A 56,779-nucleotide genomic window follows, 5' to 3' on the forward strand; every position below is an offset into this window, starting at 1 on the left:
TGAACGTGCCACAGAAGCGATGAGCAGAACGAAAGAAATCACCATAGAGCAGAATAGTGCTGTAAAAGATACAGAGACGGCGTTTACAACCATTCAGGAATTGATGTATCAAGTAATACACTCGATTAGCCAAATGTCGAATGAAGTGCAAAGGATGTCAACCTTGAAGGATGATGTTGTTCAATCTATTGAAAGTCTATCCGCAATTTCTGAAGAATCCGCAGCTTCGGCCGAAGAGGTAAGTGCTTCTACACAAGACCAATTGCAAGCGATCGATACGGTTTCGCAATCTGCAGAGGAATTAAGTCAATCAAGTAATGAGCTGGAGCAGCTCGTTAAGAAGTTTAAAATTTAAGAGGATCATTCCAATGTGCAGCGGCAGCCCGGATACGATATATCCATGGCTGCCGCTGTTCCTTCTGATGACTAGACAATAACAGGGGTTTTTAACCAAATCGTCACATTTCAAACAATTAAATAATGATCTACACAATTTGTGATTATTAATATTTGATATAATTGGCTTGCAAACGCTTTATTTGGAGCGAATCGATTATTAGTCATTTAGGAGGGTTTGATTTGAAGGCGCTTGTTTATAAAGGGGCTAACGATGTAGAACTGACTAACTTGGAGAAGCCGGCATTGCTGGCGGATACGGATGCCATCATCCGTATTGTACTGACTACGATTTGCGGAAGTGACGTTCATTTAGTTCACGGACATATTCCGACAACACCAGGGTATGCGCTCGGCCATGAATACGTCGGAATTGTTGAAGAGGTCGGAAGCAAGGTTGCCCAGTTTAAACCGGGCGACCGGGTCATTGGTCCGGCGGCACCTTATTGCGGGCAATGCGAACGCTGCTTAAAGGGCGATATTATGCATTGTTTAAACGGCGGCGTGCATGGCAGCGGTCAAGAATTCGGAAATCTATCCGGATCTCAAAGTGAATTTATGCGAATTCCTTATGCTGATGTGAATCTGGTTCATGTACCTGATGATTTAGAGGATGAGCAGGTATTATTTGTAGGCGATATTTTGTCAACCGGATATTTTGCAGCAGAAAAGGCAGCGATCGAGCACGGGGATAGCGTTGTTGTGTTTGGTGCCGGACCCGTCGGATTATGTGCAGTTCAAGCAGCTCAGCTATTTCTCCCTAAACAAGTCATTCTGGTAGACATTGATCCATACCGTTTGGAAGTCGGTTCCCGGATGGGAGCAACCCATACGATTAACGCTAAGGAAGTGGACCCGCTTGCTGTCATTGCGGAATTAACTGAAGGGAAGGGCGCAGATGCAGCCATCGAAGCGGCGGGCGCCGAGACAGAGCAGGCACTGAAATGTGTAGGACTATGTGGCCGGGTATCACTTGTCGGCATTTTCGGGAAGCCGGTCACCATTCCACTCCAGGAAGCATTTATGAAGAATGTACGGATTGAGATGGGACTGTCATATCTGGGTAACCTTAAGAAAATAATCAGACTGATTCAGATGGGAAAAATCGATTTAACTCCGATGATTACGCATCGAATTCCACTCGATGATATCGAAAAAGGATTTAAAATGTTCGAACAACGTACAGATAAAGTCATTAAAGTTGTTATAAGTTCATAATATAGCAAAAAACCCGCAGTTGGATTGAAATCCACAACGTTGAATCTCATTTTGTAAGATTGTTTCTTCATTTGATGATAATGCGAAGGATTCTAATTCGTGAGCTATTTCTATAGCATTTTCAGTTCTTCCTAGAGCAACTAATACATCTATTTGGAGCACTTGGCTTTGAAATAGAGTTCATTAGAAAGAGGATCACTTTGTTTATTAAAAGCAGATTCTAATAAGTTACTAGCTCCAAGGAAGTCTTCTTTGGAGTAGGCGTATCTAAAAGCCCATTTGTAAGCTTTCTCAAATTTAGAAGCATTCTTAGTATCCTCTGTATACCTATCCATTAAAGTTGTAGAATCGCCTAACGGTTCTCCTACGATTAGAGTATTTCCACTTGGATCAGTGATATTAAATCTTCGGTCCTCTGCGGTTAAATTTAGTCTAGAAAACCTAGGTAGCCCTTTGACGGGTATCTTTCCATAAAATGTCTTCAAGTTTGACTTCAGCCTGTTATACACTGTTTCAATATCGGAAACTACAATGTAGCACCCGCCCTGTTTTTGTTCTAAATCAAAATTCTTTTCTCCATAGAAGCTTAATTCAGTAAATTCATTTTTTACACTTACGAAACGATAGGGAGCTTTTTGGTAATACGTAATTTTAAATCCAAGTGCCGTATAGAATTCTATTTGTTGGTCTATTTCATAAAGACAGTCAAAGATGGGGATCGTTCGATTTTTTTTCAATTCATTTAGTTCTTGATTACTCATAAATAATCTCCTTTTTTGAATGAATTAATTTCAAAGTATACCTAATCTCTAAAGTGATTTCCTATTATTTTTTTTGACAAAAATATGAATGAATATTTTCATCTTTTCTTTAAGGAGCATTCTAGTAAATGATAAGATTCATTATGTAAAATCAACCAAGTTGTGAAGGAATATATGCGAACAAAATCAGAGGAGAGGAGCTTGTAGTTGATGAGCGATTTGAGTAACGAAAAAATACCAAAACAAGCGATGCAAGCATTAAAAATCGTAGAGGAGTTGCTTGGAAGTTCGATAGTCGGGGTATATCTATTTGGTTCTGCAGTATATGGTGGCTTACGCATTAACAGTGATGTAGATGTCCTAGTGGTCGTGAATCATAGTTTACCTGAAGTAACTCGAAAAAAACTAACAGACAGACTAATGCTTATATCTGGAAAGATAGGAAATACAGATTCTGTGAGACCACTTGAAGTTACGGTTATAAACCATAGCGATGTTGTACCTTGGCTATATCCACCAAGAAATGAATTTACCTATGGTGAGTGGCTCAGGAGTGAGTTTGAGAAAGGACTAATCCAGGAACCAACCTATGACCCTGATTTGGCTATTGTTTTAGCACAAGCGAGAAAGAATAGCATTTCTCTATTTGGTCCTGATGCTTCAGATATACTTGCCCCCATTCCGATGACAGATATTCGAAGAGCGATTAAGGAGTCTTTGCCTGGGTTGATTGAGGGTATCAAAGGTGATGAGCGTAATGTTATTTTAACCCTGACTCGAATGTGGCAGACAGTGTCTATCGATGAAATTTCTCCAAAAGATGTGGCTGCAGAATGGGCTTTACCTCGGTTGCCCAAAGAATATTCGACTTTACTCAACTTAGCCAGAAAAGCCTATCGAGGAGAGTATGTTGATAAGTGGGAAGGACTGGATTCCGAGGTGACAGCACTCGTAAATCATATGAAAAACTCTATAGAATCTTGTTTTATCACTTAACTGAAATTTTATTCCGTTTAAGAGCGCGTTTGTTGAAGATCAACAGTAGAAAATAATCAAACTTTTTTATAAAAATTAAACAATACTTTACAAAGAAAGAATCCATTTTGATCAATCTTTTTTTCAAAACGGATTCTTTTTATTTATCATAACGTGTTTATAGGCTTACAAAAACCTGTACTTTTTTATCTATTTAGATAAGAAAGTACAGGTTTTTTTGTATATTATCTAACCGGTCAATCGTTTTTAAAGGGACTGGATAAATCTCTGAAAGTTTCTCATTCTAGCGTTAAGCGACGGCTAGTACTAGGGCATCACCATGTCGGCAATAGGGTAATCCGGTCGCATGCTTAATACTTGAATATTCCGACGCAGGCGGTTATAGCGCAGCGAACAGTAATCCAGGTAATCATCCCCCGTATAATGACGCAGCAGAGCCCATACCGTCCATAACAAATCCTGGGCCATCATGTAACATTTGACCTTCATCAAATCATCCTGTGTAAATGTATTTCCGTAATATGCTTCAAACAATTGGTCAATCGCCTCTGCTGTCAAACGCGATTCAATGATATACGCGGCAATATCAAAGGCCGGATCGTTCATTCCGGAATATTCCCAATCTATCAAATATACGCTGCCTTCCCCATCTACGAGAAAATTCTCCGGAACCGTATCATTATGGCAAGGTACGGAAATGACATTTTTGAGATGGTCTTGCATGAAACAAAGCAATTGCTCTTTTAAGGAGGCGTAGTCAAAAAACAATTCACCGTTGATCTGCGCGACAATGGTTTCATATTTGGCAAGTTCACTGAGCCAATCAAACTTGTTAGGGAAGTGCTTGGGACTACCGTGAATCTTCTTCAGTAAAGAAGAAACGGCCTGCAAGCTTTGCAAAGCCGAGGGGCCAGCCGCGGCAAGCGTTGTGCTATCGGGAATATATTTGCTGATCTTAATGCCGCTTTCCTCATCAAAATATATACATTCCGAATTCACGCCAAACTCCGAAGCGATGCCGTTGTTCACACGCTCTATCCTGCGGTCGATCATTTGATCCGTCAGGTTACCGGGCTTGCGAATCACATACTCCTTTCCGTGGATATTCATAATGTAGTTATAATTGGTCAACCCGCCCGCAAAACGAGATTTGTCAAAAACAATACTCTCATCCTCAAAAAAAAGACGGAGTTTTTGCTGCACCAGGTCTTCCATATTCATTTGTTTGAATAAAAAGTCGGTTAGAGGTTTCATGATGGCCTTTTCTCGGCATTCCATATACATGCTTTAACAATGTATACACTCGCCGCACAGATTTTTCCACAATTATAGCAAGATAGGAGGAGAAGTTCAATGAAATGGACGAGCTTGAGGACGTTCTGGTACTTGTCGTGCAAGAAAGACGTTTTTGTACCAGATTGTCGGTAAAGGGGGCATTAGAATCCTAAAATCAGCTACCGAATCCTCCATAATCACGGGGAGAACCTATGTTAACCTGCTAGTAGGAGTTGAGTATCTGTATTACAGCAAATTCACAAATACAAATACCCAGGTGAGGTGAGGTTCGAATGGAATACCGGGGAGAAGAAGCTCTCGGGCTTGTGGAAACATTGGGCATGGTTCCTGCCATCCAAGCGGCGGACGCTATGCTTAAAGCAGCAGATGTTGTTCTGGTATCCTACGAGAATGTTGGTTCCACGCTCGTAACGATAATGGTAAAAGGTGATGTCGCGGCGGTTCGTTCGGCAGTAGAGGCTGGTGCTGAAGCAGCAGCGAAGATTGGCAAAGTCACTGCCCACAATGTGATGCCGCGTCCGCTCAGTTCTATTGCAGGAATTGTGAAAGCGCATGCAATTCACGCATGATTGCCGGGAGGGAGAGAGGTCATGAGCAAGCATGATGCACTGGGTTTCATTGAAACCTTTGGGATTGTATTCGTCATGGAAGCGGCGGATGCCATGTGCAAAGCGGCCGATGTAGATTTGATCGGTTACGAAAACGTGGCGTCTGGTTATATATCTGTCCTTGTTCGCGGAGATGTAGGGGCTGTAAGGGCTGCAGTTGATGCTGGCGTCGCCGCTGTACAGGCGATGGGGACAGAGGTGTACAGTTCAAACGTTATTCCTAACCCACACCCAGACATTGAAAAGATCATTGCCCGTTATGGCCTTCCTTCTTAGGGGCAGGTTATCCACAAATTCAAGGGAGGTGACCGTGATAAACGACATCTTTGTTATTAAAACGAAGGTATATTCAGGCGAACAGTCACTGAAGAAACTGGCGGAAATTCAAGGCACGAAAGCTTGTATCGTTTCCGATCAGATGATGGAGAAGCTGGGTTATCTGGGGCAGGTAGTTGACCTACTGCAAAGCGGTGGAATCTCCACTGCAGTGTTTACCGGTGTTAAGCCCGATCCGGGCGTCAGTATTGTGGCCGAAGCGCTTCAAGTGTATTGGGAAAGCGGCGCTGATGTGTTACTGGCGCTGGGAGGCGGCTCCGTCATTGATACAGCGAAGGGCGTTCTGTACTTTGCCCGGCAATATGCACAGGAGAAAGACGCGCCTTTTGTCAAACCATCGTTTGTCGCCATTCCTTCCACCAGCGGCACCGGATCGGAAGTGACCGACTTTTCGGTGATTACGGTGGACGGAGACAAAATTGTCATAGTGGACAATTTTATCGCACCGGACATAGCGATTCTCGATTCCACCCTTACCAAGCAATTGCCAAACAAAGTGGTGGTGGACACCGGAATGGATGTTCTGACCCATGCGCTGGAGGCTTATGTCTCTATCAAAGCGACTGACTTTACCGATGCGTTAGCTGAAAAGGCCGTTCAATTGGTATTTGCTCATCTGGAAACGCTTTACCATGATCCGGCAGATGCAGAAGCGCGGGATCGAGTGCAGAATGCATCCTGTATGGCGGGAATGGCGTTTACTAACGCCGGTCTAGGTATCATTCATAGTATGTCCCACGCCTTTGGCGGAACGTTTCACATTGCTCACGGACGGGTGAATTCACTGCTTCTAGAGGCGGTAATGGAGTATAACGTCAACTTGGGCGGAAAAGCCATAGACAGGGTTTGTGAACGCTATGCTAGGCTTGCTTCACTGCTGCACTTGCCGGCCCGAACCGCCCGTGAAGGAACCGTAAGTCTGATCCAGGCAATTGGAAAGTTGAAACGATCCATCGGTATCGAACACGGAATCCGTGAGCTTGGCGTTGACCAGGATGCTTTTGATGAGGCGTTGTCACGCATGGCGCGGACCGCGATGGCTGACCGCTGTACGCCAACCAATCCTCGTCAGCCAACGGAAGAAGAGTTAGAGCACATTTACCGTAAAAGCTTTTAAATGAGAGTTCAAAAAGATCGATCCTGATTCACTTCGTGATCAAAAGCGGACTTTTTGAACTACCTCTATGAATAAATCTCACAAGATTGCGAGGGAAAAATATTGGATATTCATGAGTTTTCAAGCAAATTTGCCAAAGCAACGAAGGCCATGGCTCCACAAGAACGAGAAGCCATCATGAAGCTGTTCCAGGGAATATCAAAAGAACTTTCGGATAAGGGAGCTCAGCCGCTGGCAGCAGACGGCTCCGGCCAGCTTCGTAAGGAAGAGTGCGCATACCCGGAAGGAATGACCGAGCGTTTGCGGGCTTTGAAAGAACATTATCTGACTGTTAAGCCAAGCATTACAACCTACCGTGCTAAAGCCTTTACTCAGGTATATAAGGAAAATCCAGGTCTACCAGAGATTATGCTGCGTGCCAAGGCTTTCCGCAGAGCGTGTGAAGAGGCTCCGCTGCTCATCCAGGACAACGAGTTGATCGTTGGTCATCCTTGCGGTGCTCCGCGTGCGGGTGCTTTCTCGCCTGACATTGCTTGGCGCTGGACTCGAGATGAGCTCGATACCATTCACAACCGTCCTCAGGATCCGTTCTACATCTCCGAGGAAGACAAACGGATCATGCAAGAGGAACTGTTCCCGTTCTGGAAAGGTAAATCGGTAGATGAAATATGTGAACAGCAATACCGGGATGCTGGTCTTTGGGAGTTTTCCGGCGAAGCGTTCGTCAGCGATCTTTCATATCATCAGATCAACGGCGGCGGAGACTCCAACCCAGGCTACGATGTCATTCTAATGAAGAAAGGGATGCTGGATATCCAGCGGGAAGCCAAGGAGCATCTTGCGAAGCTGTCCATGCAAAACCCGGAAGACATCGACAAAATCTATTACTATAAATCCGTGCTGGACACGACCGAAGGCGTAATGGCGTATGCCAAACGGATATCTGAATATGCATACCAGCTGGCTGCTAAAGAAACAAATCCGAAGCGCAAGGCGGAGTTGCAAAAAATCGGCGAGGTCAACGCTCGCGTGCCGGCTCATGCACCGACTACATTCCATGAGGCAGTACAATCGGTCTGGACCGTAGAATCTCTGCTCGTGGTGGAAGAAAATCAGACAGGCATGTCTGTCGGCCGTGTGGATCAATATATGTATCCTTTCTATGAGGCGGACAGAAAAGCCGGCCGTCTGACAGAATTTGAAGCATTCGAGATTGCAGGCTGTTTCCTAATCAAATGCTCGGAAATGATGTGGGTTTCTAGCGCGGGTGGCTCCAAGTTTTTTGCTGGCTACCAACCGTTCGTCAATATGTGTGTCGGCGGGCAAAAACGAGAGGGCGGCGACGCTACCAACGACTTGACTTATCTGCTCATGGATGCGGTACGTCATGTCGGCGTTTATCAGCCTTCGCTCGCTTGCCGTATCCATAATAGTTCTCCACAGAAATACTTGAAGAAGATTGTGGATGTCGTCCGTGCTGGTTTGGGCTTCCCAGCCTGCCATTTCGATGATTCCCACATTAAGATGATGCTGATGAAGGGCTGCAGTATCGAAGATGCCCGCGATTACTGTCTGATGGGCTGTGTAGAGCCGCAAAAATCCGGACGCTTGTATCAGTGGACCTCCACCGGATACACCCAGTGGCCGATTGCCATTGAGTTCGTCCTTAACCGTGGCAAAATGCTTTGGCACGGAAGCGAGCCAGGATTGGACATGGGCGATTTGCGCAACTTCAAGACCTATGAGGAATTTGAAGCGGCGGTTAAGAAGCAGGTAGAATACATCACCGAGCTTTCCGCAGTGGGTACTGTAATCAGCCAGCGCGTTCACCGCGATTATGCGCCGAAGCCGCTTATGTCGATCATGTATGAAGGCACGATGGAGAGTGGTCACGACGTATCCGCCGGTGGCGCCATGTATAACTGGGGACCTGGTTTGATCTGGTCCGGTCTGGCAACTTACGCCGATTCGATGGCTGCCATCAAGAAGCTGGTTTACGATGACAAAAAATATTCGCTCGAACAAATCCGTGACGCGTTGCTTGCCGATTTCGAAGGTTATGAGCAGATCCTCAAGGATTGTCTGGACGCGCCAAAATTCGGCAACGACGACGATTATGCCGATCGCATCGCCGCCGATATCACCGGGTGGACTGAGAACTATCACCGCAAATTTAAAACGCTGTATTCTACCTTCAGCCATGGTACGCTTTCTATTTCGAACAATACGCCTTTCGGTGAGATGACCGGTGCTACCGCCAATGGGCGCAAAGCTTGGTTGCCGCTGTCCGACGGTATCAGCCCTACCCAGGGCCATGACAAAAAGGGACCGACGGCTATCATCAAATCGGTGAGCAAGATAGATGTCGAGGCCATGAATATTGGTATGGTGCATAACTTCAAGCTTTTGCGCGGTTTGCTGGAAACACCTGAAGGAGAGAACGGATTGATTAATCTTTTGCGGACAGCCTCTATTCTCGGAAACGGCCAAATGCAGTTCAGTTATGTGGATAATGAAACGCTGATTAAAGCGCAGCAAAATCCTGATCAATACCGTGATTTAATCATTCGGGTCGCTGGCTATAGTGCATACTTTGTGGAATTGTGTAAAGAAGTGCAGGATGAGATCATCAGCAGAACAATGATTGAGCATTTCTAAAATAGCCCCGTGCCTCTTCTCCGGTGCTATACCCCGGGGAAGAGACATTCAGGCATTTAGATATGCGGCTAAGGAAGGAGCCACAGCTATGGAGTCAGGTATGCCGGAAAGGCAGGCACGTATTTTCAACATTCAGAAATATTCCATATACGACGGACCCGGTATCCGGACGCTTGTTTTCTTCAAGGGATGTCCCCTGCGCTGTCAGTGGTGTGCTAACCCGGAGGGTCTGGAAAAGAAGTATCAGGTGATGTACCAACGGGATCTGTGCAACGATTGCGGCGCATGTGTTGCGGCATGTCCCCGGGAAATCCACCGTTTTGCCACTTCCGGCTCGCAGGATCCGTCCAAGCCGCAGCATGAGGTTGACCGGAAGATCGAGTGCATTGGCTGCCGGGAATGTGAGAAGGTTTGTCCCGCACGGGCACTCTCTATCGTCGGGATGAATATGACGGTATCGGAAATTGTGGAAATTGTAGAGCAAGATATGCTGTTCTACACTACGTCCGGCGGCGGCGTCACGTTGGGCGGCGGCGAAGTATGTGCGCAGTCTGAATTTGCGGTCAATTTGCTTAAGGAATGCAAGCTCGCCGGAATCCATACGGCCATTGAAACCTCTGGGCATACCAAACCGGAAGCTATTTTGGCCATGGCCGAATATACCGATCTGATATTGTACGATTTGAAACATATGGATTCAGACCGCCATTATCAACTGACTGGTGTACGCAACGAGCGCATTCTCGAAAATTTGCGGGAACTGATCACTCGCAAACATAACGTAGAGGTGCGGATGCCGCTAATGAAGGGGCTCAATGATGATGAGGACACCATCCGCAAAACGGTGGAGTTTCTGCTTCCCTTTAAGGAATACCGGAATTTTCAAGGCATCAATTTGCTCCCTTATCACAAACTGGGGATTAACAAATACAGGCAATTGGATATGGACACCGTTGAATGCGATTTAAGCCTTAATGAAGCCGATCTGGAGCGTATTGAACGTCAAATCAGCCAATACGATTTCCCGGTTCGGGTAATCAAACATTAAGAGCATTCTTTCGAAGCCAGTTTTGTTCAAATCTAAGAAAGTATAAGTTTGTCACCATACTTTAACCTTAGATTTCTCCGCGAAACGTATGCTTCACCTGTCAAAGACGATAAAGCCGTTTACGCTTGGGTAAAGCTAGCGCTTTACAAACTCGCAAAACTTTTAGGAGGACGCTTATGCAGCAGCCTGCTGGGCCTGATCCCGGGCGGATTATTCAGGAGTCGGTGCCGGGCAAACAAGTGACGCTGGCCCATATCATTGCTTCACCCGTGCCTGACATGTATGAAAGACTGGGCATCGATGAAGCGGGGGCTATCGGCATTTTAACACTGTCGCCCACTGAAACCTCCATTATTGCCGCGGATATCGCCACCAAGGTGGCAGTTGTGGAAATCGGCTTTCTGGATCGCTTTACCGGTTCGGTGCTTCTTACTGGGGATATAGCCAGTGTGGAAACGGCGTTACGGGCCATCATTAAGACGTTGGGCGATAGTTTGGGCTTTGCGACGGCGGAAATTACACGGACATGAAAAAACGTATTTTGCTGATCGGCCCTACAGGTTGCGGAAAAACGACGCTGGCCCATGCGCTTGACGGTACGGATCGCCCGCTGCGGCGGACGCAGGACGTTATCTACGGGCCGAAGACGATCGATACGCCGGGCGCGTATGTCGAGAATACCTGGATGTACAGCCATTTGATTGCAACGGCGCAGAACGCGAGCCAAATTTTGATATTGGTGGATCAGTCCCGGTATCAGGAAGTATACTCGCCCGGCTTTGCATCTTCTTTCACGAAACCGGTTATCGGTGTAATAACGAAAGCCGATCTTGCGCTGGAAAATGAGAATTACTGTGTACAAGTTTTAAAACGTAGCGGGATAACCGAACCCTTTTTCCGCATTAGTCTTCCCGTGGGAAGGGGAATCGGGGAATTGAAACGTTATTTGTTCGGGTAATAAGAGTGGAGTTGATACCATGAAATTTATTACCGAAATGGAATTGCGCAATGTGTACAGGCTAGAGCCTTTTACATCATACATGGTGGAGCATGGAAGCCGATTGACGCCGGAAGCGCGCCAATTTTTGACGGATCGCCAGATCAACGTATCCTATGGGACGCAAGAGCAAAATCAGGAACAAAAGCAAGAATCACTCCCGAATCCGGAGCGACAGGCAGAAAAGCCGGATTGGCGGCGTGGGAAGCTGCGCTGTCAGATGCAGTCCGTCTCAGCCCTGTTCTTGTTAACCGGGCAGGAGCTGCTGGAGCGGGATGTGCTGCTGGCCCAGAAGGTGCTAGAGCTGTCAAGGCTGTTTTCGGCCCTCCAGAAAGGGGAAGGAGGCGACACATCCACTGCCGATTTATCTTTCCAGGGTTGTACCGGCATTACTGCCGATGTTCTTTTTGAGGATGCGGGAGATTGCTTTGAGGTAACCGAGTTTCACATTCAATTGGAAAAGGGCAGAGAAATTGCTTTGCTTCACCGTCTGCGCAGCGCTTTGCGCGAGCTTGGGTTTGCGGTGTTGGAAGCCGTGGAAGGTGGTCCCCAAGAAAAGGCGGAGAAACCGATCATTCCTGGAATCAACTATATGATTAACGCATTAAGCTCGCTTATTTGCAGAACTACAGGAGGTAGAACATGCCAGAGACAAAACCCTTTGCATACTGCGATCAACTCGTAAAGCAATTTGAAGCTGTCATCCAGAAACCGATTCCAGGACGGTCTTCGTTCTACTATACCGGTGTGGATCTGGGAACGGCCTGTGTGGTGCTTACGGTGCTGGATGACTCTCGGAAGCCGGTGGCGGGAGCTTACCGCTACGCCGATGTCGTCCGCGACGGAATGGTGGTGGATTACTTAGGAGCGATTCAGATCGTGAGGGAGCTTAAAGCGCAGTTGGAGCAGCAATTAGGTGTAGAACTAGAATATGCGGCTGCGGCGATTCCTCCGGGAACCGATTTACTGGATGCTGGCGCCATCAAGCATGTGATTCAGGGTGCGGGGTTTGAAGTTACGGCTTTACTGGATGAACCTACGGCGGCTAATGCCGTGCTGCAAATATCCAACGGAGCCATTGTAGACATTGGCGGCGGAACGACGGGCATTTCGATTCTGAAGGATGGCAAGGTTGTCTATGTCGCCGACGAAGCAACGGGAGGCACCCACTTTTCTTTGGTGATTGCCGGGGCATACCAGATGAGCTTTTCTGAAGCCGACTGCTTCAAGCGCGACCCTGCCCATCACCAAGAATTATTGCCGCTTCTCCGGCCAGTCATCGATAAGGTTGCCTCCATCATCAACCACCATGTTGTGGGTCATGAGGTCAAAGAATTGTACTTGGTAGGCGGAACATGCTGCCTGTCCGGTATGGAGACGATCATTGAGCAGAAAACTGGCATTGCTACCTATAAGCCGAGTAACCCTCTGTTTGTCACGCCGCTGGGCATTGCTCTGAATTGTACGCAGGAGGCGATGTGAGTGGAATTTCGGATTATCAAATCTCCTTCCAAGGGGACGCTGGACATTTTGCTTCGTCGCAGAGGAGCGCCCAGTAGTCGGGAAGTTCCCCAATGCGACGCGGTTGGACTAGTGCAGGGGAGACTGATTGATATGGTATGGGCCGCTGATGTAGCTGAAAAAGTGGTGGGCGTGACAGTGGAGGATATTCGCGGCAGCTGCCCGCAGAACATGATTCTTCTCGCCATTTTTGGTGACACGGCTTCCGTAGAGGATGCCATCGCCGAGATTAAGCAGAGGAGCGGAAAAGCGGGGAGGAAGGAATGCGATGATTGCGGCTGAATTGATCCACAATATCTGGTCTACCCGTAAAGCAGATTCCCTTGTGGGAATGAAACTGATGCTGGCCGAGGTGATTGGTGGAAGCGACGACGGGCGCCGATTGATTGTCGTCGATACGATCGGCGCTGGCATAGGTGATCGAGTGATTGTCTGCACCGGCTCTTCGGCCCGCAAAATGCTGCAAACAGACGATGTTCCTGTGGATGCCGTCGTCGTCGGGATCATCGACGCGAACTGCGTGTTCGAATAAATATTCGAACAGAAATCGAATGCAGCGAGAGGGGGCGAGAACTGTGAAAAAACTGATATGCGCTGCGGATGTGGAAGAATGGGTGGCTTCCGGACAGAAGCGGTGCTGCATTGACAGTAACACGATTGTGACACCGGCGGCCCGAGATAGGGCAATAGAGCTGGGGTTAGAGTTTACCAATGAGCCTTGTGGGACTATGAGTTCCGAGGCCGCAGGCTGCGAAACTCAGAATGATCTCGACATGAATGCTATTTTTAAATTTTTCAAGATTTTATCGGAAAAAGGACTGGTTGAAAAGCTGTTGGGAACGACTCTTGAGCCACCTTATCAGGCGGAGACGGATCCGACTGGCTTGAAACTTGTGCGGGGTCGAACGGTAAAAATGGAAGCTTACGAAACGGGAACATACGGTTCCAAGGTATATCGTCAAGAGGTAATCGGGAAACCGGATTGTTCCATGAGCGCAGGGTTTCTGACTGTCGATCACGATAGCTTCGAGCAGGAGACGGCCCACGAAGAAACTTATATCGTGTTGGAAGGTTCGCTCGATGTCACTTTGAACAAGAGAACCTTCACTGCTCATGAGGGAGATGTACTCTTCATTCCCAAAGGGGTAAAAGCGACCAAGGGATCGACGGACTGCGCGAGAATGTTTTATATGACTTTTCCGGCAGGCGATCCTGATCGGAAGCTGCAGTAACAGGAGGTGGTAGCATGCAGGCGCTTGGATTAATTGAAACGCGGGGCCTTCTTCCGGCGATTGAATGTCTGGACATCATGCTCAAATCGGCTCAGGTAGAACTGATAGAAAAGTGCAATGTGGGTGGCGGGCTAGTCACGATCGCGGTAACCGGCGATGTCGGCGCTGTTCAAGCATCCGTGGAAGCAGGTGCCTCCGCGGCGCAACAATTGGGCAGTGATGTGCTCATCAGCCGGCATGTCATTCCAAGACCCCACAACGACATAGCGAGTATCATCGGTCGGCGCAGCGTTTCGAACATTGCCAAGGAGAAGGACGAGCTCGCGATGCAAGTGCAGCATACTCAGGCGGCAGAACAGATGCCGGAGCAGACTCCGGAACCGGACACAGTGTCTGATGTACCAATGGAAGCAGCGTCTGATGTTCCACTGGACGCGGCGCCCAATGTCTCAATCAATACCGGTAGCGAAGAAGGCTTCCCTGTACTGGCGGCCGATCCTGATCAGGATCTTGCGGCTGAAGACGCCAGTCCGGAAATGGACAATGGAGATCCGGCAAAGCTAGACAGTCCATTCAAGCACCAGATTGATGTGCTGGTAAAGGAATCTGGGCTTGACAAAGCAATGGAGCTACTGGAAACGATGACAGTCGTGAAGCTGCGCGGACTGGCCAGAGAGTGCAGTCCCGCGTATGGGATGAGCATGACGACAATTTCCAAGGCAAACAAAGTGAAACTGCTCAAGCGGTTCCGCCAGTATTATCAACAGTAAGCAGTAAGCGAGAGGAGGATGTTTCACTTGGAAAATTATGATTACGACTTGCAATCGATTCAGGAAACCCGGGAGTTGGCCCGTGCAGGAAAAGCGGCCGCCGATATCCTTGCCGGATACAATGCTGAACAGATTGACAGAATTGTACAAAACATGGTGCGGATAGCGGAGGTCAACGCCGCCGAACTGGCTGCGCTGGCAGTGGAGGAAACCGGATTTGGCAAGATTGAGGATAAGATCTTCAAAAACCGTCTGGCTTCTACGGAGCTATATGAATCCATTCGGGATACGAAAACGATTGGGGTTATCCACGAGGACAAGACGAATCAATTAATAGAGATTGCCGAGCCTGTCGGACTGCTCATGGGTATTATTCCATCAACCAATCCGACATCCACTACGATTTTCAAATCTATCATTGCGATAAAAGCTCGCAATGGAATCATATTTTCGCCACATCCTTCGTCAAAGAAATCCATCCTGCGGGCCGCGGAATTGATGCACGCTGCCGCTGTCGAGGCAGGGGCTCCCGAAGGAATCATTGGCTGCGTTACCAAGCCGTCCATGCCGGCGACGCAGGAACTGATGAAGTGCGATGAAATCGCAATGATTATCGCAACGGGCGGCTCAGCTATGGTGAAATCCGCCTACAGTGCGGGTAAGCCGGCGCTGGGGGTGGGACCGGGTAATGTACCGGCCTATATTGAGCGCACTGCTGATATTCCAAAGGCGGTGGCAAATATCATTGCCAGCAAAACCTTCGATTACGGTACAATCTGTGCATCTGAACAGGCTGTTATCGTGGAGGAATGCATCCGTTCTCAGGTGATCGCGGAGTTTGAGCGTCAGGGCGGTTACTTTATGAATCAGGAGGAAACTGCTAAAGTCGCGGCAAAGCTGTTTGTAAAAGGCCATGCCATGAATTCAAGACTGGTGGGACGTTCACCTCAGGTGATCGCGGAAGCGGCCGGTATTCAAATTCCAACAGGAGTCAAGGTGCTGTTAGGCGAACAGCAGGGCGTGGGAGAGAAATTCCCGCTGTCCTACGAAAAGCTAACTACCGTATTGGCGTTTTACACCGTACAGGACTGGCGTGAGGCTTGCGATCTAAGTGTGGGGCTGCTGCGTAACGGCGGCATAGGACATAGCTTCTCCATCCATACGCAGAATCACGATATGGTCATGGAGTTTGCGCAAAAACCTGTATTCCGCATTTTGGTGAATACGGGCTCCACGCAGGGCGGTGTGGGTGCAAGCACCGGGCTTGCCCCGGCCTTCACTTTGGGATGTGGAACCTGGGGCGGCAGCGCCACTTCAGATAATGTGGGACCACAGCACTTGATTAATATCAAGCGTGTGGCTTATGGCATTAAGGACTGTACGGCACAAAGCACTTATTCTGTTCCAACTCCACAGCCGCCGAAGCAACAGGAGGATGCGCTGCTGTTGAATCTGGTCGATGAGCTGGTGTCTATTTTGCAGAAAAGCGGTGACTGTTAGTGGGGAACTATGATCAAGTACTTTCATTGTTAATGGAGGTTGTATCCGGTGCTGGAAAGGCGGAAAAGGAGCCGCGCTCCATCCCTTTAGGGATTTCGAATCGCCATGTGCATCTTTCCCAGGCTGATGTGGATACGCTCTTCGGAGCCGGATATACGCTATCCAAAATGCGTGATTTGTCCCAACCCGGACAGTATGCATGTAATGAGACCGTTACGGTCTGCGGGCCCAAGGGGTCCATCGAAAAAGTGCGGGTTCTCGGCCCAGTGCGGAAACAGACCCAGGTAGAAATTATGCGGGGAGACTGTTTTAAGTTGGGCGTGAAAGCTCCAGTGCGTTTGTCCGGGGAGCTTGAAGGCACACCGGGCGTCACGTTGGTCGGGCCCAAGGGAAGCGTATATATTACCTGCGGCTTGATGGTTGCACAGCGCCACATTCATATGACGCCTGATGATGCCCTTTTCTTTGGCGTAACCGACGGAGAAATGGTCAGTATTCAATTTGATGGTCTCCGGGGCGGAGGGTACAATCAGGTCGCAATCAGAGTTAGCAGTGACGCCGCTCTCGACTGTCATATCGACGTTGAAGAGGCCAACGCGATGGATCTGACGTCGGCGTCTGTTATAAAAATCATAAAAAATTGTTAGGAGGAAATGAACATGAGATCGGAAGCTCTTGGTTTGGTTGAAACAAAAGGTTTGGTAGGTTCTATCGAAGCAGCGGACGCTATGGTCAAAGCGGCCAATGTCACCCTGATCGGCAAAGAGATGGCAGGTGGCGGCCTTGTTACCGTGATGGTACGGGGCGATGTAGGAGCAGTGAAGGCGGCGACGGATGCCGGCGCCGCGGCCGCGAAGAATGTTGGGGAACTCGTGTCGGTACATGTAATTCCACGTCCCCACAGCGAAGTGGAAAACATCCTTCCGCCTGCTAAGCAATAATTCAACAAATTATAAGAAAAACGTCTATCGATGTACTTTCTAAGAAGACAGACCGCATTTAGCGGATGTTTTCCTTGCGATTATAGAATTACTTAAGCTCCGCTTAAAACTTATAAATTCTATAATCTTAAAATAAGGCTATGCTTCCGAAGCAAGTTTTGTTCGGTGAGCTAGCGCTTTATTCTCACAAAACTTTTAGGAGGAATGTAACATGAAATCGGAAGCATTGGGTTTAATTGAAACAAAAGGTTTGGTAGGTTCTATCGAAGCAGCGGACGCTATGGTCAAAGCGGCCAATGTCACCTTGATCGGTAAAGAGATGGTAGGCGGCGGACTTGTCACCGTAATGGTACGAGGCGATGTAGGAGCAGTGAAAGCGGCAACGGACGCTGGTGCCGCAGCCGCACAGCGTGTAGGGGAACTGTTATCCGTACATGTGATTCCTCGTCCTCACAGTGAAGTGGAAAACATTCTTCCCGCTGCTAAGCAATAATTTATATTCATGTTCTGCAAAAGGCCAAAACTCAGTAAAACGGTTTTGGCCTTTTTATTTTTGTCTGCAAGAATCCGCTTTTCGAAAGCTTGTCGAAGTGGTGTATTTCTATAAATAAGCTTTGAGGAGGAGGGAAGTACTATTTCCAAACAGGTTGAAAATTGCTATAATAGAGATGATATATTGTGAAAAATTTAGCATGTAACGTCTATTTTCCCGTTCATTCTCGGTGAAAGGTGCAACGAGATTATGCTGAAAACCGATAGTCCGATCGCAACCAAAGTATACGCACGATACAGTGGCATCCTATCTCTTTCCAAGCTCTCGCTGCTGCTGCACGATCACAATGGAGACGTTTTGCTGGAGTTCAATCCGTCCCCTGATTTCTGCAGGCATTTTTGTTGGGAGAATCCTACACGACCTTGCGCGGATTATTTAAAGCGCTTTATTTCCGGCGAACAGGGGCGATTTGTTTGCTGTTACGGCCTGGAGAATATTTTGCTACCTATTATGGTCAAAGATGAGGTTGTTGGCTTCATATCGGGGATGCAGGCGTATTCCCAGGAGAGGGAATTTCAGAAGTATCTGATTAACACGGCGGAATTGGCCGAAATGAAGGGGCTGGATTTGGAAGTTGTCGCGAAGGCGATATCAGCTTTTCCAACCATTGACAAGGAAAAAGCAGATATTCACGAGCAGCTTTGCCATCATATCGCAAGGAATATTGCGCTCGACATCGCCGAAAGCTCGCAGGACAACACAAGGATTATCAATCGTCTATCTGCGGAAAAGGAAATACTGGAGAAGAAAGTGATTGACTTAGAAGCAAAAAATATGTCTCTAGTCATCAATCCGCATTTTCTGTTCAATACTTTGAATTCCATTGCCCGCATCGCCTATTTCGAACACTCCCATACAACGGAGGAATTGATCTATTGCCTGTCCGACTTGCTCCGATACAATGTTAAACAGGATGATCAGCTTCATACCATCGCATCCGAAATGGATAACATTGAGAAGTATTTGTATATACAAAAGGCGCGTTTCAAGAATCGTCTGCAGTATGAAATCATTGTTCCTAATGAATTAAAGGCTTATCGCATTCCGAATATGGTGATTCAGCCTATCGTGGAAAATGCAGTAATTCATGGAATTACCCCTAAGCGGGACGGGGGAACCGTACGTCTGATTGCCGAAAAGTACAGAAATGATATCACCATTTCTGTTATTGACAACGGTAACGGGTTCTCGCCAGAGGTACTAAAGCTCATTCATCAGCCGGACAGCAAGATCGGCGTGGGCTTCCGGAGTACCGATAGCCGTTTGAAGCGTTATTTCGGAGAAGAGTATGGGTTATCGATCGTGAAATCCGATTACAGCGGGAGCACGGTTAACATCCGCATCCCCACCCAACCAAATGCGAGGTGATGCAATGAGCGTAGTTATGTTTGTTGAAGATGAACCGATAGAACTGGAATTTCTTCAATCCATCGCGCAGGAAATCCTGGGTGCTGAAGATAAGCTTCTAATTTGTGATACGGGTATGCAAGCGATTAAGCTCGCCAAGCAATATCGGCCGGATATTATTTTTATGGATATCATGCTACCTGAAATGGATGGAATATCCTCGTTACAGGAAATTCGCCGTTTTCTCCCTGACGCATGCGTGACGATATTGTCTGCCAGCTCGGATTTCTCCTATGCACAGGCGGCAATCAGTCTGCAGGTACACGAATATTTGCTTAAGCCGGTCAAGCCGGAAAAATTGCGGCAAATGATTCGTAAGGGGCTGGAGAAGGCCGCTCAATCAGAAGATAATTATTTAGCAGAAACTTATCAGATAGAATCGGCTCAAGAATGTCAGCGCTTTATTAAAGAAGCAGTCGATTATATTCAGCAGAATTACAAAGATAAGCTGACCCTGCAAATGGTGGCGAGTCATGTGTACATGAATGCCCAATATTTTAGCCGCATATTCAAAAGGGAGCTCGGCGTTACTTATACGGATTATGTGAATAAGCTCAAGATTACACATGCCTGCAAGCTTCTTGAGACTACCGGGTATCCCGCCTATCGCATCTCCACAGAATGCGGCTTTACCGATCCGTCTTATTTCAACCGGGTATTCTACAAGCAAATGGATATGACGCCGAAGGAATACAAAAAAAGCGTACTTGCCAAAAGAAAAAACACGAAATAGAGTTCCAGAAGTCTCCCCCGATTACGGTGGGAGGCTTTTTTGTTGGCTTTATCGTCCTAAAAGTACGAATAGTACAAGAATGGAGAAAAAGTAATTCAGGGAGTCCAACAAGAGGTACGGTTAGTAAAAGGCGCAATGGCCGCTTTGTTATACAATGAAGATACATCTACTAAGATAAATCTACTTAAACAGAGGTGTATGGATGATGAAGGAAACAGTGGCAGCTCCCATGGCTACGGCCGGCATGCTGAAACAAAAGATGAACAGTCGTTTCCGAAGAAATGGAATCGCTTACGGGCTGATTTCCGGGTTAACGTTCGGCCTTTACAGTACCGTCGTTGCCCTAGCCATGATGAAGGAGCCTTTTCTGGGGGTCATAGGAGCGTTTGCGGCGCCCATAGTGGCATCGGCGATCAATGATGCTTTGGCGGCGATCTGGCTTTTGATCTGGAACTTCAAGAAAGGGAAGATCAAAGAAATCGGCCGCAGCCTGGTAACAATACCGGGGTTGATGGTCGCAATTGCCGCGGTGTTTGGCGGCCCGATCGCCAACGGGGCCTATTTGGTTGGGATTGATATGGCTGGAGCGGCGGCTATCCCCATTTCGGCGCTTTGTCCGATGTTTGGGGCTATTTTCGCTCGAATGTTCCTGAAGCAGAAGATTGATAAACGGGTGGCCCTCGGCATGTTCATCTGTGTTATCGGGGCGGCGCTCATTTCCTATGTCAAGCCTGATGGGGGCGTGGATAATTTCACACTAGGCATTATTTTTGCTCTGGTGGCTGCACTTGGCTGGGGACTTGAAGGCGTATTTGCCACTTTCGGGATGTCCATGCTTGATTCCAATATCGCCATTACCATTCGCGAGGGCGTTTCCGGAATCGTTTACATTGCCGTGCTGATCCCTATCTTCGGCGCGACGGATCTCTTTGCTTCCGCGCTTGGCTCCGTATCGCCTATGCTCATTATCACGGCTGCGGCCCTGTTTACGGCAATCTCTTTCCTGACTTGGTATATGGCCAACAATATGGTTGGCGTTGCTGTCGGAATGTCGCTCAACATTACCTATGTGCTGTGGGGGGTTGTCTTTGCAGCTATATTCCTCGGTAATGCGTTGACTCCTACGATAATTGCCGGTGCAATTATCATTACACTTGGAGCGCTTTTAGTGTCGATGAATCCAATGGATCTGTTCAAAAAGAAGGAGGCGTAAGCAAATGCCATTGTTGCCGATCCGCTCCCGGGTGCTGCTTTTCATGTCTACTGTGCAGCAGGCAAATATTGATGATGCGATGGACGCTTTGAAAAGCGAATACGGTGGAGAACGTCAATTTACAAGAGCAAACTTTCTGGATCATATGCTGTCGTTGCAGGCAAACGGACTGATTGACGAGGTTCATTACGAGCTGGATGCTAACGGGGAATTATGTATGTACTATGCAATCAACGATGAGGGAATTCGTACGATCAATAAATATTTGCCTAAAAAGTGGACGCAAAACTATGAACAATCCATGGCGAATTAATATAAGGATTTTTTAGACGAACTATAAGAAATTTTTAAAATATAATCTATTTTGTGGTCAAAGTCCTCTTCACCGAACGGATCAATCCGGCAGGTCAGCGCGTCCGTGTTGATTAATCGGTGGAAGAGGAGTGATGAAGATCCCGTTCTCCCGTCAGGAGGACGGGATTTCTTTTTCTAAATCCAGCTACACCTTTAGGTATCCTGCGATGTCTGAGTTAATATGCTGACGATACAATAACGCATCCCAAAATCCTCAATTTCAGTGAGAAAGAATACGACAAGAGAGAGCTTAAAGAAAAAGAGCACTCGGAGAAACATCGGAAGGAAGGGCGTTACGAGGATCCGGTAGGAATACTCGTTATGATTACACCAACGTCAAGGGTTACGCTGCTTATGTATCTCTTACTAATAACATACATTTTCCTCAAAATAATGAACAAACTCTTTAATATTTTCGATTACGAAGGCCGCTTCTTCTTTTGATATCGGAGGACAAGAACTTATGATGCGAGGTAAGGATATGAGGCTGTACAGAGGAAAATATGTGGAAGAACCACCAAAGGATGAAAAATCAAGTAGGGTGGTTCTTTTTTTCTGTCGTTTTCTATGCCACATTATATATGGGGGCGATGAAGAATGTTCCAGGATTTCAAGTTCGTTAGTGACCGTCCGGTCGCGATACAAGTGAAAGAATTCGTCAAACGTTTAATTATAAAAGGGGCGCTTCAAGCGGATCAGAAGCTACCCTCCACACGTGAAATGAGTGGTCTGCTTAAGGTGAGCCGTAACACAGTCATTGCAGCCTATGAAGGCTTGGAGGATGACGGATTTACGTATGCTATTCCCGGCAAGGGCAACTATGTGGCTGCTATGGTGGGCCAGTCAGCTGTAGATAACGGAGAAGCTGACAGCTCTGCTGCCGGGCAGATCGACTGGAAGTCAAGAATGAATGAGTATGCTGTATCGGCTGTAGAGCTGGATATGATGAAACAGGGCATTCGTGCCAAAAAAGGAACCATCTCGTTCACAAGCATCGCTCCGGATGAGCAACTGTTCGATCTCGGAAATGTAAGGCGAGCCTTTATGGACCGGATGGCAATCGAAGGGCAGGTGCTGCTCAACTACGGATATGCCAAGGGCTACAAGCCGCTGATCGATTACCTGATGCATTATATGGAAAACAAGGGCGTCGATATAAGCGGCAAGGATATGCTGATTACAAGCGGGTTTACAGAAGGCTTTGACATTGTACTGTCGGCATTACGCCCTTCTGCACGCCGCGGAGCGGCAATTTGTGAAAATCCGACACATCATACAGCGATCAAAAATTTGAAGCTGCAAGGTTTTGAGATTACCGGCATTCCGATGGAGCATGACGGAATTGATGTGAAGCAGCTAGAGGCGGTACTGCAGACCAAGAGCTTTGATCTAGCCTATTTAACTCCTTCCTATCACAATCCGACAGGCATCGTCATGTCGCCGAAAAAGCGCAGCACCGTTATGAAACTAATGATGCGTTATCAGATTCCGGTGATCGAGGATGGATTCAATGAGGAGCTGCGCTACTCGGGAGCGCATGTTGCACCTTTAATAGCGACAGCAGGTCAAGGGAACGGAGTTATCTATATCGGCAGCTTCTCCAAGGTGCTGTTCCCTGGCTTGAGAGTAGGTTGGGTGCTTGGAGACCAAGAGCTGATCGACACTCTGGTAAGCATTAAGCGTGCACGCACTATTCATACATCAACAATCGATCAATCGATTTTATATCAATATTTGTTTAACGGAAATTTCGATAAGTATGTAAAAAAAGCACGTACGGAGTATAAGCGCAAATATGAGCTGACAAAGGCTTGCTGTGAAGCACATCTTCCTGATGCGCAGCTGTCTGGCGACGGGGGCTTGCATTTGTTTCTCACCTTCCCAACAGGCATAAATACGCACCAGCTGCTAGAAGCTTGCATAGAGCAAGGTGTAATTTTCACACCGGGAGACAGGTTTTTTATTCAAGAAGGCGAAGGAACGAATACATTGCGGCTTGGTTTTTCACGAGTAACGGATGAAAATATCAAGCGGGGTATTCAAATCATCGGCAAACAGGTGCGTAGCTTTCTTAAGGTATAACGATTTTAAGAAAAAGAGGTGTCATGATGAGAATTGGCGTTATTATGGGCGGTATATCCTCTGAGCGTGAGGTTTCTCTGAAAACTGGTCAAGAGATGATCAATCATTTGGATCACAGCCGCTATGAAGTGGTTCCAATTGTGATCGAGCAGCGAATGGATTTAATCTCGCAGGTCCAGCAAGCTGGCATCGATTTTGCACTTTTGGCGCTGCATGGACAATATGGCGAAGACGGCACGGTACAGGGAGCGCTGGAAACTCTGGGCATTCCGTATACAGGCAGCGGTGTTTTGGCAAGCAGTCTATGCATGAATAAGCAGCTGAGCAAGATGCTGCTTAAGACAGCGGGTGTGCATACGCCTGCTGGCCTTTGCTGGCAGGGCATGGACGATTATGATCCACAGATGGTGGAGCGTCTGGGCTACCCAGTTATTGTAAAACCGAATACAGGTGGATCAAGTATCGGCATCCAGCTTGTACAAAATGAGAAGGAGCTGCTGCCGGCTGTTCAGGAGGCTTGCAGTTTGGATCAAGCGATCTTGATTGAGCCTTATATTAAAGGACAGGAACTCACCTGCTCGATAATGGATGGCAAGGTATTGCCGATTATCGGCATTCGCTCCGCTGATTCGGAGTGGTTCGACTACAGAGCGAAATATGAGGCCGACGGCGCTGAGGAGAAAGTCATCCAGCTTCCTCCAGTTATTGAGCAGCGTGTGCACGAGGCGGCACTAGCCAGCTACCGGCTGCTGCAATGCAAGGTATATGCACGGGTTGATATAATTTTATGTCAGGATATACCTTACGTGCTGGAAGTGAACACATTGCCGGGAATGACTGCCAATAGCCTGCTTCCGAAGAGTGCGGCAGCTGCAGGTATAACCTTTACACAACTGCTGGACCATATTATTTCCAGCTCACTCCATGAGCGAAAACTGGAATGGGGGATGGTACAATATGTATAGTGAAGAGGGTACGGGGCGGTTTTTATCCTCACGCGTTAGGGATATTCGGCCCTCGGGAATTCGCGCTTTTTTTGATCTGAATGCAGCAGGCGGAGATACTATCGCCCTTGGGGTAGGAGAGCCTGATTTCGTTACACCGGAACAGGTACGTGGAGCTTGTATTCAGGCATTGCAAGAAGGGAAGACGAAATACACTTCGAATGCTGGCTTGATGGAGCTACGTGAGGAACTATCTACTTACTTTTCCAACAGCTTCGCGCTTTCCTATGATCCCGAGCAAGAAATTGTCGTGACAGTGGGAAGCAGTCAAGCCGTCGACCTAGCTCTGCGGACAGTGATCGATCCTGGTGACGAGGTACTAATTCCGGCGCCAAGCTATATTGCCTATGAACCAATTACCCATCTGCACGGTGGTAAAATTGTGGAGGTGACGACTACTGCTGAAGAGCAGTTCAAGCTGACTCCTCAAGCGCTGCAAGCGGCAATTTCGCCTCATTCGAAGGCTTTGATGATCAATTATCCGTGTAATCCGACCGGAACAGTTATGACAGAGCAGGATTGGTTGCCGATTGTTGAGCTCATTATCAAACATAATCTGGTTGTCATTTCGGATGAAGTTTATGCCGAACTGACTTATGGGAGAAAGCATGTCAGTATCGCCTCCATGCCGGGCATGAAGGAGCGTACGATTGTCATCAGCGGTTTTTCCAAAGCTTTTGCGATGACAGGCTGGCGGGTAGGCTATGCGTGCGGTCCGCGTGAGCTGATTGCCGGCATGCTGAAAATCCACCAATACACGACCATGTGTGCTCCTACTATTGCACAGATTGCTGCGCTCGAATCATTGCGTCATGGCCTGGCTGCCAAAGATGAGATGATGGCGAGCTACAATGAACGCCGCAAGTTGTTTGTGGCCGGCTTGAATGCAATCGGGCTGGCCTGTCACGAGCCTGAGGGGGCTTTCTATGCCTTCCCTTCAATTACTTCTACTGGTATGTCATCTGAGCAGTTTGCTCTTCGGCTGCTGAAGGAAGCGAAGGTTGCGGTCGTACCCGGACATGTATTCGGATCTGGCGGTGAGGGTTTTATTCGCTGCTCATATGCAACCTCGCTCGTCGATTTGGAGAAGGCGCTGGAGCGGATGGAAAGGTTTATGCAGATAATGCAGCCGGTTTGACGAAAACTGCAGCATATAGAAGAATCTAGAGAGAGCTTCAACTTTTCACTGCAGTGGGTTGAAGCTCTTTTTTTTATTTTCTAATGTGGGAATATATAAAGTTTTATATTAACGTTAACAAAAAAATAAAACCGGCACAATATATGTGCCGGTTAACCAATAATGCTAAAAAAGGATGATCCCTAAAAAAGCCATGGATACATAACAGTTATAAAAAAAGTAAACATAAGTCTATTACTTTTTTTGAATAAATTGTATGTTATATATGCGACCGCGGCGCAACTAAAGTCAACTACGTAACCAGTAATTTAATTAAAGATATGATGAAGGGAGTAGTCCTGCATGATTACACTCAGAAAAATCACGCTGGAAAACCGACGTGACATTTTTAATCTGGAAGTTTCAGAAGATCAACGCCGCTTCGTTGCGTCCAATCTGTCAAGCGTAGCTTCGTGTTATGTCCTTGCAACCAATGGTGGACATCCATTTCCGTTTGCCATTTACGCTGATGAACAACCAATCGGTTTTGTTATGATTACTTATAGAATCACCGGGTACGAACTCCCAACTATCGCAGACGATAGTTATTGCATCCTACGACTGATGATTGACAAGCAATACCAGAACAGAGGTTATGGCCGGGAAGCGATGAAAAAAATCTTGGAGTTTATCCGCACCTTCCCGGCAGGCCCTGCACAATACTGCTGGATATGTTATAAGGATGATAACGTACCTGCCAAAAGGCTCTATGAAAGCTTCGGCTTCCGTGACAACGGCGAAGTCCTAGGAGACGAGCTGATAACCGTAATGCAACTCTGATTTGCTGTCAATTATAACGTAACATCCACAAGGCTGCCGTATGTAACAATCAATCGGCAGCCTTTTGCATTAATCAATCACTATAAAACATATTTTTATTCTTTATAAAAGCCCACTTTAAACATTTGATACCATTCTTCTAATTCGTTTTCTTGCATTACCTGCAAATATTTAAGAATTTCTCTAGCAAATTCAACCGCTGATGTTCCGTTAGCAGTAATTAATCCATCTTTTGAAACAACTTGCTTTTGGATAAAGTGCTCTGAGCCTTTATAGCTTAGTGCATACTCCTCTAAATAGGCTAGCGAATTGCCTGTATGCTCCTTATCATCTAAATATCCTTTATCCGCTAAAAAAGTACACGCATCACATATTGCCGCAATTGGAATACCTTTTTTAATGCATAAATCAACAACTTGCTTTACATCATCATTCTCACTTTTCAGCCATGAAGTTCCACCCACTAAGATCAGCATATGAAAATGTATTGGAATTTCAGTAATGGAGTAGTCTGGAACAACCGTGAAACCACCCATTGATTTTATTGGATTTTTATTAACTGCCAATGTTTTAATGATGAATCCTGTTTTTGGTTTATTCAACTCAGAACATACGTAAGTACTTTCCCAATCAGCATAGTTTTCCGAAATAAACACAAGTATTTCTTTTTTCATGTTTTTAGCTTCCTTCCTTGTTTATTGATTCTAGATATAATTTTACAGGTTAAAATATGACAGCTATATGTCATCTTTATAGAAGGAAATCATTTTTTAAAATTTATTCTTCACGGTATGGCGTAGTGCTGTTGGTTTGAAAGGAGAAATACTGATCGTAACGTATTAAGAGGTTTTTTGCATAAATGATCGAAGATAGAAATGGGAACTAATTTAGAGAGATATATTAAGGCGTATGTCTTTCCTCATATTCTACAAGAGCAAGGAAGCAGAACAAGGAGTGGGGCTGTGAGTCATGATAAAGATCTTTTTATCCTCCAATAGCACATGTACAATAAAATGCCGCACGGTCGTTTTCTTTTTTGCAGGGGTATTGACGTATCGGAATAATTTTGAAGCCGCTGCCAGTGAGATTGCCCAAAAATATCAAAATGTCAAAATAGTGATGATTTTTCCCTATGGGGTGGCAAACGGCACGACGGGTTCCTCTTTAATCGGTTTGCTGGCCCGGCAACTTACTCAAGTCGGGTATGACCTGGCCCGTAACCAGTCCCGGCGGGTTACTATCGCATCGCAAATCATCCGCGAGCATGCAGTAGATGCGGATCACCTAATCCTTATCGGGCACAGCGCCGGAGGCGTTATCGCCTATCGCGCAGGACTTTATTTGGAGGAGAAGTACGGCTTTCAACGAGCTCAGGTATTTGCTGTGGGATGTCCAAAGTTTTATTTGAAGGATATTCCATACAATGACAGATTTACATATATCACTGGTCAGAATCCGGACAGGATTACCCAAATTGGCAGCTGGAGCAAACTAGGTTCTAAGGTGTATCGAGGAAAGCCGGGGCGCGAAATTCAAATGGAATTTAATCCGGATCATCTGGGATGGCGCTTTCATGCCTCGTATTTTCTGAAATCGGTCTGGACGGATTCGAACCAAGTGTTTCGTACTAATTCAGAAGACTTGGTCTCCAAAATCCATGAACTGTACCCGGGTGACTAAAATTTCATAATATTTAAATAGTTATTTTCTTAGTTTAGCTGGTATTGGGATGTGCTTAATGGACTCAATTGGGTGATATAGCAGCATCCATGGACCTGAGAAACGCATAACATCCTTAATTTTTTGACGATAATCCTGTTTGTAACAATGGATAGGGCAATTAGCACAAGCGGTTTTCTTTTCACCGAATTTGCAGAGAGATAGTCTTTTAATAGCATAATCATTTAAATCCTGGCATTCCTCGCAAAACACTTTTTGATGATGTTTTTTCTTACAATAGATACGAATCATTTTTGAAACAATTTCTTTTTCTTTTCGAATTTTAGGACCATCATTCAACTGCCGTTTTACTTCTTTTGTCATGTTTGAAAGCTCCCCTTCATTGTTTAAAAATGCACTGTACATCAACTATATCACCAAATTATTCAAGAATACTGTTATGTCTTATACATATCTAAGGCATTTTTAGTATCCGACCTCACTTTCATCCCACACCTAAAGAAGTGGGCTTTCCCGTTCAAGAAATGCTGTAATGGAAGTGAACACATTGCCTGGCTTGACGAAAAATAGCCTCCTGCCCAAAAGTGCCAAAGCTGCGGGGATTTCATTCAGTCAACTGTTGGATTTTGTAATTGAATACTCACTTAAGGAAAGAAATAAATAAATCAAAGAATAAAGCCAAGACGCGGGTGAATCTTACCACTAATCAGTCCAGGAATGCCTGATTTATTTTGGGATCAGTCAATTACTTAATTCAGGGACTTGAAGCTGGGATCTGTCGGAGGACAAAAACATACACGCATAAGAAGTCGCTGAAACCGCGGCTTTTTTTGTTTTAACGATGTAAGTTCTTGTCCCGAGCTAAGGACAAGAACTTACATCGTTAGCCGAAATGGACAAGAACTTATATTCATAGCCGATTAGATAATTGTCTAATGTTACAGCATCAGCACCGTTTCATCAACCGATAGGCTTTTCGGCAGAAGTTGTTTTAAGTGCATCATACTGTATTTATCATTGACAGTTTTTAGCAATAAGAAGATAATAATTGTAACTATGGAAGAGGGAGGGAGGACAGAAAACCAGTTTTATATGAATGGAATTTGTAAACGTAAGGATTCGGTTGTACCTCGCATATTAACCCTTTAAAGGAGTGTAGTCATGTACGATAAAATCGTAGACATTTTGTGCTCTATCAAAGAAGACCAACCGGAACTCCGCCAATCCCTGTCCCCCGAAACGGATCTGAACAACGATATAGGCCTCGATTCTCTACAAATGATCCAGTTTATGCTCAAAGTCGAGGATCAGTTGAACGTGGTCATTGACTATGACCAATTCGATTACGAACATCTCCAGTCGATCGACGCATTTATCACTTTTCTAAAAAGCTGCCATCCACAGGAGCAGCCATTGTACGAAGATGTCAAGCAATGAAGCCGGCGTGATTCCGAAAATCGTTATGGGTACCTTCGATCCCGAAACGCGTTGGAGGGATCCGGATCTCGCGCGGCTACCCGCTATGCCCGATAAGGACCGAGAATCGATTGTCCTGTGTATGGACGAGCTGCTTTTTCCATTTTGTGGGCCGGACGATATCCTCTACAGCCGCTGCAAAATCGATCCAGCGCTGTACGAGTATCTGAACGGTTTGGGCTTTTCTTTTCGGACCCGATATCACTATGATTTGAACGATGAAAGGGAGCCCCTACCCGAACCGGACGTTTTTAAGCGGTGCATGTTCAGGCTTGCGGCCGATCAAGCCCAATGTCATATACCGGCAAACAGGATGCTGCAGGCGGCCGGTTCCGGTTATCCTGAGGGTGCGGTCTTGCCGGAATCTATCTCTCCCATGAATGCCGCCAGAGATTTACGGCAAACACAATCACCGGATGAAGCGATGTTCACCTGCGCCGCAAAAAATCTGTCTCCGTACGCCGTTACGGCAGATACGGAAGCTTACCTACATGCCGCCGGACCGTTTGGTCCTTTGCCGGACCTTGAGACGGTTGTGCGTGTTAACTCCAAGATGTACTCCAACCGGCTCCTGGCTAGAATCGGTGAAAAGTGCTACGGCACGGAGGCGAACAGCGCAGCGGAAATGGAGGTGGCCGGAAATGCGCTTCTGAAGCGGGGGCCGTATCTGTTGAAAGATCCCTTCGGTGTTTCGGGCAAGGGCAACCTGCTCATAGACAGCGAAGCCATGCAGCGAAGGATAGCGGAGCACCTGTATAAACAGGAGGGAATCGGATTGCGCTCTCAATTCCTACTAGAGCCCCTGCTGCTGAAAGAGATCGACTTCAGTTCTCACTGGTTAATCGGGGAGAACGGAGAGATGGAGTTCATCTCGCTTCAGCGGATGATTAATCACCAGCAAAATTACGGCGGGTCTATCAAAGCGGATGAAGCTTTTATCCGCCAGCTGGAGAACGCCAGCTATTTCAGCGTGATGGAGAAAGCGCTCCGGCTTTTGTCGGAGGACGGCTATCACGGCTTCGTCTGCTTCGACTCCATGATGCTGGAGGACGGGGAAGTCGTATCCATTGTGGAGATTAACGCCCGCAAGTCCATGGGCCTCATTAATGCTTATCTCGATAAATGCTGGGAAACGTACGGCCTTACCAGCTGGCTTACATTCTTGTCCCTCGGTCTTCCGGAAGGCTTCGCAATCGGGAAACTGCTGCACGCTTTGCGCGTATCCGGTCTTCTGTTAACATCCCCCGGGGGGTACGGGATCGTTCCTCTCTCATCTAATACCGTAATGGTGAACGAGATTCTGACCCGTCGCCGTATCGCTGAGGGAACGCAGAACAAACGAGGCATGCCGAAGGGACGGCTGTATGTATCGGTGGTGGGCCGTGACGACGGACACCGCAGCGAACTGGTCGAAAGCCTGCGGCAGGTGCTCGCCGACTTGTCCGTTAAAGTGTACAACTAAATCTGGAACTCGGGGGCTGCGCATGAATTCATCTTCGGTTACCTTGCTAGCGTCGGGTAATTCGCTCGGCGCATACATTCCAGCTATGCATCTGCACACGTACCTGCAAGGCAGAGGTGTCGGAACAGACGTTCACGTTCTGGAGAACTTGTATCACGAAGAAGTCCGGCACAAGATCCGGTCCACCAAAAAAGCATTCCATGCGGATTTCTCCGTTGCCCGTATGGGGCATAAGCTGGCCAAGCCTGTTGACTCTTCCCTGGACGAGGAATCGGTCCAGAGGCTGCTGGAAGGCTGGAAACAGGCCGGTGTCTCCCGCTTTGCAGTGTTTACCGGCTTCTGGCTGCCGATCCTGGAGCGCTATAAGGCGGCCTCCGGCAGCCCCCTGGACATCCGGCTGATCCGGTTGGATGCGTGGGATACGCCGTCGTTCAAGGTACACAAGCAGTTGTACCCCGGCTACGACAACGTCTGGTTCTACAACCCTTCGGAGCTGTCCCCGGACGGCTACATCGCTTCGGACGAAGCGGAGCCGCTGCCCTACGCGCAGCGTTCCGGACGCATTCTGATCCATGGCGGCGGCTGGGGGATCGGGACTTATGCCGGGACGATCACAGAGCTTCGTAAGCTCGGCCACAGCCTTGATGTGATCGTCTACGATCCCTCCGAGGTGGAGGAGGACGACGGGGTTACGCGCTACTTCGGAACGGAGCCCTCCTGGGATCCGTGGAGCCGGGACGCGCAGGGGCGGCACACGTTTCCGCCTATGGTCCGTTATGTCCGTGAAGACGGCGTTCTCCAGGAGTACCCGCTCGGGGATTACTCCGCTTACACGGACCTGATGCGCAATTGCGCAGCGGTTATCAGCAAGCCGGGGGGAGCGACTCTGAACGACTCGCTGTCGTACGGAATTCCTTTTGTCATGTTGGAACCGTTCGGCGACCACGAGCTTCATAATTTAACCTATTGGGAATCCTGCGGTTTCGGTATCCGGTTTGCGGAATGGAAAGCCCGGGATTTTTCGGAAAATCATCTGGAGGGGATTTACAGACGTTTGCTGGAGCAGCGATCAAAAATCAACCATTTTGGGAGGATTACTTATGCAGCCGAAAACAGCAGTTACGTTTGACCAACTGACATTCCGTAATATGAAAAGAACCCTAGTTCCGCTGGCGGAAACGGGAAGGAAGCTCCGGGAAGATCCGACTTATGCGGCCCCCGTGCCTTATGAGATCGGGATCAAACTCAATAACGGCTGCAATCTGCGCTGCAAGCACTGCTTCGAATGGAATCCAGAAGGCTTTCATCACGGCTTTGCCAAAGAAGTGAAGAACGACGAAATTGAGATTCCCGTCGTGGAGAAGCTGCTAGCCGAAACAAGAGAACGCAAATCGCGCGTATTCCTGTGGGGCGGGGAGCCGCTGTTCTACTCCAAGTTCGATGAACTGGCGGAGCTGCTGGCCAAAGAAGACCGGTACACAACCATTTGTACGAACGCGATTCTCATCGAAAAGAAGCTGGATTCTATTCTGAAGATGTCGGAAAATCTGGTCATGCTGGTCAGCCTGGAAGGCTTCGAGAAAGAGAACGACGCGATCCGGGGCAAAGGCACCTTCAAGAAAGTGATTCATGCCATACAGTTGCTGCTGGATCTGCAAAAGCAGGGCCTGTACAAAGGCAAAGTGTCCGTAGCTCTGACCGTAAACGACCAGATGGTCGGCCAGCTTTACAGCTTTATGGAATTTTTCGAAGAAATGGGCGTTGATTCCGTTTACTTCTGCTTCCCTTGGTACATCCCTTCCGATACGGCGGAAAAAATGGACAGCTACTTCGATGCCCATTTCCCGCACCTTACCTCCCGCTTTGCGGACGACCACAAGAACAGCTGGCACTCCTTTACGTTCCACATCTCGCCGGACAATTTCGATACACTGATCGAAGAGCTTAAACGAGTCAACTCTCGGGTGTGGAATGTACGCATCCGCTATCAGCCCGCACTGGAGCCCGAAGAGGTGGAAGGGTTTATCCGGGGCAGCGAGAAGCCGGCCATGAACCGGACGAAGTGCTTTTCGATCTCGAACCGCATGGACGTCATGCCAGACGGCAAAGTGAATCCGTGCAAATTTTTCCCGGAATTCAGTGTCGGCAATTTGTACGAAGAAAGCGTGGCGGATATTTTCCACGGTGACGATCTCCGGAAACAGCGCGAGGTTCTGGCCTGCGGTCTGATGCCGATTTGCTCCAAATGCGTGCTTCTTTATAACAATGGAATTTAAGCGTTTAGACTTTATGCCGCCCAATCAGGCAAAACAGGAAATTGTTCAGGAGGGGCAGGAATGGACTTCATCCGTGTGCAGGAACTGCACAAATCATTCGTGTATTACCGGAAAGAAGCCGGGCTTAAAAATTCACTGAAAAATTTATTTGCCCGCAAGTCGCTGGTGAAGGAAGCGGTTAAATCCGTTTCCTTCGACATCGGCCCCGGCGAGTGCGTCGGATTTCTCGGTCCCAACGGGGCGGGGAAAACCACAACGCTCAAAATGCTGTCGGGCATTCTGTATCCCACCAGCGGTGAAGCCGATGTGCTCGGCTATGTGCCGTGGGAGCGAAAGAACGAGTTCAAACGGCTTTTCTCCATTGTGATGGGCCAGAAAAACCAGCTTTGGTGGGATCTTCCCGCCAGCGAGTCGATTTATTTGAACAAATGTATTTATGACGTGGACGATGATCTCTACCGCCGGAGTCTTGCCGAACTATCGGAAATGCTCGATGTACAGGAGCTTTTGGACGTGCAGGTGCGTCGGCTGTCCCTGGGCGAACGAATGAAAATGGAGCTGATCGCTGCTCTTATCCACCGGCCCCGGCTGCTTTATCTCGATGAGCCGACGATCGGCCTCGATTTCCCCTCCCAGAAGAAGGTCAGGGAGTTTCTGAAGTATTACAATGAGCAGTTCGGCGCGACGATCCTGCTTACGAGCCACTACATGAAGGATGTGGAAGACCTGTGCAAGCGGACGATCATCATTAATGAAGGAAGTCTTCTGTATGACGGGGATCTTCACAAAATCAACGATCTTTTTGGCGAGCACAAAATTATAAGATTGCAGTTCTCCGAACCCGTTGCCGAGCAGCGGTTGGCCAAATTTGGGAAAATCGTCACCGGAGACGGCTACAATGCTGTTCTGGAGCTGCCTAAGCACCGCTTGAAGGAAGTGTCGCGCGCCGTGCTCGATTCGTTTCCGATCGTTGACTGGACGATAGAGGACGTGCCGATCGAGGAAAGCATTTCGATGCTCTACCGCAAGGAATCCGTCGGATGAACAGACGCAGATTGTACACGGCTGTTTTTTCAATGGGCGTCCAGCATTCGATGGAATACCGGTTTCACTTCTTTCTCGGTCTTCTCGGGGCCGCTTTTCCGATTCTTGTCCAGTATTTCATCTGGACGGCGGTGTACCAGCATTCCGGTCAAACGGCGCTGTTCTCGTATTCGTACGGTCAAATTATATTGTATACGATCTTGGCGGGATTGGTGTCCAAGTTGATCGCTACCCAGTTCGAGCACCAGATTGCCGACGATATCAAAAACGGCGGCCTTAACAAGTATTTGATCAAACCTGTGAGCTATTTCGGTTACCGGCTGGTGTCCTTTTTCGGCCAGAAGGCGATCTATTACGGCATTACGGCCTTGCTGCTCGTCGGGATTATCTGGTTCGCATCTGCCGGGGGCGTGCTTGAGCTTCAGGCCGTTCGGCTGATCTTGTTCGCCGTCACGCTGTGGGGGGCACTTTTGCTCAATTTCCTGATCGCCTACTGCATCTGCGCCAGCGCTTTTTATCTGCATGAAATCTCGTATTTTTTCGTCATTACAAGTCTGCTCGTCAATATTTTGAGCGGAGGCATGTTTCCGTTGGAGATTTTCGGGGAGTCGGTTGTGAAGGCGCTCCAATATACGCCGTTCCCGTATACCATTTATTTCCCGGTCAATGTCCTCAGCGGCAAAACGGAAGCGGCGGCTATGTACCAGGGGTTGCTCATCCAGTGCGGATGGATTCTGCTGTTCTTCTGGCTATCCCGCCTGACGTGGCGCGTTTCCTTGAAGAAATATTCGGCGGTTGGGGGGTAGCGGACATTCCATATGTTTAAAATCATGAGAAAATACGCGCTCCTGTACGGCATGTTCATTAAAAACTGCCTCATCGCCCAGATGGAATTCCGGGGCAATTTCATGATGAGCCTGCTGGTCGAATCCGTCTACCTGCTTGCCAAGCTGTTATATGTGCTCGTCGTGTTCCGCACTGACCTTCACGTAGACGGCATACCGCCTGAAGGGCTGCTTCTATTTATAGGCATGCACACAGTGGTGACCGGAATTTATGTCGGCCTGTTTTTTACAAATTTCACGAAAATTCCCGAGTATATCAAAGACGGTTCGCTTGATTTAATGCTGACGAAGCCGGTTTCCCTCCAGTTCATGACTTCCTTGCGTTACGTCGATCTGGCGCTGCCGATCCCCGATATTCTGGTCGGGTTCGTCATGATCGGTATCGGCTGGCATGCCATGGATATTCCGCTGACGTTTCTGCAACTCGCGGGGTTTATGCTGCTGCTGTTTGTCTCCGTTGTCATCACATACTGCCTGATGATTATCCCGGCGCTGCTTTCATTCTGGTTCGTTCAGACTGGCTCCGTGTCGGAGATCGCCCATTCGGTCTGGGACGCCAACAATTTTCCTATGGCTATTTACCCTGCCTGGGTCCGCCGGATCGGGACCTTCGTCATTCCCTTGTTCCTTATTACCAATTTCGGACCGATGTTCCTGCTTGGACAGCTCAGCTGGCTCTATGCGGGACTGGCACTGGCCGGTTCGCTTCTGCTCTTCGTAGCCGTACGGCTACTCTGGAAACAGGCCGTGAAAGGATACAGCAGCGCGAGCAGTTGATACGGCCGGCTTTTCCATCATAGTAAGACAGCCGGTTGTTGGGTGTCCTACACGCCGAGCCCGCTTGCGGAGAAAGAGTAGGGGGCGCCGGGCTAGATCGCAGGAAACACTGCCGGTCACGCTTCCGGATCACTCGTCAGAAGGGGGAGAATAGATGAACGCAGTTCAGCTACCGGTATTGAATCCGCCACTTAAAGGATTTTTGCGGTGGGCATACACGCTTTCGATAACCAGCGCCCATGAAGAAACGATCCCTTGGTATTACAGCAATTTTATTCAGTTGTCCTGCAAAAAAAAATTTCTGGAGGACGGCAGGCAGTACTATGTCGATTTTTTTCGGGGTAAGCCCAACGAACTTAATTTTAACAACCCGTATCTTCTCACCTGCTCCGTCAATTATACGATTCTGGAGAGTTTGGCACTGGACGCCTGGCCCAAATTTTTCGCGGATCAGATCCGCAGCGGCTATTATTGCGTCGTGTTTTTGGACGAAGCCAGACTATCGCCGGCAGCCTCCTATCAGAAAGAGCCGTTCCCTCATCATCTTTTTCTATACGGTTTCGACTGGAACGAAAGTGTCTTCTATGCCTCCATGTTCGACCATACGGGAGTATACCGCAATCTGCCGATCTCGTTCCGGGAATTCCAGGATGCGGTCCAGTCCATGAGACATCTCCTGAAGGAGAAGCTTACGGCCGATCACCATACGTATTTTTACAAATATGAACCGCATTCTCCTTATCCTTTCGATAAAACGGCCGCGATCGACCAGTTGCGCGATTACCTAAACGGAGAGACCCATCTAAACCGGATCAATTACAATCCTGACAACGAGGAAGCTTTCGGAATTAAGGTTTACGACTATTTGCGAATGTACTATGATGCCGTAGAGAGCAACGATTCCCGGCTGGGTGACCGCAACGATGTGAGGCACCTTCATGTGCTCTGGGAGCACAAAAAAATGATGAGTGAGCGGATCGAATACTTGGTAGATGAGGGGATAATCCCTTACGACGAAGCGCTTGTGAATGGCTACAAGGATATAACCAAAAGGGCGTTGAAGCTGAGGGATCAGTACATTCGTCATGAAATTCGCGAAGATAAGGAAGTGTTTGAACGGCTGAGGCTCCAGTTCGACCAATTCCGAAATGAAGAGCCTGTTCTCCTGCAAAAATTGATTACACTGCTCGAAGGCTGAAAAAAGCCCCCTGTGAGAACCTACGGAACTGGATGCGATACATATTGGAAGGCCGGGTTTTCTACCCGGGGTTCTAAGTTAGTAGTCATAAAAACTTCGTCCCATCTGGGACGGAGTTTTTTCGTACAGGCCCCCCCAGTTCGACTGGGGGTTTAGGAAACCTTATAGCTATGAGTAGTCATCCTTTGAACTTCAATAATAAGCTGGAACTGGGCGACTTTAACCAAACACGAACATTCATTCAGCAGTAAGGTGTTTAGTCACCAGGGGGATTCTGGAAATGAGAGTTCGATCTATAAAATTGATTGAAGTATATGAGCGTCTAGACAAGGAAATTCGAAAAGCCTGAAAATTTCCGCATTTTAGTAAGTAACGTTCGTTCCTTCTGGCAGCAAGCAAGCGATGTCAACAGCATTGATGTATAATTGATGTAAACTTCAACAGAAACCATCGGCTGTGGGGATATTTGGCTAGTGTTTGATGGCTTAAATCTTAAGGGCAAAACCTCCAAAAAAGAAGGAAGTGTTAAACAATGAATTTAGAAATGGTTATGCAAGAGCTTGAAGCTCTTGGCAAGGAACGAACCAAGAAAATTTATATATCCAATGGCGCGCATGAACCGCTTTTTGGCGTGGCTACAGGTGCTATGAAACCCATCTTCAAGAAAATTAAAAAAAATCAACCTTTGGCTGAGCAACTTTACAACACAGGGAACTACGACGCAATGTACTTTGCCGGCATAATTGCAGAGCCAAAAGCAATGACTGAAACGGATTTTGAGCGTTGGATGGATGCGGCTTATTTTTATATGCTCTCCGATTATGTGGTTGCAGTAACCTTGGCAGAAACAGATATCGCACAAGAAGTTGCCGATAAATGGATTGCAAGTGGCGAAGAGCTGAGAATGTCAGCGGGCTGGAGTTGTTACTGCTGGCTTTTGGGTAATCGACCGGACGGTGAATTTTCCGAAAGCAAAATTGCTAATATGCTTGAAATTGTGGAAAATACGATTCACGATTCTCCCGAACGAACTAAATACGCTATGAATAATTTTATTTACACAGTGGGGGTATCATACTTGCCGCTCCATGATAAGGCGGTCGAGATCGCAAAGACAGTAGGGCCAGTAGAAGTCAAACGGGACAAGACTAAAAGCAAGTTCCTACTCGCTTCCGAAAATATTCAAAAGGCAGTAGATAAAGGGCAACGTGGTTTCAAACGAAAATATGTAAGGTGCTAAACAATAGCCTCACCTCGCGAAGTGGTGGGGTTATCTGCACTTACCGTAATTGTTCCCGTTTCTGAAGATGTTCGCCGCAATCACCTGGCCGAACAGGGAGTACATATTCGGGGTTATTTTTCAAATCCTAATACGCCGCTGTGGATCTGCCTCAAAAGTCCACTTGTACGTAGCGGGGGACTGGGTCGGAAGTCAATCCCAGTTGGCCAACGCCAGCAACTAGCGCGCTTCGGGAGGAGCCCATGATTTTGAAGGATAATACCGAGTAAGCAGCATCGCCCTCAAGCAAAGCTCCGAGGGCTGATGTGTGATGTTTAGTCATTAAACTGAAGGTATAAGAATAGCGGAGTGGCAGTGGCATGGTGTCTGTACATCCCGCTGTGAGCTGCGATATATCAGGTTCAAGAGTCCAAAGCAGGGGGAGCGAACGGCACCTTCAGCGTCTTTGGAACTGTAAAAGAGGGACAGTGATTACCCTTAGCTTTACCAAAAAACCAACGAAATAATTTCATGAATGAACAGAGCCGAAGAATGACAATATAAGGAAGTGGTATACATCTCAATTTCCAAAGGAGGATATCTGTAATGGCTCACCAGAAGAGAAGGAAAGAAGCTGCCTGGAAGTCACGAAAGCAAGAACAGCATCCCCATGGTAAAATCAAATCGCTCAAGGAATTGTCCAGCGAATAGGATGAGGAGTATACTACTTGGAAGAGAAGGACTGTCGGTGAAATTTACCGGCAGTCTTCTTTTTTGTAATAATCTTTCCGTTACCGGAAAGGGCGATATTGTTCTTTCATGGTGTGAGGCGTTCAAGAAAAGGCAAACTATCTGGAAGTGTGTAGATAGAAGGATAACAAGAAATATACAGCCAACTATATTTTTAAAAAATTCCAGACAGTGCTTTGTTTGCTACCAAATTAAGTCTAATTGAATTGTACAGGATAATTCACCGACGATTGGAAGATAGCGAAGTTGCCCGCCGAATTTTCAGGCGGGCTTTCTCTTGCTTTTATTAGGCAGCCGTCAGCCGGTTTCCTGCTCAACTGCCTTTTCTCAACTAACGGGCAGATTAGTTATAATTGCTTAACTACCCACTATATCCATATTGAATTCTTTTATTTTTGGACTTTTTTATCGTCTATATGTCTAGTACCTTTTTGAAAAATTTACATAGATTAATAATGTATTATCGATATCTATTATAAGAATGGAGTGATAACAATGGGTTTTTATGTACGAAATAGTACGCCTAACCCGATATATGTTGCTGTCGGGTACTATGATTCTGATTGTAGCCCTATCACCTATGCTAAGAGCGGCTGGTACCGTATAACTCCTGGAAGGCGATCGCTTATTGTGACTGGATCAGCCGCAAATCGATCGTTCTATGTCTATGGACATGACAGTTTCGGTAATGAGTGGAGTGGTAATTTTTACAGTTATGTTCCTAGCACGGCTTTCACAATGTGCTGGATAGAAAGTTGCCAGGGCGCGGGCTGTAGAAGAGTAGGGTTCGATAAGGTCGATGTTGGCAATTTCGAAAACCACACATTAAACCTTGTAGATAGTACCCAAGGTGCATCTAACTCAAGAAATACTAGAGTGTCGAAAAAAAGAACACCAAAATTTAAATTAGGTAAGTTCAGCATTAAAAAGTCACCTGGAAAATTAAGTAAATTGGGCAAGGACAGAAAACCATTATATGGGAAAAGAAAGTAGAATTTTATAAGACTTTGAAAGCCGCATTTTAGGCGGCTTTTTTTATGCACAAATATGCCTATATAGTAGGATATTGACACAAAAATGCCTACATTCTGGCGGGACACCAGTACGTATGGCGGAGGACAATGGCTCGGCCGTCATTAAGCTAACGGGTAGGATAGTTCGATAAGTTATAAATTGAATTGTTTAAAGTTATAGAGCATTTCTTTGTAATGAGGAATGCTTTTTCATCTTTTTTTAAAATGAAAAGTATAATTCTATAACAATAATAATATAATAAAACTCAATAATATTTTATTGCAAAACAATAAATCATGTGATAAATTCAAATTGACAATAAATAAGAGAGGTGCTTTTTATGAAACGAGGATCAACACTCTTTTTAAAGATAGCTGTTATTATTATTGGAATCCCAGTTCTTGCTTTGTGTATATTTTTTGTGCCTGCGATAGCGAACTTTGCATCAGAATTGTATCCTGATATTGGTTATATAAAATATCTCGTTATAATCGATTTGTATGCAGCGGCGATACCTTTTTACTTTGCTCTGTATCAAGCTTTTATACTTTTAAACTATATTGACAAGAATAAAGCTTTCTCGGAACTATCTGTAAGAGCTTTAAAGAATATAAAATACTGTGCAATCACAATCAGTATCGTGTATGTGGTAGGCGTGCCACTCTTATATCTAATAGCCGAGAAAGACGACGCCCCAGGTATGATAGTAATCGGATTAGTCATAATCTTTGCTTCAATGGTGATTGCAGTTTTTGCCGCAGTTCTTCAAAAGCTTTTAAAAGAGGCGATTGATATAAAATCGGAAAATGACTTAATAATCTGAGGTGAATAACATGGCAATTATAATCAATATTGATGTGATGCTGGCTAAAAAGAAAATGAGCGTAACCGAACTTTCGGAGAGGGTTGGAATAACAATGGCTAACCTTTCTATATTGAAAAATGGAAAGGCAAAAGCAATTAGGCTTTCAACTTTAGAGGCAATTTGCAAAGCATTAGAATGCCAACCTGGAGATATTTTAGAATACAAAATTGACGAATTCACTCAAGGATGAAATGAACAATCGACCGTATTGAGCGGGACATGCTACTGAACAATTTTGAGATAAAAAGAACCGACCCTGCGGTCGGCTTTTTTCATAGCGTCTTTACTCCTGCCTCTGGTTGATAAATAAGACATCTGCCCCTTGCTCAAGCTCAACGGAAAGTTGCAGATACGTCGCTAAAAAAATCCTGTAACACCACGGTGAAATGGGATCAAGAGACCCGTTCGGCAGAAGTTAGAAAAGGCGCGGCATGGACAACGGTGCAGAAAGACACCGATTACTACTTATATAATGACAGGACGCCGATCTCGCTTGGCATCGCTCCGGTTATAATCAACGACTCGATTTAGGCTTTAGCGTAGCCAAACAACATTTGGCTGTTGCCCCTGAAAGGGCAGGGATTAATCATTTTTCTGATGAAATTGTGCAGGCTGGCTATGATCACAGCAAGGAGTTGGTACGTATCCTGTGGGATAGTCCGGTTGATTTCTCATTACTTGAGAAAATGATCGAGTTCAATATTTTGGATAAGGCAGACTGTTCAATTTTTTGGCGGAAATAGTAAAAATAGGATAGATCTTAGAGGCTCATATTTGCGTTTTAAGGCCTTTTGGGTTCGTTTTTTCATGCCCCACCACTCTTGTTGGGGATGCCTTGACATGGCGAATGTCAAAGTAAGGGGTGCGCCCCTTTTTCAAGGGTGCGGTTTTTGTCGGAAGACAAGATCATTGTCACATCAAAATCCGCTTAAATAGCGGGTTTTCTTATTTTTGGGGTCAAGTTCTTGTCTTCAATAAATGACAAGAACTTGACCCCATTCCCAATGAGTGACAAGAACATGATAAGGAGCAGTTTGCTACGGCAGCTGCTCCTTCTTTTTATTAAGCCAACGGGCAGGACAGCGTGATGACTTCGCGAATACCTCAATATGAAATTTCGATACTCTAGAAGTGACCATGCTGTTGAAGTAAAGTGAGACAAGGAGGTAAAGATAGTGAAAGATATTATTACTTTAAAACAACTCTACAGTTACGAACTATTTGCTATTGTTGTATTAGAGAACCGTGTCGACCTTTACTGGCAAACAAACGTTTGGTATAGTTGGAGTAAAAATATGGGAGTGTGAAGGACTTTTGGATAGTTCAACAATAATGATTGACCTTCTATTAAGGAAATACAAAGCAGACCAGAAATGGACTCGTATGGTAATTGAACAATTATCTGAAGAGGATATCGTATGGTCACCTACCCCCGAGAGTAACAGCATCGCTAATTTGATAGCACACATTTCGGGGGCTGTTCATCAATGGTTTGAAACCGCATACTTTGGTGCTCCATATATCGAAGATAGGAGTAACGAATTCAAACGTGGGCTGCAAATGTCCAAGGAGCAAGCATTGGAACTTTCAAAGAAATCATACGACCGAATCATACAGGTTCTTGAAATCATGAAAGCAAACCCTGAAAAGTTACTGGAGCAACCTTATTTAAATTTTCCAACATTCAGCGGTGCCTTAGACAATCAAGCCACCATTCTAGAAATGCTTCTGCATCAATTTAGACATTTGCCCAGTCACACGGGACAAATCATGTACATTGCAAAGATGAGGAAGGGGCAACTTCAGTGGAGTTAAAAAGTACATTTTTGGGAATTCCCGTGAGCGACCTTTAAGTAGCTGCTGAAGCTGAATGATATAGCAAGCATTTTGGTTTTAAGGTTGTCACGGAAGATCCCATTTTTGTAGAACTACTCACCGAATCTGGCGTAAGAATTTGCTTGAGCAAACATGAGCCGAAAGTCAATTCACACATAAATTTATCAGATGGACCGTTTCCGGTGAAGGGATTCATCGTTTCTGATGCAGAAGCGATTTATCAAGAACTGAAAAATAACGGTGTCGAAGTAGGGAAATTCTTTGAATATCAAGGAAAGTCATTTTCGTTCTATGACCTGGACGGCAATTTCATCGAAGTTTGGAGTCTATCAGAAAGTAAGAACAGATAGTATTAAGCTAAAGGGAAACGATAGCTTAATAGAATCAAGAAGGTAGCCGGCCAACGCGATCGGCTGCTTTTTCGTTAAACTAACGGGCAGATTTGCTTAATAATTTCCTGGATTCTGCAAGAGAAATAGGAGCAGATTGCCTAAGTTCATCTGCTCCTTATTTATCTAATAGTTAAATTAACGAATTATTTCCCGATTCTTTTGCGTAAACAGAACCTGCCGGTGGTCTTTCGAAAAAGTGATTGCTAGATATCAAGTTTACGGGTTCCGATCCATTTCACCATTTCAGGATCGTTATGAGAAAAGAACAGGCTCTGTTTCGTATCTAACGTAGTAATCGACTCCATATCCTCTTGACTTAATTCAAAATCAAAGATATTGAAGTTTTCGATAATTCTTTCTTTACGAACGGACTTTGGAATCACAACGACTTCTCTTTGTGTCAACCAACGTAAAACCACCTGAGCAACGGATTTATTATACTTTTCAGCTATGGATACCAATACCTCATTCTGGAACAAGTTATGTTTCCCTTCAGCAAAAGGCGCCCAGGATTGGATCTGAACACTGTTCTCTTTCATTAATTTCGCACTTTCGATTTGCTGGTTGAAAGGGTGCGTTTCAACCTGGTTTACGGCAGGAACTACTTCATTATGAATAATCAAGTCGATCAGGCGATCCGGCTGGAAGTTACTAACGCCGATTGCACGGACCTTTCTTTCACGATACAATTCCTCCATAGCGCGCCAAGAGCCATACACATCGCCAAATGGCTGATGAATTAAATACAAATCCAAAAAATCCAATTGCAATCTTTCCAGTGATTTTTCAAATGCTTTCTTTGTGCGCTCATAACCAGCATCCTGAACCCAAAGTTTCGTAGTGATAAATAATTCCTCTCTTGCCACGCCACTCCGTTTGATCGCTCTTCCAACTGCTTCTTCATTTAGATAAGAGGCAGCTGTATCAATCAGCCGATAACCTGCCATAATAGCGTCATAAACGCTTTGTTCACATTCATTTTGATCTGAAATCTGAAAAACACCAAAACCGAGTATAGGCATCTCAACACCATTGTTCAAAATTACTTTTCGCATCAAAAATCCTCCATGTTTTATTATTGTAAATCGATATAATCTTATCCTTTACATCCTTAACATTCTTACTCCGTTGCCGCGCGTTTCGAGAAGTACGGGTAAGCCCGAAGGAAACGACGCCACGACGACCGCCGTCGAGACCGCAGCTGCTCCAATCCAGCAGATCTACAATATAGACGATCCACCTACGGCGACACCATCCGATACCATCGCTAACTTTCACATCCTTATTATGCACCAGATGACAAAGCAACTGTTATAACATTCGTGCCAAATGTTTGCCTAATCCTCTCACTATCACTTATCTAACTGACTAATATGGACTATAATCGAACTTTAAAGAATTTATTTTTCATGCGTGAATCGAATGCGACCGGACCAAGCCACGGAGTTTACAAGATTTCTTTATTTATGGTGGTTCAAGGAGCGAAGGAGGTATGGCTGGGGCACAGGAGCGCTTTAGGTACAGTCCTGCCGATTACCTTGGTGTATTCGTTCACTTGCTAGTTTCCGTCCAAGTCACTGAAGTCGGTTCTTTTAGATAATATGTTACACATTGAGTAGCGGTGGTTCTAAAGACTGCCGTTACATAACTAACGGGCAGGATAGCTCGAATGAGTAGAAGGTAAATAATGGGGGTATATCGAATTGAATTACAACCATGATCGATAAAGGAGCCATTACGGCATGATAGTGATCCCTGATACATTTTTTGAAAGAATGCACGAACTCCACGGTGAGCAAGGCGTCGTATGGTCGAAGGCGCTGCCTGGGCTGATCACTGACTGTGCAAGCCGCTTTGACTTTAGCCCGGAAGCTCCATTTTCCAATTTATCTTATAACTTCGTGCTCCGCGCAAAGCGTAGGGACGGGAAGCCAGCCGTCCTTAAGTCATCCTTCATGAAGGACGAGCTTTCTAGGGAAGTTAGTGTGCTTCGCGCCTATGAGGGCCGGGGGGCGATTCATGTGCTTGATGCAGACGAGGAGTGGGGCGTGGCCCTGCTGGAGGGTGCTGACCCTGGCACGCCGTTGTCGACAATTGAGGATGATGCGTGTGCGACGGAGATCTTTTGCGAAGTATTTCGCCGCCTTCACCTTCCCGCACCATCCGGCAGTCTGTACCCGTCCATGAAGCAGCACTTCGCGACAATTGAGCGATACCGCGAGCGATTCGACGACGTGAACATTGCCGCGCCACTGCCTGAGAGCTGGGTGAAACATGCCGAAGAATGTCTGGCGTATCTCATCACGACCACGAGTGAAAATCTCCTACTGCATGGCGATCTTCATCATGACAACATCCTTCGCCAAGGCGAAGAGCAATGGGCTGTCATTGACCCCAAAGGCATCATCGGCGACATCCATTTTGATACGATCCAGTATCTGCTTAATTACGAGGATCGAGGCGGTGACTGCGAGCAGGTGCTGCGGGGCCGGATTGCGATTATGGCCGATCGCCTCGGTCTGGACCCTCGCCGAATCGCGATGTGGGGCGTAGCGCGAGGCGTGCTTGAGGCCTGCTGGACGATTGAAGATGGAGGAAAGGATTGGCACAGAGGAATCCAAATCACGGAGCGCTTCGACAAATGCCTAGATTGAGTTCTATCCAATAAAAGGGGCCTGAGTCATCGAATCGATTGCGATTGCTAACATTAGGGGGCTTTTTTGACAGGTTTCGCTGATCTAACAGGACACGATAGTTCAAACAACCAGGAAGCAGACCGCTACGGGCAGCTGCTCCCTTTCTCATTGAAGTAACGATGAGCATACCGAACATAAGGCATTCCAGGAAAGCGAGTACTTCAAGGAGAAGTCGAAGGAACGCTACAAAATTGAAGCGAAGACAGCGAACTCAAACACAGGCACGGGTACGATGTCGCCACATCCTCGGGTCTAACAGGCATGGAGCTGCAAGGCGTAATGGCCATATTCGCAGTAAATCTAAAGCGAATCCTGAAACTAAATGAATAAAAGCTCTTAACCAACAGGATCTTACCTAGTGAAAAAGACGGCACCTACTCCCAGATATGCGAGGGAAGTCTCGTCTTTTTCATAAACTGCATTAATTTACGTTAGAAAACGTAAGTACTTCTGTGGTTTCGATGAATTCAAGGGTCATCTCCTAGCAGCTTAACTCCGCGGTGGTTTGTTTAAACTGTCCACAATCCGGGTCAGTGTTCAGCTCTGCCGGAGGGTAGCGGCAAAAAAAAAATTGAACACGAAATAACGCTATGATATAATCGATAGCGTTATTGACAAATCAATTTAAAATGTGTATTCACTTTTATCCCTACTTTAATTCTACATTTGGAACTTTGATTTGTCAATACCCTTTTTTATCTCAGAAAATAGAAAAAGGAGTGTGTTTAGGGAGATATGGAAGAGAAGGATTGGCAGCAGGAAAAGGAACGGCTTGAACAGGTCAGGAACAAACTGCAGACAAGAATCGCGGAGCTTGCGCCGGAGGTTACCGGGCTGCACGATCAGGCGGCGGACATCCGAAAGCGGTTTTGGGAAGAAGTGACGATCAACACGAGCACGAACGAAGATTTCGAAGAGACCTTTTACTCAGTTCAGCAGCAGTCCGCGATGTTGGCCGAACGAGAGCGCGGCCACAACCGGTTGGTGCATCAATGGAACGGCATGAAACGGTTGCTCCCATCACCTTATTTTGGGCGCGTTGACTTTCAGGAGGATGGCTTGAACGCAACCGAGCAGGTCTATATTGGGGTATCTTCCTTCGTTGACAATGACGGACTGAATTTTCTGATCTATGACTGGCGTTCCCCCATCGCAAGCCTATACTACGACTATCCTCCGGGCCCGGCCTCTTATGACACGCCGGTAGGTCGAATCGAAGGGATGATGACGCTCAAACGGCAGTTTCAGATTCAGAACGGACACATCCGCACCATGTTCGACGCGAGCGAAACGATTGGAGACGAATTGCTACAGCAAGTGCTCAGCAAGGACGCGGACTCGCAAATGAAGAGTATCGTGGCAACCATCCAGAAGGAGCAGAACGCCATCATTCGTGACGAAAACAGCCGGATGCTTATTGTTCAGGGGGCGGCTGGCAGCGGGAAAACTTCCGCGGCCTTGCAGCGTGTGGCGTATCTGCTTTACAAACACCGACAGACTATCAAGGCCGATCAGATTGTGCTTTTCTCGCCCAATTCGATGTTTGGTAGTTATATCTCCACCGTCCTTCCAGAACTCGGTGAAGAAAATATGCAGCAGACGACGTTTCAGGAATATCTCGATTATTGGCTCGGTTCCTCATTGCGGCCAGAGGATCCCTTCGATCAGATCGAATACACACTGACAGCACAGGGGGAGTCGGGATATGAGGCTCGCCTTCAAGGGATCGCGTACAAAACCTCCGAAGCTTTTCTAAAAGCCCTGCAGAACTACGGGAAGTGGTTAGGGCGGGAAGGTATGCTGTTTAAAGACATATGGTTTCGAGATCGCGTTTTGATTACTGCGGAGCGAATGAGGGCGAAAATGTATGATTTCGACAGTTCCCTGCCGTTGTTCAGTCGTGTCGCTCTCTTGCAGGAATGGCTGCTCCATGAACTGGCTTCTCTCGAACGCGAGGAACGGAAAGCGTTCTGGGTGCAGGAGGAGTTAAATTATCTTGATAACGAACAGTACGCTGATGTTTTCGACATGCTGCACAAAGAGAAGGAACTAATCGACCTTTCGGAGCAATACGCTGTGGCCCGCGATCGAATGAATAACAAGCGCCGGGGAGACGAAGGCGACGTTGACTTCGCCCAGCGGGAGGAGGAACTGATCCTTCGATCAATCGTGAAAAAAAGCTTTAAACCGCTAAGGAAAAGCGTGAGGAAATTTTCGTTTGTCGATATCAAAGGTATATATGGGCAATTATTCGGTGACGAAACCTCATATCGGGAGAAAACAAATGAAATCGTCATTCCCCCGCATTGGTCTGAAATCTGCAGACAAACCAAGGATATGCTGAGCCGGAACGAATTGTTCCACGAGGATGCGACTCCTTATTTGTTTGTAAAAGAACTGGTCGAAGGCGTCCGAACGAACAAGGAGATACGGCATGTCTTCGTCGACGAAGGCCAAGATTACTCGGCGTTTCAATATGAATATTTAAAAAAATTGTTTCCACGTGCCCGGATGACGGTGCTCGGTGATTTCGGGCAAGCGATCTTCATGCAGGCTACCAACCTAGAAGCATCCGATTCTCCGCTGATCCGGCTTTTTGGCGAAACCAATACAAGCCTCATCCGCCTCGTGCGCAGCTATCGTTCAACCAGAGAGATTGTAAAATTTACGAAATCGATGCTTCCCGGCGGGGACGAGATCGTACCATTTGACAGAAGAGGCCACAAGCCCCTTCTGATCAGATCGAACGGCGTGAAGAAGCGTGATGCGCAAATACTGGAAGACATCGCCTCGCTCAGGGCTGAGGGCTACGCTTCCATCGCCGTCATTACGAAGACTGCGGCCGAAAGCCGTACAGCCTTTGAATCATTACGGATGCAAGGAAGCGAAGCATTGCAGCTCATTACGAAGGAGACGGTCACCTTTGAGAAAGGAGCGATGGTTATTCCCGTATACCTTGCCAAGGGTATTGAGTTCGATGCAGTTTTGATTTATGAGGCTTCACCTCAAGCTTACAGCCGGGAAAACGAACGCAAGCTTCTTTATACGGCGTGTACGCGGGCCATGCACCGGCTTCATCTTTATACGACGGGCGATTGGTCGCCGTTCGTGCAGGCATTGCCTGCGAATTTGTATGAGAAAGCGCCATATTGACGGATCGGGGGTGACGTCGGCCGCGATTAGCTGCTGCTCATGATTCAGCAAATCTTCGGCGCCATCCTTTAGGCTGTCATCAAGGCCGGTTGTAAGCCGCCGCTCATGGCGATCCCGTAATACACTCAACAAAGTGTGGGAAGTTGGTTTCGGTAACGTCTCATTAAAATTACAAAAAAATCGAGAAGTGATTTTTAAACATAAGAGTTTAGATGTAGGGATTGTGTCACACAGAACCGTTGTCCGACGACAAGAACTTATAGACTATGAAAGCCGCATAAACTGCGGCTTTTTTTGTTATAAGTACCCAAGTTCTTGTCCTAACTCAATGACAAGAACTTGTACACTTATCCGATTAGAAATTTATCTAATGCAATTCGGTATAGGCATCTATTACGCTAACGGGCAGGATAACGGAAAAAAGGCATGTAATATATAATATAAAATAAGTGACGTTTTCGGTTTAACCCCCTAATCTTGGACACTAGCCACCTCATTCTCGGGATATCGCATCATAACGCAATTTTTGCAGGAGTAATCGTTCCTTCGTTCACCAAACGCAAATACTCCTTAGGCGGCCAGTCATGAAGGCTTCCATGAATGCGCTCGTTGTTGTAATAGCGAATGAACCGATCTACTTCCGAAAAGGCTTCCTCATAATCCTCAAAACAGTGTCGTTGGTAGCACTCGCGTTCCACAATACTGTGGTAGGACTCAATGAAGGCATTCTTGTTCGGTGTCCGGTTCGGAGTACGTTCATGTTCAAGGCCTGCCTGTTCACAGAAAGCATGGAACGCCTTGCTGACGAACTGGGGGCCATTGTCAGTACGAATAACCAACTTCTGCTCATCTCCGTACACTTTACGCGTAAGGAGCGCTTTCTGGAGTGTACGTAAGATATCTTGGGTGTGGCAGGTTTTCCCGCGATGGTACGCTACAATTCGGCGGTCAAACACGTCAATAATGCTGGCCAGGTAGAAATGCCGGCGTTTTCCCGCCACGTAGCCATACTTAATATCCATCTGCCACAACTGGTTGGCGCCATTTACCACCCGGTTATTCGCTACTCTTTTGGGAACAGGGTTCGTTCTTTCTCGTTGTGGAAGGAGAATCCCCAAGGACTTGCAGAGACGGTATACCTTCTTTTTGTTAATCACTAGCTTGTACTTTCGGCGCAGCAAAATCGTCAGTTTCCGGTAACCAGATGCTCCATGAGGGCCTTGGATCAGACGACGAAGAAACCCTTGAATACGGGTATCAGAGACGGCCTTTCCGTTCTGGTCACAGGAATAGCCCGGGATCGGTCGTCCGTTGCTGATCGGCTGCTGACGTTCAGGATGCTTCAAACGGTAATAGTACGTGGATCGCGGCGCGTCACAGATCCGTAGGACGGTACGGATCGGATAGCCTTGCTCAATCCAATAGGAGGCTATTTGTAGTCGGGATACTTTTTTTTTACGAGATCTTTGAGGATGTGGTTTTCAAGTTCCTTCTCCCCCAACAGTTTCATCGCCTCATCATATTTTTGCTGCAGCTCTTGGAATTTGGCCGCATCCTGCTCTATTTTTTGGGCTTCTTTCTGCTTTTTGACCATAAGATCTCCCACCTCATCCTCATATTGACGAACCCAGCCGCTTAACGTTTTGGGAGACATGCCGTATTTTCTCGCAACGATCTCTGTCCGGTAACCAGACAGCACCTCTACGACATACTCTTTTTTCGCCTCAACCGGGCATCGAAATCGTCTTTTCATGGACGGACTCCTCATTTCTTTTTAGTGTATCTGAGGTACCTTGGAGTGTCCAATTGGATTAGGGGGCTATAAAGTTTTAGGTGGTTAGCAATTGAAACAAATTCATGATTTTGATAAAGACCTATGGTTCACTCTTGAAGAACATTGCAAAGGCAAGCATTTCATTGTGGGGAATCCTCATACTTTTCATGGGAGAATATCAGCGTTATTGCCCGCAAAAAGATGTGTTCTTTAATGTTTCGCTTGGGGAGATAGGTGACATGCCCTTAAATACAAAGTATTGGATTAAGGGTTTCTTATCAGGGAATGAACCATCACCTCCAGTCGATGAAAAAGGTGATATATATCCGCCGATACACGAAGATAATATTCATTGGGATAAAAGCGTCGCTTTGTTCCACAAAACAGGTTCTTGGTATTCGGGTGAAAGGAATTGTACAATTTGTGGGATGAAATTATTAAATTCTTGGACAGATTTTGATTGTGAAAATTGTTTAGAAGAGAAATAGTGTTCAACTAACGGGCAGGAATGTTGAAGACCAACCACAATAATTTTCATACTAATGCAGAGCGAAGTGAGGGAGTGCTTTTTTGGAAACCGATGTGTGGATTCCCTTAATAAATATAGAAGACGACAGAAAAATTTGGGTAGGGACAAAAGTCAGGTTATATAATGTGGGATTAAATGTGAAGGATAAGTCTCTTGATTATTACGACTATCTGGTATCGAATATCTATGACAACAATGACTATCTCCAATTAACTAACCTCTCGAAAGGAGAAGCTGGAAATATCATTTGTGTTATAAAAAAGGACAGTCTACATCATTATGCTTTAGGTAAGTCTCTAAAGGAAATGATGGAATCAGAAAATACGTATGTGCTTCTGGAGTAACTAGAAGCACCTCCTTAGATCAAACTCAATTATGCTAACGGGCAGGATAGTTTAATCAAACATGGTGAAAAGGTTGCTGGCATAGGTGATCTTATTGCTCAGAGGAGCAAGGAAATCAACTGATTAAATCGAAATATATGTATAATCGCCTAATCGCGAGAACGCATTGCGTCAAATGCAAGGCATCGTCGTCGTGTAAATGACAAGATTATTAAGGAAATGAAAGGTGATGAATGGAGCGGTGGTAAATATAACAATTAAAAATAATACAATTATTGATTTTGAAAATAAAAGTGAACGGATCTACGCCTGTGTTAAAAAATGCCTTGTGGAAGAAGAAATAGAGTCACTGAATGTTATCTGCGACGATGTTGGTTACAAAACACCAAACTTCACAACATCTGGGATCTATTGTTTGCACGGAATAGTAAGGTTGCAGAATAGTGAAGATAAACCATGGAGTGTCATCGTAAAGGTGATTAAACCGGACAGTGTAGAGAAGAATTATGCAGAGCATCACAATTATTGGCGACGGGAAGCTCTCGTGTTTAATTCGGGTATTTTGAACGAGCTGCCGGATTTTATAAAGGTCGCTAGATGCTTTTTGGTTGAAGAGTTACCCGACGAAACAATATGGATATGGATGGAGCACATCGAGGGTGAATATGCAGGTACAGTGGAACAGTTCTCCTTTATCGCACGACAATTAGGACGGTTTAATGGTGCCTATATTACGGGAGACAAAGCATTACCCCGTTATGATTGGTTATGCAAATCCTGGCTTAAATCATGGACGACAGCCAGCCGTAAATATGCACCCAGTGTTGATACATATGTTGAAAGATTATCTAATGATGATTTAAGAACGATATGGGCTTGGTATGAAAATCTCATTAGGAAACTTGATATTGCTATTGAATCGCTTCAACGATTGCCTCGTGTATTGGCACATCAAGACTTGAGTCAAATGAATATGCTCCTTGTGACAAGCGATAACTCCACCCCTCAACTATTGCTGATTGACTGGCAATTTCTGAGTATCTCAGGTATTGGAGAGGATCTAGGTAAGATGTTTGGGGTGAATATGAGTCTAGGGATAATTCAGCCTGACCATTATGATGAATTCCAAACATCATTATATAATTCTTATTTAGAAGGACTGCGTACCGCAGGTTGGCAGGGAGATGAGAAGTTAGTGCGATATGGATTCTGTTTAAGTATGGCTTTAAGAAGTGTATGGGAAGTTCCTAAATACTTTTCAATGTTAGCTCAGTTGGAGACAGAGCCACAAAACCAAAATCTTAAAGATCGTTTATACAGACTTGAAAGGATTATCTCGATTCAAAAGGACATGCATACGGAAGTTGAGTTAATGATGCCTAAGTTAGGGTTTTGCACCGTCCATTAAACTAACGGGAAACGATAGCTTAATGAGTACACGACGGCTGCCGTTTCCGCGAAGGTAATGTAATCGCTTAAAATGCGGTTTATATGATAAAGGCTGTTGTCCAATGCAACGGCTAAAACAACTATCGGACAGAAGTTACTACGTTATGTAGGCGCACCAACTCAAGGAGTGGCTAAATATGTTGAACGGAGAAGGTTGGTAGAAGGGATGTGAAAGCATGGGCTCTTTATCCTTATTGGGTATACTGGCGGTGATTCATGCTATATTACAAATTACAATTCCAGATATAATCTTAAGCCTAAAACCATGTGGAGTTAGAACTAAAGAAGCAGTAAAAATTGGAGGTTTAATTACACTACCAATTGGTATAATTCTAATTATTGCAGATTTAGTTATATTTTAGACATTATAAGCCACATGTGAGCCATGCTCCATTGTCAGACGACAAGAACATATAGACTTTGCTACTTAGCCGATTAGATAATTATCTAATCAACTTTTATACTTACGTGGAGGAACTCGCTTTGCGGTTTGAGAAGTTAGGAACGTCGAGGGCAAAAACAGCATGGTCGACGTTTGTCTGACGACAATAAAATGAAGACTTTGAAAGTCGCATTATATGCGGCTTTTTTGTTTGAAGTAACCAAGTTCTTGTCGTAACTCAATGACAAGAACTTGGTTACTTCGCCGATTAGATGAGTGTCTAATGTCTGGGCGCATCTACAGCTTGTTAAGCTAACGGGCGATTCTTTTTGAGTTCACCAGAGTGATATGGAATACAATTGCTACGATAAATTTTACAAAAAGAAAATGTAGAATTCATAAAATCCCCCAAGTCCTTTTATATACTTAAATTGTTCGATATAGCGAATCAAAAGGACTAGGTGGTAGATACAATGTTAAAAAAACGTGATTTGCACGAATGCCATTCACTGTATAACTTGATGATGGATCCTGCAGTTTTTCCTTACGTTCGTTATAAATGCCAATCTTATGAAGAATATTTATTCATAACCAAACGGTTGATCGTTGAAGAAGAACAGGAGACAATTATTTCTAGAACGATTCTTAACGATGTGGGACATCCCATTGGTACCATTGATCTATACGATATTGTTAATAAAACAGGCTTCTTGGCCACATGGATTGGAACTCCTTATTTTGGAAAAGGTTATAACCAACGAGCGAAGGAATCCTTTTTTGCTGAACTTTTTCTTCAACATAATATCGAAACGGTATTTTTGAAGATCCGAAAACAAAATATTCGATCGAAGAAGGCGGTAGAAAAAATACCGTATGCCAAATTAGCAAATGATATAAACCAGCAAATATATAAATCGATAAATAATTCGCAACAGATCTATGATTTGTATTATGTGGAGCCGTTAGGCTTTTTAGAAAGCAGTAAAGTCATGCAAATAGAGGTTGCTACGTAGCAAACTGTGCAAAAAAACTGTATTCAAAGTGGTATTATATCCATAATAAAACAAGCCATTCTGTGTCTGCTTTAGAAATAAAAAATGTATTTAATCAGCAAATTGTGACATTTGTTAAGGACACGCATTCTGCACCTGAAGAAAATTCGATTTAAAAAAGTTCTTCTCCAAGAGTATCCCTCCGATTCTTTGAGACCCGACTTGCTCTGGCCTTTAGGACGAGGGATTTTTTGGATAATTTTAACATATCAAAGTTGAATTTTACTTTTTTTAGATGATGTATTATAAATTTGATTCGATTAATGATTGGATATAGATTTCAATCATTTTAATATTTTCTTTCCATAATAAAACAAGCCATTCTGTGTCTGCTTTAGAAATAAAAAATGTTGCAAATCCATTTATATAAGCTCCTAATAAATCATTTACTAACTCCAAGTCATTCGCGTCTAGTGTATCACCATAAAAATCATTTACTAAAATCTCAAAGAAATCAAACGGTGTTTTTTCGCTGTCTTTACCATAGATAAGATCATCAAATTCCGTATCATATGAAGACTTCACTACAAATTGCATTTGAACATTAATTAAATTTAAGTAGTCTTTATTTTTTTCTTCAATGAAGAAGAGAAAATATTTGAGCATAATATCCGCAAAAGAATCCGTTTCCTTAGCTTCTTGATAAATTTGTTCCAGTGCTTCACTCATTAACACATCAGCATAAATAAAAGCTTCTTGTTGAATAGTCTCCATAGAACCAAAGTGATGAAACACGCTTGCTTTACTAACATTTGCCTTCTTTGCTATGCTGTTGGCACTTAATGCTTCTAACCCATTTTCTGCTATTAAAGTGATTGTAGCGTGTAATAAAGCTTCTTTTGTTTTGTTCCCCTTTTTTTCTCTACCATCTATCATTACCGTTCCTCCTAGAATGGTTGTCACATTTTCTTCAGTTATTATAGCATAAAACAAATATGTTGACCGATTGGTCAGTTTTGCATAAAATATAATTGACCGTTCGGTTAGTTTTTAGTTTTGTGTGCCACCTGTTTTAAGTTTTATGAAATTTTGCTTTTGATAAAAGGAAAGGAGAGGGCCAAAAGAAAAAGGGAAAGTTACTTATTTTTGCGAGCGTACTCGCATTGTTGACGTTGTTTATATGCTTTACACAATTTTTAAGTCTTCTGAAGAGGAAGTAGGGAAAACAGAAAAGGATTTTCATCACGTACCATTTTGAGTTTATATGGAGGATATTCACATGAAAAAAAGGCTTTCTTGGGTGCTATCCGCTACACTTGCGTTGACTATGATTGCACCAACCGGTGCAATGGCTTCCAGCGTCGCCCCTACCGTTGTGGCAAGCCAAGGATTGAAGAAAATCGCTGCCGAGAATGCTGCGCTGCTTATCGAATCCACCCATACGATTAGCGTTCAGTATGCGCTGATTGACAATGGAAAAATCACTGTGTCTGGCCACACTGGCAAGGACGATGAGCCGCTGACCAAGGATACATTGTACGGTATCGGTTCGGTCAGTAAAGTATTTGGTGCCGCAGCCGTCATGAAATTGGTAGACGAAGGGAAAATCGATCTGGATACCCCCGTCGTCCAGTATATAACCGATTTCAAGATGAAGGACGAACGGTATAAGCGCATTACTCCGCGCATGCTGCTGAACCACTCTTCCGGTCTGCGAGGTACTGGATCTACGAGCGATTCTTTATTCGAGGATAATGACAGCTATGCCCATGATACCATTCTGCAGACATTGTCCGACCAGACCTTGAAGGCAGACCCTGGAGCATTCTCGGTGTATAGCAATAGCGGTTTCACGCTTGCCGAGATTCTCGTTGAAAGAGTCAGCGGCATGAGCTTTACCGAATTTCTTCATCAATATTTTACAAAGC

Annotated in this window: 63 protein-coding genes and 5 pseudogenes (1 of these 68 only partly in view); 58 read left to right on the forward strand and 10 right to left on the reverse strand. The window is 45.9% G+C overall.

The window, feature by feature from the left end:
- Positions 1-355: pseudogene (locus tag B9N86_RS13940) on the forward strand (methyl-accepting chemotaxis protein); the annotation flags it as partial.
- 224 nt (positions 356-579) lie between these two features.
- A complete protein-coding gene (locus B9N86_RS13945) occupies positions 580-1,614 on the forward strand; it encodes an alcohol dehydrogenase catalytic domain-containing protein (protein WP_208919807.1) in 1,035 nt (344 codons plus the stop codon).
- Between the two features lie 149 nt (positions 1,615-1,763).
- Here the strand turns inward: B9N86_RS13945 and B9N86_RS13950 are convergent, their stop codons facing one another.
- Positions 1,764-2,375, reverse strand: a complete 612-nt coding sequence (locus B9N86_RS13950) for a VOC family protein (RefSeq protein WP_244563083.1) — start codon at positions 2,373-2,375, stop codon at positions 1,764-1,766.
- A 210-nt stretch (positions 2,376-2,585) separates the two neighbouring features.
- Here B9N86_RS13950 and ant(9) point away from each other — a divergent pair, with 210 nt between their 5' ends.
- Positions 2,586-3,371: an aminoglycoside nucleotidyltransferase ANT(9) gene (gene ant(9) / locus B9N86_RS13955; RefSeq protein ID WP_208919808.1), complete on the forward strand. Its 786-nt coding sequence runs from the start codon at positions 2,586-2,588 to the stop codon at positions 3,369-3,371.
- A 306-nt stretch (positions 3,372-3,677) separates the two neighbouring features.
- Here ant(9) and B9N86_RS13960 read toward each other — a convergent pair whose 3' ends face one another.
- The gene (locus tag B9N86_RS13960; RefSeq protein WP_208919809.1) at positions 3,678-4,625 is read right to left on the reverse strand and encodes a choline kinase family protein; all 948 of its coding nucleotides are present in this window, start codon (positions 4,623-4,625) and stop codon (positions 3,678-3,680) included.
- A 314-nt stretch (positions 4,626-4,939) separates the two neighbouring features.
- Here B9N86_RS13960 and B9N86_RS13965 point away from each other — a divergent pair, with 314 nt between their 5' ends.
- From B9N86_RS13965 to B9N86_RS14085, 25 genes are all read left to right on the forward strand, one after another.
- Entirely contained in the window at positions 4,940-5,236 is a 297-nt protein-coding gene (locus B9N86_RS13965) for a BMC domain-containing protein (protein ID WP_208919810.1), read from the forward strand.
- 21 nt (positions 5,237-5,257) lie between these two features.
- Complete coding sequence (locus B9N86_RS13970; RefSeq protein WP_208919811.1) at positions 5,258-5,551, forward strand: BMC domain-containing protein; 294 nt, start codon at positions 5,258-5,260, stop codon at positions 5,549-5,551.
- A gap of 34 nt (positions 5,552-5,585) precedes the next feature.
- Positions 5,586-6,728, forward strand: a complete 1,143-nt coding sequence (locus B9N86_RS13975) for a 1-propanol dehydrogenase PduQ (RefSeq protein WP_208919812.1) — start codon at positions 5,586-5,588, stop codon at positions 6,726-6,728.
- Between the two features lie 150 nt (positions 6,729-6,878).
- A complete protein-coding gene (gene cutC, locus B9N86_RS13980) occupies positions 6,879-9,386 on the forward strand; it encodes a choline trimethylamine-lyase (protein ID WP_244563084.1) in 2,508 nt (835 codons plus the stop codon).
- Positions 9,387-9,474: 88 nt separating this feature from the next.
- Positions 9,475-10,434 (forward strand): choline TMA-lyase-activating enzyme, encoded by a 960-nt coding sequence (gene cutD, locus B9N86_RS13985; RefSeq protein WP_208919814.1) that lies wholly within the window; start codon positions 9,475-9,477, stop codon positions 10,432-10,434.
- 176 nt (positions 10,435-10,610) lie between these two features.
- Entirely contained in the window at positions 10,611-10,964 is a 354-nt protein-coding gene (locus B9N86_RS13990; RefSeq protein ID WP_208919815.1) for a BMC domain-containing protein, read from the forward strand.
- Positions 10,961-11,392, forward strand: coding sequence for a EutP/PduV family microcompartment system protein (locus B9N86_RS13995; RefSeq protein ID WP_208919816.1), 432 nt, complete (start codon positions 10,961-10,963; stop codon positions 11,390-11,392). Before B9N86_RS13990 ends, B9N86_RS13995 begins: the two co-directional genes overlap by 4 nt.
- A 19-nt stretch (positions 11,393-11,411) precedes the next feature.
- A complete protein-coding gene (locus tag B9N86_RS14000; protein ID WP_208919817.1) occupies positions 11,412-12,116 on the forward strand; it encodes a cobalamin adenosyltransferase in 705 nt (234 codons plus the stop codon).
- Positions 12,074-12,913 carry an ethanolamine utilization protein EutJ gene (gene eutJ / locus B9N86_RS14005; protein WP_208919818.1) on the forward strand — a complete coding sequence of 280 codons (840 nt, stop codon included), beginning with the start codon at positions 12,074-12,076 and terminating at the stop codon, positions 12,911-12,913. The genes B9N86_RS14000 and eutJ overlap by 43 nt, the downstream gene beginning before the upstream one ends.
- A complete protein-coding gene (locus B9N86_RS14010; RefSeq protein WP_019419489.1) occupies positions 12,914-13,234 on the forward strand; it encodes a microcompartments protein in 321 nt (106 codons plus the stop codon).
- Complete coding sequence (locus tag B9N86_RS14015) at positions 13,221-13,484, forward strand: EutN/CcmL family microcompartment protein (RefSeq protein WP_208919819.1); 264 nt, start codon at positions 13,221-13,223, stop codon at positions 13,482-13,484. Before B9N86_RS14010 ends, B9N86_RS14015 begins: the two co-directional genes overlap by 14 nt.
- 43 nt (positions 13,485-13,527) lie before the next feature.
- On the forward strand, positions 13,528-14,184 hold the full coding sequence (locus tag B9N86_RS14020) for a cupin domain-containing protein (RefSeq protein WP_208919820.1): 657 nt from the start codon (positions 13,528-13,530) through the stop codon (positions 14,182-14,184).
- Between the two features lie 14 nt (positions 14,185-14,198).
- Positions 14,199-14,954, forward strand: a complete 756-nt coding sequence (locus tag B9N86_RS30640; RefSeq protein ID WP_208919821.1) for a BMC domain-containing protein — start codon at positions 14,199-14,201, stop codon at positions 14,952-14,954.
- Positions 14,955-14,981: 27 nt separating this feature from the next.
- Complete coding sequence (locus tag B9N86_RS14030; RefSeq protein WP_208919822.1) at positions 14,982-16,454, forward strand: acetaldehyde dehydrogenase (acetylating); 1,473 nt, start codon at positions 14,982-14,984, stop codon at positions 16,452-16,454.
- Between the two features lie 32 nt (positions 16,455-16,486).
- Complete coding sequence (locus B9N86_RS14035) at positions 16,487-17,101, forward strand: phosphate propanoyltransferase (protein WP_210190676.1); 615 nt, start codon at positions 16,487-16,489, stop codon at positions 17,099-17,101.
- Between the two features lie 12 nt (positions 17,102-17,113).
- Positions 17,114-17,395, forward strand: a complete 282-nt coding sequence (locus B9N86_RS14040; protein WP_208920378.1) for a BMC domain-containing protein — start codon at positions 17,114-17,116, stop codon at positions 17,393-17,395.
- A gap of 211 nt (positions 17,396-17,606) precedes the next feature.
- A complete protein-coding gene (gene eutM / locus B9N86_RS14045) occupies positions 17,607-17,888 on the forward strand; it encodes an ethanolamine utilization microcompartment protein EutM (protein WP_208919824.1) in 282 nt (93 codons plus the stop codon).
- A 249-nt stretch (positions 17,889-18,137) separates the two neighbouring features.
- The gene (locus tag B9N86_RS14050) at positions 18,138-19,316 is read left to right on the forward strand and encodes a histidine kinase (protein WP_208919825.1); all 1,179 of its coding nucleotides are present in this window, start codon (positions 18,138-18,140) and stop codon (positions 19,314-19,316) included.
- A 4-nt stretch (positions 19,317-19,320) separates the two neighbouring features.
- Complete coding sequence (locus tag B9N86_RS14055) at positions 19,321-20,088, forward strand: response regulator transcription factor (RefSeq protein WP_208919826.1); 768 nt, start codon at positions 19,321-19,323, stop codon at positions 20,086-20,088.
- A gap of 202 nt (positions 20,089-20,290) precedes the next feature.
- Entirely contained in the window at positions 20,291-21,301 is a 1,011-nt protein-coding gene (locus B9N86_RS14060; RefSeq protein WP_244563086.1) for a DMT family transporter, read from the forward strand.
- Positions 21,302-21,305: 4 nt separating this feature from the next.
- On the forward strand, positions 21,306-21,614 hold the full coding sequence (locus B9N86_RS14065; RefSeq protein ID WP_208919827.1) for a hypothetical protein: 309 nt from the start codon (positions 21,306-21,308) through the stop codon (positions 21,612-21,614).
- A gap of 638 nt (positions 21,615-22,252) precedes the next feature.
- Positions 22,253-23,737: an aminotransferase-like domain-containing protein gene (locus B9N86_RS14070; RefSeq protein WP_208919828.1), complete on the forward strand. Its 1,485-nt coding sequence runs from the start codon at positions 22,253-22,255 to the stop codon at positions 23,735-23,737.
- 26 nt (positions 23,738-23,763) lie between these two features.
- Positions 23,764-24,702, forward strand: a complete 939-nt coding sequence (locus B9N86_RS14075; RefSeq protein WP_208920380.1) for a D-alanine--D-alanine ligase — start codon at positions 23,764-23,766, stop codon at positions 24,700-24,702.
- On the forward strand, positions 24,695-25,879 hold the full coding sequence (locus B9N86_RS14080) for an aminotransferase class I/II-fold pyridoxal phosphate-dependent enzyme (protein WP_208920382.1): 1,185 nt from the start codon (positions 24,695-24,697) through the stop codon (positions 25,877-25,879). Before B9N86_RS14075 ends, B9N86_RS14080 begins: the two co-directional genes overlap by 8 nt.
- A gap of 342 nt (positions 25,880-26,221) precedes the next feature.
- Positions 26,222-26,698 carry a GNAT family N-acetyltransferase gene (locus B9N86_RS14085; RefSeq protein WP_208919829.1) on the forward strand — a complete coding sequence of 159 codons (477 nt, stop codon included), beginning with the start codon at positions 26,222-26,224 and terminating at the stop codon, positions 26,696-26,698.
- 95 nt (positions 26,699-26,793) lie between these two features.
- Here the strand turns inward: B9N86_RS14085 and B9N86_RS14090 are convergent, their stop codons facing one another.
- The gene (locus B9N86_RS14090) at positions 26,794-27,372 is read right to left on the reverse strand and encodes a type 1 glutamine amidotransferase family protein (RefSeq protein ID WP_208919830.1); all 579 of its coding nucleotides are present in this window, start codon (positions 27,370-27,372) and stop codon (positions 26,794-26,796) included.
- Between the two features lie 373 nt (positions 27,373-27,745).
- Between B9N86_RS14090 and B9N86_RS14095 the strand changes: the two genes are divergently transcribed.
- Positions 27,746-28,378 carry an alpha/beta hydrolase family protein gene (locus B9N86_RS14095; protein ID WP_244563087.1) on the forward strand — a complete coding sequence of 211 codons (633 nt, stop codon included), beginning with the start codon at positions 27,746-27,748 and terminating at the stop codon, positions 28,376-28,378.
- A gap of 21 nt (positions 28,379-28,399) precedes the next feature.
- Here B9N86_RS14095 and B9N86_RS14100 read toward each other — a convergent pair whose 3' ends face one another.
- Positions 28,400-28,741, reverse strand: a complete 342-nt coding sequence (locus B9N86_RS14100; protein ID WP_208919832.1) for a nitrous oxide-stimulated promoter family protein — start codon at positions 28,739-28,741, stop codon at positions 28,400-28,402.
- A gap of 166 nt (positions 28,742-28,907) precedes the next feature.
- On the opposite strand from B9N86_RS14100, the pseudogene B9N86_RS14105 reads away from it, so the two are divergent.
- The 10 genes and pseudogenes from B9N86_RS14105 to B9N86_RS14150 all read left to right on the forward strand — a co-directional run.
- Positions 28,908-29,042: pseudogene (locus B9N86_RS14105) on the forward strand (D-alanine--D-alanine ligase); the annotation flags it as partial.
- Positions 29,043-29,539: 497 nt separating this feature from the next.
- Positions 29,540-29,815, forward strand: coding sequence for an acyl carrier protein (locus B9N86_RS14110; RefSeq protein ID WP_208919833.1), 276 nt, complete (start codon positions 29,540-29,542; stop codon positions 29,813-29,815).
- Positions 29,802-31,316 carry an ATP-grasp domain-containing protein gene (locus B9N86_RS14115; protein ID WP_208919834.1) on the forward strand — a complete coding sequence of 505 codons (1,515 nt, stop codon included), beginning with the start codon at positions 29,802-29,804 and terminating at the stop codon, positions 31,314-31,316. Before B9N86_RS14110 ends, B9N86_RS14115 begins: the two co-directional genes overlap by 14 nt.
- 22 nt (positions 31,317-31,338) lie before the next feature.
- Positions 31,339-32,445, forward strand: a complete 1,107-nt coding sequence (locus B9N86_RS14120; RefSeq protein WP_208919835.1) for a glycosyltransferase family protein — start codon at positions 31,339-31,341, stop codon at positions 32,443-32,445.
- Complete coding sequence (locus B9N86_RS14125; protein WP_208919836.1) at positions 32,417-33,592, forward strand: radical SAM protein; 1,176 nt, start codon at positions 32,417-32,419, stop codon at positions 33,590-33,592. The genes B9N86_RS14120 and B9N86_RS14125 overlap by 29 nt, the downstream gene beginning before the upstream one ends.
- Positions 33,593-33,652: 60 nt before the next feature.
- Entirely contained in the window at positions 33,653-34,636 is a 984-nt protein-coding gene (locus tag B9N86_RS14130; RefSeq protein WP_208919837.1) for an ABC transporter ATP-binding protein, read from the forward strand.
- Positions 34,633-35,442 carry an ABC transporter permease gene (locus tag B9N86_RS14135; RefSeq protein WP_208919838.1) on the forward strand — a complete coding sequence of 270 codons (810 nt, stop codon included), beginning with the start codon at positions 34,633-34,635 and terminating at the stop codon, positions 35,440-35,442. The genes B9N86_RS14130 and B9N86_RS14135 overlap by 4 nt, the downstream gene beginning before the upstream one ends.
- 12 nt (positions 35,443-35,454) lie before the next feature.
- Positions 35,455-36,258 (forward strand): ABC transporter permease, encoded by an 804-nt coding sequence (locus tag B9N86_RS14140; protein ID WP_208919839.1) that lies wholly within the window; start codon positions 35,455-35,457, stop codon positions 36,256-36,258.
- Between the two features lie 154 nt (positions 36,259-36,412).
- Complete coding sequence (locus B9N86_RS14145; protein ID WP_208919840.1) at positions 36,413-37,456, forward strand: hypothetical protein; 1,044 nt, start codon at positions 36,413-36,415, stop codon at positions 37,454-37,456.
- A 532-nt stretch (positions 37,457-37,988) separates the two neighbouring features.
- Complete coding sequence (locus B9N86_RS14150) at positions 37,989-38,696, forward strand: DNA alkylation repair protein (RefSeq protein WP_208919841.1); 708 nt, start codon at positions 37,989-37,991, stop codon at positions 38,694-38,696.
- Between the two features lie 151 nt (positions 38,697-38,847).
- On the opposite strand, the gene B9N86_RS14155 is transcribed toward B9N86_RS14150, so the two are convergent.
- Positions 38,848-39,018, reverse strand: coding sequence for a hypothetical protein (locus tag B9N86_RS14155; RefSeq protein WP_208919842.1), 171 nt, complete (start codon positions 39,016-39,018; stop codon positions 38,848-38,850).
- A 263-nt stretch (positions 39,019-39,281) separates the two neighbouring features.
- Between B9N86_RS14155 and B9N86_RS30310 the strand changes: the two genes are divergently transcribed.
- The 9 genes and pseudogenes from B9N86_RS30310 to B9N86_RS14185 form a co-directional block, all read left to right on the forward strand.
- Positions 39,282-39,386, forward strand: a complete 105-nt coding sequence (locus B9N86_RS30310) for a DUF6254 family protein (RefSeq protein WP_015735743.1) — start codon at positions 39,282-39,284, stop codon at positions 39,384-39,386.
- Positions 39,387-39,920: 534 nt separating this feature from the next.
- Positions 39,921-40,418, forward strand: a complete 498-nt coding sequence (locus B9N86_RS14160) for a DUF1036 domain-containing protein (RefSeq protein WP_208919843.1) — start codon at positions 39,921-39,923, stop codon at positions 40,416-40,418.
- 361 nt (positions 40,419-40,779) lie between these two features.
- A complete protein-coding gene (locus tag B9N86_RS14165; protein ID WP_208919844.1) occupies positions 40,780-41,262 on the forward strand; it encodes a DUF2975 domain-containing protein in 483 nt (160 codons plus the stop codon).
- 10 nt (positions 41,263-41,272) lie between these two features.
- Positions 41,273-41,494, forward strand: a complete 222-nt coding sequence (locus tag B9N86_RS14170; protein WP_208919845.1) for a helix-turn-helix domain-containing protein — start codon at positions 41,273-41,275, stop codon at positions 41,492-41,494.
- 125 nt (positions 41,495-41,619) lie between these two features.
- Entirely contained in the window at positions 41,620-41,835 is a 216-nt protein-coding gene (locus tag B9N86_RS14175) for a stalk domain-containing protein (protein WP_342193876.1), read from the forward strand.
- Positions 41,832-42,047, forward strand: a pseudogene (locus B9N86_RS30315) (DUF1801 domain-containing protein); the annotation flags it as partial. The gene B9N86_RS14175 and the pseudogene B9N86_RS30315, both read left to right, overlap by 4 nt.
- 432 nt (positions 42,048-42,479) lie before the next feature.
- Positions 42,480-42,611 carry a hypothetical protein gene (locus tag B9N86_RS30645; RefSeq protein ID WP_280174986.1) on the forward strand — a complete coding sequence of 44 codons (132 nt, stop codon included), beginning with the start codon at positions 42,480-42,482 and terminating at the stop codon, positions 42,609-42,611.
- 7 nt (positions 42,612-42,618) lie between these two features.
- Positions 42,619-43,119 carry a DinB family protein gene (locus B9N86_RS14180; protein WP_208919847.1) on the forward strand — a complete coding sequence of 167 codons (501 nt, stop codon included), beginning with the start codon at positions 42,619-42,621 and terminating at the stop codon, positions 43,117-43,119.
- A gap of 71 nt (positions 43,120-43,190) precedes the next feature.
- Positions 43,191-43,490: pseudogene (locus B9N86_RS14185) on the forward strand (VOC family protein); the annotation flags it as partial.
- A gap of 245 nt (positions 43,491-43,735) precedes the next feature.
- On the opposite strand, the gene B9N86_RS14190 reads toward B9N86_RS14185, so the two are convergent.
- Both B9N86_RS14190 and B9N86_RS14195 read right to left on the reverse strand, forming a co-directional pair.
- Positions 43,736-44,587, reverse strand: a complete 852-nt coding sequence (locus B9N86_RS14190) for an aldo/keto reductase (RefSeq protein ID WP_208919849.1) — start codon at positions 44,585-44,587, stop codon at positions 43,736-43,738.
- Entirely contained in the window at positions 44,556-44,825 is a 270-nt protein-coding gene (locus tag B9N86_RS14195) for a PAZ domain-containing protein (RefSeq protein WP_210190678.1), read from the reverse strand. Before B9N86_RS14195 ends, B9N86_RS14190 begins: the two co-directional genes overlap by 32 nt.
- Positions 44,826-44,941: 116 nt before the next feature.
- Here B9N86_RS14195 and B9N86_RS14200 point away from each other — a divergent pair, with 116 nt between their 5' ends.
- From B9N86_RS14200 to helD, 4 genes and pseudogenes are all read left to right on the forward strand, one after another.
- On the forward strand, positions 44,942-45,094 hold the full coding sequence (locus B9N86_RS14200; RefSeq protein ID WP_244563088.1) for an AraC family transcriptional regulator N-terminal domain-containing protein: 153 nt from the start codon (positions 44,942-44,944) through the stop codon (positions 45,092-45,094).
- A gap of 180 nt (positions 45,095-45,274) precedes the next feature.
- Positions 45,275-46,186: an aminoglycoside phosphotransferase family protein gene (locus B9N86_RS14205; protein WP_208919851.1), complete on the forward strand. Its 912-nt coding sequence runs from the start codon at positions 45,275-45,277 to the stop codon at positions 46,184-46,186.
- Between the two features lie 163 nt (positions 46,187-46,349).
- A pseudogene (locus B9N86_RS14210) lies at positions 46,350-46,558 on the forward strand (transposase); the annotation flags it as partial.
- Between the two features lie 405 nt (positions 46,559-46,963).
- A complete protein-coding gene (helD, locus tag B9N86_RS14215; protein ID WP_208919852.1) occupies positions 46,964-49,381 on the forward strand; it encodes an RNA polymerase recycling motor HelD in 2,418 nt (805 codons plus the stop codon).
- A 512-nt stretch (positions 49,382-49,893) separates the two neighbouring features.
- Here the strand turns inward: helD and B9N86_RS14220 are convergent.
- Complete coding sequence (locus B9N86_RS14220; RefSeq protein WP_208920385.1) at positions 49,894-50,814, reverse strand: IS3 family transposase; 921 nt, start codon at positions 50,812-50,814, stop codon at positions 49,894-49,896.
- On the reverse strand, positions 50,811-51,134 hold the full coding sequence (locus tag B9N86_RS14225) for a transposase (RefSeq protein WP_208919853.1): 324 nt from the start codon (positions 51,132-51,134) through the stop codon (positions 50,811-50,813). The genes B9N86_RS14220 and B9N86_RS14225 overlap by 4 nt, the downstream gene beginning before the upstream one ends.
- 188 nt (positions 51,135-51,322) lie before the next feature.
- On the opposite strand from B9N86_RS14225, the gene B9N86_RS14230 reads away from it, so the two are divergent.
- The 5 genes from B9N86_RS14230 to B9N86_RS14250 all read left to right on the forward strand — a co-directional run bounded on the left by B9N86_RS14230 (position 51,323) and on the right by B9N86_RS14250 (position 54,872).
- Positions 51,323-51,643, forward strand: a complete 321-nt coding sequence (locus tag B9N86_RS14230) for a hypothetical protein (protein ID WP_208919854.1) — start codon at positions 51,323-51,325, stop codon at positions 51,641-51,643.
- Positions 51,644-51,725: 82 nt separating this feature from the next.
- Complete coding sequence (locus tag B9N86_RS14235; RefSeq protein ID WP_244563089.1) at positions 51,726-52,028, forward strand: hypothetical protein; 303 nt, start codon at positions 51,726-51,728, stop codon at positions 52,026-52,028.
- Positions 52,029-52,257: 229 nt separating this feature from the next.
- Positions 52,258-53,436 carry a phosphotransferase gene (locus B9N86_RS14240; protein WP_208919855.1) on the forward strand — a complete coding sequence of 393 codons (1,179 nt, stop codon included), beginning with the start codon at positions 52,258-52,260 and terminating at the stop codon, positions 53,434-53,436.
- 217 nt (positions 53,437-53,653) lie between these two features.
- On the forward strand, positions 53,654-53,839 hold the full coding sequence (locus B9N86_RS14245; protein ID WP_208919856.1) for a hypothetical protein: 186 nt from the start codon (positions 53,654-53,656) through the stop codon (positions 53,837-53,839).
- 493 nt (positions 53,840-54,332) lie between these two features.
- Complete coding sequence (locus tag B9N86_RS14250) at positions 54,333-54,872, forward strand: GNAT family N-acetyltransferase (protein WP_208919857.1); 540 nt, start codon at positions 54,333-54,335, stop codon at positions 54,870-54,872.
- A gap of 282 nt (positions 54,873-55,154) precedes the next feature.
- Here the strand turns inward: B9N86_RS14250 and B9N86_RS14255 are convergent, their stop codons facing one another.
- Positions 55,155-55,787, reverse strand: a complete 633-nt coding sequence (locus B9N86_RS14255) for a TetR/AcrR family transcriptional regulator (protein ID WP_208919858.1) — start codon at positions 55,785-55,787, stop codon at positions 55,155-55,157.
- Positions 55,788-56,130: 343 nt separating this feature from the next.
- Between B9N86_RS14255 and B9N86_RS14260 the strand changes: the two genes are divergently transcribed.
- Positions 56,131-56,779, forward strand: the 5' portion of a protein-coding gene (locus B9N86_RS14260) for a serine hydrolase domain-containing protein (RefSeq protein WP_208919859.1). Its footprint extends 1,400 nt past the window's final position; 649 of the gene's 2,049 nt are visible here — the first part of the coding sequence; it begins with the start codon at positions 56,131-56,133; its stop codon lies beyond the right edge, outside the window.

Origin of the sequence: Paenibacillus uliginis N3/975 (assembly GCF_900177425.1) — a bacterium.
Lineage (GTDB): Bacteria > Bacillota > Bacilli > Paenibacillales > Paenibacillaceae > Paenibacillus_AQ > Paenibacillus_AQ uliginis.

Coding starts and splice junctions, on each gene's coding strand:
- B9N86_RS13950 (WP_244563083.1), bottom strand. CDS start 2,375: ATGAGTAATCAAGAACTAAATGAATTGAAAAAAAATCGAACGATCCCC.
- B9N86_RS13960 (WP_208919809.1), bottom strand. CDS start 4,625: ATGAAACCTCTAACCGACTTTTTATTCAAACAAATGAATATGGAAGAC.
- B9N86_RS13965 (WP_208919810.1), top strand. CDS start 4,940: ATGGAATACCGGGGAGAAGAAGCTCTCGGGCTTGTGGAAACATTGGGC.
- B9N86_RS13970 (WP_208919811.1), top strand. CDS start 5,258: ATGAGCAAGCATGATGCACTGGGTTTCATTGAAACCTTTGGGATTGTA.
- cutC (WP_244563084.1), top strand. CDS start 6,879: ATGGCTCCACAAGAACGAGAAGCCATCATGAAGCTGTTCCAGGGAATA.
- cutD (WP_208919814.1), top strand. CDS start 9,475: ATGGAGTCAGGTATGCCGGAAAGGCAGGCACGTATTTTCAACATTCAG.
- B9N86_RS13990 (WP_208919815.1), top strand. CDS start 10,611: ATGCAGCAGCCTGCTGGGCCTGATCCCGGGCGGATTATTCAGGAGTCG.
- B9N86_RS13995 (WP_208919816.1), top strand. CDS start 10,961: ATGAAAAAACGTATTTTGCTGATCGGCCCTACAGGTTGCGGAAAAACG.
- B9N86_RS14000 (WP_208919817.1), top strand. CDS start 11,412: ATGAAATTTATTACCGAAATGGAATTGCGCAATGTGTACAGGCTAGAG.
- eutJ (WP_208919818.1), top strand. CDS start 12,074: ATGCCAGAGACAAAACCCTTTGCATACTGCGATCAACTCGTAAAGCAA.
- B9N86_RS14015 (WP_208919819.1), top strand. CDS start 13,221: ATGATTGCGGCTGAATTGATCCACAATATCTGGTCTACCCGTAAAGCA.
- B9N86_RS30640 (WP_208919821.1), top strand. CDS start 14,199: ATGCAGGCGCTTGGATTAATTGAAACGCGGGGCCTTCTTCCGGCGATT.
- B9N86_RS14035 (WP_210190676.1), top strand. CDS start 16,487: ATGGAGGTTGTATCCGGTGCTGGAAAGGCGGAAAAGGAGCCGCGCTCC.
- B9N86_RS14040 (WP_208920378.1), top strand. CDS start 17,114: ATGAGATCGGAAGCTCTTGGTTTGGTTGAAACAAAAGGTTTGGTAGGT.
- eutM (WP_208919824.1), top strand. CDS start 17,607: ATGAAATCGGAAGCATTGGGTTTAATTGAAACAAAAGGTTTGGTAGGT.
- B9N86_RS14050 (WP_208919825.1), top strand. CDS start 18,138: ATGCTGAAAACCGATAGTCCGATCGCAACCAAAGTATACGCACGATAC.
- B9N86_RS14055 (WP_208919826.1), top strand. CDS start 19,321: ATGAGCGTAGTTATGTTTGTTGAAGATGAACCGATAGAACTGGAATTT.
- B9N86_RS14060 (WP_244563086.1), top strand. CDS start 20,291: ATGATGAAGGAAACAGTGGCAGCTCCCATGGCTACGGCCGGCATGCTG.
- B9N86_RS14065 (WP_208919827.1), top strand. CDS start 21,306: ATGCCATTGTTGCCGATCCGCTCCCGGGTGCTGCTTTTCATGTCTACT.
- B9N86_RS14070 (WP_208919828.1), top strand. CDS start 22,253: ATGTTCCAGGATTTCAAGTTCGTTAGTGACCGTCCGGTCGCGATACAA.
- B9N86_RS14075 (WP_208920380.1), top strand. CDS start 23,764: ATGAGAATTGGCGTTATTATGGGCGGTATATCCTCTGAGCGTGAGGTT.
- B9N86_RS14080 (WP_208920382.1), top strand. CDS start 24,695: ATGTATAGTGAAGAGGGTACGGGGCGGTTTTTATCCTCACGCGTTAGG.
- B9N86_RS14085 (WP_208919829.1), top strand. CDS start 26,222: ATGATTACACTCAGAAAAATCACGCTGGAAAACCGACGTGACATTTTT.
- B9N86_RS14090 (WP_208919830.1), bottom strand. CDS start 27,372: ATGAAAAAAGAAATACTTGTGTTTATTTCGGAAAACTATGCTGATTGG.
- B9N86_RS14100 (WP_208919832.1), bottom strand. CDS start 28,741: ATGACAAAAGAAGTAAAACGGCAGTTGAATGATGGTCCTAAAATTCGA.
- B9N86_RS14110 (WP_208919833.1), top strand. CDS start 29,540: ATGTACGATAAAATCGTAGACATTTTGTGCTCTATCAAAGAAGACCAA.
- B9N86_RS14115 (WP_208919834.1), top strand. CDS start 29,802: ATGTCAAGCAATGAAGCCGGCGTGATTCCGAAAATCGTTATGGGTACC.
- B9N86_RS14120 (WP_208919835.1), top strand. CDS start 31,339: ATGAATTCATCTTCGGTTACCTTGCTAGCGTCGGGTAATTCGCTCGGC.
- B9N86_RS14125 (WP_208919836.1), top strand. CDS start 32,417: ATGCAGCCGAAAACAGCAGTTACGTTTGACCAACTGACATTCCGTAAT.
- B9N86_RS14130 (WP_208919837.1), top strand. CDS start 33,653: ATGGACTTCATCCGTGTGCAGGAACTGCACAAATCATTCGTGTATTAC.
- B9N86_RS14135 (WP_208919838.1), top strand. CDS start 34,633: ATGAACAGACGCAGATTGTACACGGCTGTTTTTTCAATGGGCGTCCAG.
- B9N86_RS14140 (WP_208919839.1), top strand. CDS start 35,455: ATGTTTAAAATCATGAGAAAATACGCGCTCCTGTACGGCATGTTCATT.
- B9N86_RS14145 (WP_208919840.1), top strand. CDS start 36,413: ATGAACGCAGTTCAGCTACCGGTATTGAATCCGCCACTTAAAGGATTT.
- B9N86_RS14150 (WP_208919841.1), top strand. CDS start 37,989: ATGAATTTAGAAATGGTTATGCAAGAGCTTGAAGCTCTTGGCAAGGAA.
- B9N86_RS14155 (WP_208919842.1), bottom strand. CDS start 39,018: ATGACTAAACATCACACATCAGCCCTCGGAGCTTTGCTTGAGGGCGAT.
- B9N86_RS30310 (WP_015735743.1), top strand. CDS start 39,282: ATGGCTCACCAGAAGAGAAGGAAAGAAGCTGCCTGGAAGTCACGAAAG.
- B9N86_RS14160 (WP_208919843.1), top strand. CDS start 39,921: ATGGGTTTTTATGTACGAAATAGTACGCCTAACCCGATATATGTTGCT.
- B9N86_RS14165 (WP_208919844.1), top strand. CDS start 40,780: ATGAAACGAGGATCAACACTCTTTTTAAAGATAGCTGTTATTATTATT.
- B9N86_RS14170 (WP_208919845.1), top strand. CDS start 41,273: ATGGCAATTATAATCAATATTGATGTGATGCTGGCTAAAAAGAAAATG.
- B9N86_RS14190 (WP_208919849.1), bottom strand. CDS start 44,587: ATGCGAAAAGTAATTTTGAACAATGGTGTTGAGATGCCTATACTCGGT.
- B9N86_RS14200 (WP_244563088.1), top strand. CDS start 44,942: ATGCGTGAATCGAATGCGACCGGACCAAGCCACGGAGTTTACAAGATT.
- B9N86_RS14205 (WP_208919851.1), top strand. CDS start 45,275: ATGATAGTGATCCCTGATACATTTTTTGAAAGAATGCACGAACTCCAC.
- helD (WP_208919852.1), top strand. CDS start 46,964: ATGGAAGAGAAGGATTGGCAGCAGGAAAAGGAACGGCTTGAACAGGTC.
- B9N86_RS14225 (WP_208919853.1), bottom strand. CDS start 51,134: ATGAAAAGACGATTTCGATGCCCGGTTGAGGCGAAAAAAGAGTATGTC.
- B9N86_RS14230 (WP_208919854.1), top strand. CDS start 51,323: ATGGGAGAATATCAGCGTTATTGCCCGCAAAAAGATGTGTTCTTTAAT.
- B9N86_RS14240 (WP_208919855.1), top strand. CDS start 52,258: ATGAATGGAGCGGTGGTAAATATAACAATTAAAAATAATACAATTATT.
- B9N86_RS14245 (WP_208919856.1), top strand. CDS start 53,654: ATGGGCTCTTTATCCTTATTGGGTATACTGGCGGTGATTCATGCTATA.
- B9N86_RS14250 (WP_208919857.1), top strand. CDS start 54,333: ATGTTAAAAAAACGTGATTTGCACGAATGCCATTCACTGTATAACTTG.
- B9N86_RS14255 (WP_208919858.1), bottom strand. CDS start 55,787: ATGATAGATGGTAGAGAAAAAAAGGGGAACAAAACAAAAGAAGCTTTA.